This is a genomic window from Cupriavidus sp. R6-3 (assembly GCF_059772245.1).
Window position 1 is genome coordinate 1 of the sequence record NZ_JCBAJO010000018.1, and the last position, 45,280, is coordinate 45,280.

Here is a 45,280-nt window from a genome sequence, read left to right on the forward strand (position 1 = left end):
AGATGATCAGCAGGATCAGCACCGGGCCGAACACCAGCATGCGGTAGTCCTGCAGGAACTGCAGCGTCTGCGTGACCCAGGGCACCAGCAGCGCGCCCAGCAGCGGCCCGAGCAGGGTGCCGATGCCGCCGACCAGCATCGCCATCACCATGTCGAAGGTCAGGTCGGTTCGCGCGATGTCCGGACCGAGGAAGCGCACGTGGCCCGCATACAGCGCGCCGGCGAAGCCCGCATAGGCGACCGACAGCACGAAGGACAGCACCTTGGTGCGCATCAGGTCGATGCCCAGCGCCTCGGCCAGCGCGTCGCTGTTGCGCACCGCCATGAAGCTGCGGCCCAGCAGCGAGCTGACGATCCGGTGCATCAGGAAGGCGCCGATCACCAGGAAGAACAGCACCAGGTAGTACTGCGCCTGCACGCTGTCGAAGGTTACCGGGCCGATCGCGGCCGGTACCGGAATGCCGATCAGGCCGACCGTGCCGTGCGTCAGGCTTTCCCACTTCTCGATCAGCAGGTAGATGATGTAGCCGATGCACAGCGTGAAGATCGAGAAGTAATGGCCCTTGAGCCGCAGCGATACCACGCCGACCACATAGCCGACGATCATGCAGACCACGCCGGACAGCACGAAGGCGGCCCAGAACGGCATCTGGTGATCGACGGTCAGGATGCCCAGCGTATAGGCGCCGATGGCCATGAAGCCGCCGTGCGCGAGATTGAGCTGGCCGGTGTAGCCGGTGATCAGGTTCAGGCCCAGCGTCGCGATCGCGTAGATGAAGGCCAGCGTCATCACCGTCAGGTAATAGCTGTTGGTCGTCAGCAGCGGAAACGCGATGGCCAGCGCCAGCAGCAACGCCCAGCCGGTCTTGCCTTGCAATGCGTTCATGTCGAGAGTTCTCCTACCTTGTGCGCTTCGATGCGGCGGCCGTCACGCGGCCTTGCCGGCGAACAGGCCCTGCGGCCGGATCGACAGGATGATCACCAGCAGCACGAAGGCGATGATGTCCTTGTAGTCGGTCGACACGTAGAAGCCGCCGAAGCTCTCCGCCATGCCGATGATCAGGCCGCCCAGGATCGCGCCGGGGATGCTGCCCATGCCGCCGAGGATGATGATCACGAAGGCCTTGGTGATGACCAGGTGCCCCATCGCCGGATAGACCAGGTTGATCGGCGCATACAGCGTGGCGGCGATCGCGGCCAGCGCGCCGGAGATCGCGAACACCAGCAGCGTGACGCGCGTCGCGTCGATGCCGACCAGCGCCGCGCCTTCGCGGTTCTGCGCCATCGCGACGATGGTCGAGCCGGTCACGGTGCGGGTCAGGAACAGATGCAGCACCACCATCAGCGTGAAGGCGGCGGCGATGATCAGCAGCCGCTGCAGCGGCGCGGTCAGGCCGAACACCTCGACCAGCTGGCCGTAGGGCGTCGGCATGCGATGGAAGTCGGCGCCCCACAGCGCCTGTGCGCCCGCTTCCAGGAACAGCAGGATGCCGATCGCCGCGATCATGTCGTGCAGCTCGGGCGCGTTGCGCAGCGGATGGAAGACCAGCCGCTCGGCCAGCATCGAAAGCAGCGCCACGGCCAGCGCCGCGGCGACCATCGCCAGCCAGTAGTTCACGCCCAGCGACGTCATCATGTAATACGAGACGTAGGCGCCGGCCATGTAGAAGGCGCCGTGCGCGAAGTTGGGTACGTGCAGGATGCCGTAGACCAGCGTCAGGCCGAGCGCGACGAGGCTGTAGACCCCGCCGAGCGTCAGCCCGTTCAGAAACTGTTGGAAGAACATTGACACCGACTCACCTCATGCAGATCGAAATCGCAAACGGGGGCGCGCTTCGGCGAACCGATGCGCGTGGCAGGACAGCGCCGCGAAAAAAGACGCGGCCTGCCGGTCAACCAATGTGGGGGTCAACTGCGCGGCTTGGCGCGCATCGGAAAGGGTTGCATGGCGGTCTCCTGAAACGGTCGATCCGGGCCGCAAGATGCCCAGCTTTCATACCGGTTATTCGTGTCGTGACTGACCGCTGCGAGGTGTGTCGCAGCGTCTCCGCACGATCGTTCGTTTTCGTTGACTGTTGCATAGGGCTTGAGGCACAGTCAAGGAATACGGAATAGTCTTTCGCACAGCGAAATAGCGGTTTCCGGCCCGGCCGCGCAGGGGTTTTTCGCTGTCGCAGCGCGGTCAAATGCGCGCGGGTTTTCCCTGCTTTTCGGCCGCTGCCGCCGCTGTCGCGCCGGGCGTTCCGCTCGATTTCCGCCTCGATTCCGCCCCGATTTCCGCCTGGACCGCCGATCATGAAGCGCACCGCCACCGTGATTCCCGTTGTCGCCGAGCCGCCCTCGACGGTGCCGGCGAGCGCATTGCGCGATGCCGACGAGGCGGGTCCCGGAAATCCCGCGGAGGCCGAGGATCGCAGCTTCGTCACGGCGCTCGCGCGCGGTCTCGATCTGCTGCGCGCGTTCGGGCCGCAGGACGACTATCTCGGCAATGCGGAGCTGTCGCGCCGTACCGGCATTCCGCGGCCGACGGTGTCGCGGCTGACCTATACGCTGACGCGGCTCGGCTACCTGGTCTATGTCGAGTCGCTGGAGAAATACCGCCTGGGCCAGGGCGCGATGGTGCTGGGTCACCGGTATCTCGCGACCTCCGGCATTCGCGAGGTCGCGCAGCCGCTGATGCAGTCGCTGGCCTTCGCCACCGGCTGCACCGTTGCCCTTGCCACGCCCGACCGCCACGAGATGGTCTATCTCGAAGTCTGCCAACCGCGCGGCGCGCTGGTGATGCGGCTGACGCCGGGCTCGCGCCTGCCGATCGCGACCTCGGCGATCGGCCGCGCCTGGCTCGCGGGTTTGCCCGCGGCGCGGCGCGCCAGCGTGCTGGGCGATCTGGAGCGCCACTATCAGACGCGCTGGCCGACGATTCGGAGCAAGCTCGAACGGTCCTTGCGCGACTACGGGCGGCGCGGCTTCTGTGTCGCGCATGCCGAATGGGACCGCACCGTCAGCGGGGCCGCCGCGCCGGTGGTGCTCGAAGGCGGCACCGAAGTGCTGTCGATCAATATCGGCGGCGCGGCCTCGCGGCTGACGCCGGAAATCCTCGAGGCGAATCTCGGCCCGCGCGTGCGTCAGCTTGCCGAGGCGCTGCAGGGGAGGCTGTGGCGCGTCCACGGCTGAGCGGACCTGGCCATCGGGACCATCACCAATACCCACGACATCTCGACCACCACAATCATCAGCACAAGGAGACAGGCATGGAGATCAGCAACAAGACCGTCGTCGTCACGGGCGGCGCCACCGGCATCGGGCGGGCACTGGTACTGGCGTTCGCCAAGGCGGGCGCGCGTGGCATCGCGGTCGCCGATCTGGACGAGCGCGGCGCGCAGCAGGTCGCCGCGGAGGCGGCCGAGCTGGCGCCGTCGTGCCAGACCTTCGGCTGCCGCACCGATGTCGCCGATGCGGCCGCGGTGCAGGCGCTGGCCGACGAGGCCACGCGCCGCTTCGGCCAGGTCGACGTGTTCTGCTCGAACGCCGGCATCATCCTGCGCAAGGGCCTCGATGCCACCGCCGACGAATGGCAGCGCATCTGGGAAATCAACGTGATGGCCCACATCCACGCCGCCAATGCCGTGCTGCCGCAGATGCTCGAGCGCGGCGAGGGCTATTTCGTCAATACGGTGTCGGCGGCGGGCCTGCTGTCGCAGATCGGCTCGGCGCCGTATGCGGTGACCAAGCACGCGGCGATCGGCTTCGCCGAATGGCTGGAGATCACCTACGGCGATCGCGGCATCAAGGTCAGCTGCATCTGCCCGCAGGGCGTGCAGACGAAGATGCTGTTCGGCGAGAACGGCGAGCGCAAGGGTTTCCTGCAGGAGGGCTCGGTCACGGCCGAGCACGTGGCCGCGGTGACGCTGGAAGGCATCCGCGACGAACGCTTCCTGATCCTGCCGCATCCCGAGGTGCTCGAGTACTACCGCCGCAAGGGGCAGGACTACGACCGCTGGCTCAAGGGCATGCGGCGGCTGCAGGAGAAGGTGATGAGCGAGTTCGGCGGCATCGGCAAGCAATGACCGCCGGCACGCCGATGTTCGAGATGGATTGACCCATGGCGGCGACGGGCCGATTGAAACGATTGGCCCCGATTGGCCGCAATCGAGACGACAGAGACCGAACAAGCGTCCAACACAAAGGAGACAAAGATCATGCGGATTTCCCCATTCACCGGCGCGCTGTCCGCGCTTGCCACGGTGCTTGCCACCGCGTTCGCCGCGCCGGCGGTGCAGGCCGAAACCTATCCGGGCCGGCCGATTCGTATCGTGGTCGGCTTCCCGACCGGCGGCGCGCCGGACACGCTGGCGCGCATCGTGTCGGAGAAGATCTCGCCGTCGTGGGGCCAGCCCGTGGTGGTCGACAACAAGCCCGGCGCGGGCGGCAATATCGGCGCGGAAGCGGTGGCACGCGCGCCGGGCGACGGCTACACGCTGGCGCTTGGCACGGTCGGCACCCATTCGATCAATGGCGCGGTCTACAGCAAGCTGCCGTACGACATGGTCAAGGACTTCACGCCGGTGATCCTGCTGGCGACGACGCCCAATGTGCTGGTGGTCCATCCGGGCGTGCCGGCCAAGACCACCGCCGAGTTGATCGCGCTGGCCAAGTCCAAGCCCGGCGCGCTGACCTTCGGCACGCCCGGCATCGGCACCTCGCCCCACGTGGCCGGCGAGCTGTTCAATACGGTGGCCGGGGTCAAGATCACGCACGTGCCCTACAAGGGCCGCGCGATGGCGATCCCCGACCTGCTGGGCGGCCATATCACGATGATGTTCGACAACCTGCCGTCGGCGCTGCCGGTAATCAAGGAAGGCAAGCTGCGCGCGCTGGGCGTGACCAGTCTGAAGCGCTCGGCCTCCGCCCCGGATATTCCGACGCTGGCCGAGCAGGGGTTGAGCGGCTTCCAGGCCGACTCGTGGTTCGCGATCTTCGCGCCGGCGACCACGCCGAAGGACGTGGTGGCCAAGCTCAATACCGAGCTGAACCGGATCTTCACGCTGCCGGACGTGCAGGCCAAGCTGAAGACCCTCGGCCTCGATCCGGTGCTCGGCACGCCCGACGCGCTGGCCTCGTTCCAGAAGGCCGAGATCGCGAAGTGGGCGAAGGTGGTGAAGGACTCGGGGACGACGCCGCAGTAATCGGCGGTATCGGCAACACCGAGCGTTACGTCATGCGACGCGGTTCTCCCCTCTTCCGCTGGCGGGAGAGGGGTCGGGGGAGGGGGCAACAGCGCCCGCTATTGCCAATAGCGCCCGCAAAACCACCGCCTTTTCCTCTCCCGCGTGCGAGAGAGGGGAGCCCCGCCCCGGTTATTCCTCGAGCGCAGTAGTACCCCGTTCCGCCAGCCGGTCCGGCACGCCGCGCAAGCGCGCCAGGCTGACCGCCGCGCCAACCGCCGCCACGCAGGCCGCCACGCCCAGCGCGGTGCGCGAGGCCGACGTTCCCACCAGCGCAAACAGCAGGGCCACCACCGCGGTGCCCGTGGTCTGCCCCAGCAGCCGCGTGGTCGCCTGCGCGCCGCTGGCGCCGCCGCTGCGATGCGGCGGCGTCGCGCCGATCATCGCGCGGTTGTTCGGCGACTGGAACAGGCCGAAGCCGAGCCCGCACATCGCCATGCGCCACAGCACGTCGATGCTGCTGCTGCCGCGATCGAGCATCGCCAGCAGGACCAGCCCCGTGCACAACAGCGCGAGCCCTAGCCCGGCCAGCACGCTGGCGGGGAAACGATCCGAAAGCCGCCCTGACAGCGGCGCCATCACGGCCACCATCAGCGGCCACGGCGTGATCAACAGCCCGGTCTCCTGCAGCGATCGCCCGAGCTGGTATTCGAAATAGAAGGGCAGCGCGACGAAGGCCAGCATCTGCGTCATGAACGAGCAGAACGACGTGCCCACCGCCAGCGTGAACGCGCGGTTGGCGAACAGGTCCACCGGCACCAGCGGCGCCGCCTTGCCGCGTTCCATCCGTGCGAGCCACCAGCCGAGCAGCAGCGCCGCGATCAGTCCGCCGACTGCCGCCCGGCGCAGCCCGCCATGGCCCAGGCCATCGACGCCGAGCACGAACAGGCCGATCACCACCGCCGACAGCAGCGCGCTCGGGTAATCGAACGCGCGCGGCTGCGGCGGCGTGTCCGGCAGCGCCCAGCGGCTCAGGCTCAGCGCGATCACCGCCACCGGCACGTTGATGGCGAACAGCCATTGCCAGCTGGCGAACGACAGGATCAGCGCGCCGACCGACGGGCCGATGCCGGTCGTGATGCCGACCACCAGCGCGTTCAGGCCGATGCCGCGTCCGAGCTTGGTGGGCGGATAGATGTAGCGCACCAGCGCCGTGTTGACGCTCATGATGCCGGCGCCGCCGATCCCCTGCAGCACGCGCGCCGCCACCAGCATCGGCAGGTTGACCGACAGCGCGCACAGCAGCGAGCCGACCAGGAAGGTCGCCAGGCCGATCCGATAGACGCGCTTGTAGCCGAGGATGTCGCCGAGCGAGGACAGCGGCAGCAGGCAGACGGTGACCGTCAGCTGATAGGCGTTGACCACCCAGATCGTATGGCCGGGATCGGTGCCGAGCTGGCGGGAGATCGACGGCAGCGCGATATTGGCGATCGAGCCGTCGAGCACGGCCATGATCAGGCCGCAGAAGACGGTGAGGATCGCCCACTGGCGTTGCGGATGGGGAAGACCTTGATCTGAATGCATCGACGGTACGGCGGGGAAGGCGAGGATGGCGGCTGGCCGGCCCGGTGCGATCGCGCATCAAGTACGCCGCGGCGAGCGGACCGATGGCCCGGCCCGATGCTGGCCGGCGCCGGGCGGCGACATTATCGGCGCAGCGCCGCGCGCCCGCAAATCGCCGCGTTGTGGTATATCGCGCGCGCTGGAATCATGCGCACGTGCCGCGTTTTCGCACAGACATTGCAGACATGGCATCGCCGTGCGCGCCCGTAACCGGCGCCGTGCCGGTGTTCGCGATCAGCGCGCCAGCTGGCCGAGCACGCTCTCGAGCGACGACAGCCCGCTCTCGATCAGGTGCGACATGTAGACGTTCATCTGCGGCATCACCACCATCAGCAGCAGCATGCCGCCGGCCAGCGTGACCGGGAAGCCGACCGCGAAGATCGACAGCTGCGGCGAAGCGCGGTTCAGGATGCCCAGCAGCAGGTTCAGCGTCAGCAGCGCCGCCACCAGCGGCAGCGCCAGCAGCAGGCCCGACGAGAACACCGTGCCGCCCGCACGTGCGACGGCCGCCCAGCCATCGGCCGACAACGGCGTGCCGCCGATCGGCAGTGCCGAGAAGCTGTCGACCAGCGTGGCCAGCATCAGCAGGTGGCCGTCCAGCGCCAGGAACAGCAGCATCGCGACGATGCCGAGGAAGCGCCCCAGCACCATGGTCTGGCCGCCGGCGCTCGGATCGAAGAACGAGGCGAACGACAGGCCCATCTGCAGGCCGATGATTTCGCCGGCGTATTCGACCGCGGCGAACACCAGCCGCATCGTGAAGCCGAGCGCGATGCCGACGCCGATCTCGTTCAGGATCAGCAGGAAGCCGTCGAAGGAGTAGACCGGCACCACCGGCAGGTTCTCGATGGTCGGCGAGATCGCGATCGCGATCAGCGCGGCCAGGCCGATCTTGGCCTGCCGTGGTATGGTGCCCTCGCTGAACAGCGGCGCGGTGGCGATCAGCGCGAGCAGCCGGAACAGCGGCCACAGGAAGGCCGCAATCCATTCGTAGAGCTGGGCCGTGGTCACTGATACCATCGCGTCTCGCCTCTTGCCGTGGTTGTCGTTGTCTGCGCCGCTATCCGCGTCGCTAGCTGCGTCGTCATCCGTGCCGCACGTGGCCGACTCACGGCCGGCTCAGCGCACCAGCCCCGGAATGCCCTCGAACACCTCGCGCATGTAGTCGACGAAGGTGTTGATCATCCACGGCCCCACCAGCACCAGCGTGATGAACAGCGCCAGCAGCTTGGGGATGAACGAAAGTGTCATTTCGTTGATCTGCGTGGCGGCCTGGAACAGGCTGATCGCCAGGCCCGCGATCAGCGCGACCAGCAGCAGCGGGCCGGCCAGCAGCAGCGTCATCTTCATCGCCTGGGTGGCGATGGTCATTACGGTTTCCGGCGTCATTTGGCCTCCGGTGCGCTTGCGGCGTCGGCGTGGTACATCGAAGGTGGCACGTCAGGTCAGGAAGCTCTGCGCCAGCGAGCCCAGCAGCAGCTGCCAGCCATCGACCAGCACGAACAGCATCAGCTTGAACGGCAGCGAGATCGTCGCCGGCGGCACCATCATCATGCCCATCGCCATCAGCACGCTGGCAACCACCAGGTCGATGATCAGGAAGGGGATGAAGATCGTGAAGCCGATCTGGAACGCGGTCTTCAGTTCGCTGGTGACGAAGGCCGGCACCAGCACGCGCAGCGGCACGTCTTCGGGGCCCTGCATCTCCGGCGTTTTCGCCATCTGCGCGAACAGCGCGAGGTCCTTCTCGCGGGTCTGCTTCAGCATGAAGGCCTTCATCGGCGCGGCGGCGCGTTCGGCCGCCTGCTCCAGGCTGATGCGGTTCTCCGACAGCGGCTTGTAGGCCTCGGTGTAGACCCGGTCCAGCACCGGCGACATCACGAAGAAGGTCAGGAACAGCGACAGGCCGATCAGCACCTGGTTCGGCGGCGACGTGGCCGTGCCGAGCGCGGTGCGCAGCAGGCCGAGCACGATCACCACGCGGGTGAAGCCCGTCATCATCAGCAGGGCGGCCGGCAGGAAGGACAGCGAGGTCAGCAGGACCAGCGTCTGGACCGACAGCGACCAGGTCTGGCTGCCACCGGGGCCGGGGCGGCTGACGATGCCCGGCAGCGCCTGCGCGGCCGCGGGATCGGTGCCGAGCGCGAGAGCGGCGGCCAGCAGCAGGCCGAGCGTCAGCGTCAGCGGCGCTCCGGACCGACGCCGGCTGGCGGCGTACATGGTGTTCATGACTTCAGGGTCTGTTGCAGGTTCTGTTGCATCGAGCGCAGCAGCTTCTGCGCGAAGGTGGCCTTGTCGCCGAACGGGGCTTGCGGCGACATCGGCGTCGAACCCGTGCCGCGCATGCCGCCCGTGCCGGCCATCGGGGCGATCGCCTCGCCGGGCGATGCGGAGCCGGCCGGCAGCGTATGCAGGGTGCGGATTTCGCCGGCGCTGACACCGAGCACCAGCCAGGTATCGCCGACCTCGACCAGCAGCAGGCGCTGGCGTGCGCCCAGGCTGGTGCTGCCGACGACTTTCATCACGCCGCCCTGGACATGCCGCACCAGGCCGGCGCGGCGCGCCAGCCAGGCAAGGCCGAGGATCAGCGCGATGATCGCGAACAGGCCGAGACCGGCCTGCGCGAGCGCGCCGGCACCGGTCGCGCCGGTCACGGCATCGGCCGCGTGTGCGAGGACCGGCAGGCCGGTCGCCGCACCGCAGATCGAGCGGGCCGCGTACGAGCGCGTGCCAGGCGCGGGCCGCAATGCGCGGCCCCGAGCGGGTTTCATTTGTTCAGCTTCCGGATGCGTTCGGACGGCGTGATGATGTCGGTCAGGCGGATGCCGAACTTGTCGTTGACCACCACCACCTCGCCCTGCGCGATCAGATAGCCGTTGACCAGCACGTCCATCGGCTCGCCGGCCAGGCCGTCGAGCTCGACCACCGAACCTTGCGCCAGTTGCAGCAGGCTCTTGATCGGTACCTTGGTGCGGCCCAGTTCGACCGTCAGTTGCACCGGGATATCGAGGATCATCTCGATATCGTTGTGGAAGCCGCTCGACGCTTCGCGCTCCAGCGGCTGGAAGACCGTCGCGGCCGCGGGCGTGGCCGTCGCCACCGTGGCGGCGGGCTCAGGCGCAGCGGTCGCGCTGGTTTGCTCGGCCAGGGCGCTCGCCCAGTCGTCCATCGGATCGGCCGGCTTGTCCTCTTTGCCGTCAGTCATGGTCGGTTTCCTTGTTGGAATCGCTGTCTTGATGATTGAACATGCGCTGCACACGCAGCGCGTACTGGCCGTTCATCGTGCCGTAGCTGCACTGCATGACCGGCACGCCGTCGACCTTGCCGATCACGTTCTCGGGCAGCTCGATCGGCAGCACGTCGCCGGCGCGCAGCGCCAGCACTTCTGCCACGGTGCTGCGCAGATGCGCGAACTCGGCCACCAGTTCCACCTCGGCGGCGCGCAGCTGTTGCGACAGCTGCTGCAGCCAGCGCTTGTCGACCTCGACTTCATCCTGCAGCGGATTCATCAGCAGATCGCGCACCGGCTCGATCATCGAGTACGGGAAGCAGACGTGCATCTGCCCGCCGACCGCGCCCAGCTCGATATGGAATGCGGTGGTCACCACGACCTCGTTGGGGATCGCGATGTTGGCGAATTTGGTGTGCATCTCCGAGCGGACGTATTCGAACTCGATCGGATGGACCGCCTGCCAGGCGTGGCCATAGCTGGCCAGCGCCAGATCCAGCATGCGGCGGATGATGCGTTGCTCGGTCTGCGTGAAGTCGCGGCCCTCGACGCGCGTATGGAAGCGCCCGTCGCCGCCGAACAGGTTGTCGACGACCAGGAACACCAGGTTCGGGTCGAACACGAACAGCGCGGTGCCCCGCAGCGGCTTCATGTGGACCAGGTTCAGGTTGGTCGGCACCGGCAGGTTGCGCACGAACTCGCCGTATTTCTCGATCCTGATCGAACCGACCGAGATATCCGCGCCGCGGCGGATGAAGTTGAACAGCGCCGTGCGCAGCTGGCGCGCGAAACGCTCGTTGATGATTTCCAGCGTATGCAGCCGGCCGCGGACGATGCGCTCCTGGGTCGCCAGGTTGTAGGGCCGCACGCCGTCTTCGGAGACCGGCGCCACGGCCTCGGGCGTCTCGGCCTCGCCGGATACGCCCCTGAGCAGCTCGTCTACTTCATCCTGCGAGAGGAATTTGTCGTAAGCCATTTAATGTCCTGCCCCAATGAACGACTGGATTAAAGAAGCGCCGCGCGCACGCCGGCCTGGGCGCGCGCGAGGTGCGCATCGGCGGGCGAGAGTCGGGTGGTCGGCTTCATATCGGGTTGGCAAGCGGGGCAGGGCACGGGCTTACTGCACCACGAAGGAAGTGAACAGGACATCCACGATCTGTTGGCTCGGCAGCGCCGGTGCGAACGGCTTTGCCAGCGCCTGCTTGATTTCTTCGGCGAGCTTCTGCTTGCCCTCGACGGTCGACAGCTCCGGCGGCTGCTTGGCCGACAGCAACAACAGGATGCGGCTGCGCGCCTCCGGCAGATATTCGGCGATGCGCGCCTGCGTCTGCGTGTCGGCCACCTTGACCGACAGGCCGGTGTGCAGGAAGCGGTCGCCGTCCTCGCCCTTCAGGTTGACGGTGAAGGCGTCGAGCGCGACAAAGATCGGCGCCGGAACCACGGGGGCGGCCGGCGCGGCGGGTGCGCGGTTGTTCAGCAGGCTGCCGAGGAAGAAACTTCCCGCGCCCAGCACGGCCGCGACCGCGACACCGGCGAGAATCAGCACCCCGCGCTTGCTGGAGCTGGGTGCCTGGGGAGTCGTGAGCGTTTTCGCCATGAGATGCCTGTATCGGAATGCCACGCCATTCTCGGTGAATCGGTGGCGGGCAATGGGCCGAAAAAAAGGGGGAAACCCGCTCAGCTTGGCCGTTTGAGTCGAGCGGGAGCGACCGTCGGCGGCAGCGGACGGTCATCTCATGGGTTAACGTTGGTGGCCGGCGGAACTTGAGCGGGCTGTCATCGGCGGGTCATTGCCGGGCGCCAGACTCGCGGGATTTCCATCCACGAGAGCCTGCGCATGCGCCGTCCCGCCGTCCGTTCCGCCGCCTGTTCCGTCGTCCCTTCGGTCGATCCTTCGATCGAGGCCGTCGTTGCGTCCGCCGATGCGCCGGCCATTGCGCCGGCCATTGCGCCGGCCGGCGCGCCCGGCCGCCGTGCCGGGACCCGGGTAGTGGGCCTCGCCGCGCTGGTGATGTCGACCGCGCTGCTTGCCGCCTGCGGGGGCGATGACGACCAGGACGACGGCCCGCGGCGTTCGGTAGGCGCGGTCCGGCTGATCGGCGAGCAGACGCTGCCCAACGACCTGCAGGTCGGCGGCACCACGGTGGGCGGCCTGTCCGGCATCGACTACGATCCGGCGGCCAATCTCTGGTATCTGGTCTCGGACGACCGCTCGGACAAGCAGCCGGCGCGCTTCTATACGGCGCGGATCAGCTATGACTCGGCCCGCCTGCAGCCGGTGCAGATCGCCAGCGTCGTGACGCTGCGCCAAGCCGACGGCAGCGCTTACCCCAACCGCACGGCGGGCGGCGTCGTGCCCGATCCCGAGGCGATCCGCTTCGATCCGTCCACCGGGGGCCTGTGGTGGACCAGCGAGGGCGATCGCGCGCTTGGCCTCGATCCCTTCGTCGCGCGGGCCCGCACGGACGGCACGCTGAGCGGCACCTTGCCGCTGCCGGCGGCGTTCAGGATGACGCCCACGCACGAAACCGGCTCGCGCAACAACGCGACGTTCGAGGGACTGTCGCTGTCGGCCGACGGCAAGTCGCTGTGGGTCAGCATGGAAGGGCCGCTGTACCAGGACGGGCCGCTGCCGACGCCGTCGTCCGGCTCGGTTTCCCGGCTGCTGCGCTACGACCGCAACGGCAATGTGCTGGCGCAGTATGTCTATCCACTCGACGCAATCCCGGCCGCGCCAGCCCCGGGGCGCAGCGCCGACAACGGCGTGACCGAGATCCTGGAGATCGACGAAAACCGGCTGCTGACGCTGGAGCGCGCCGGCGTGCAGGGCGCCGATGGCAACTTCACTACCTATGTGCGGCTGTACCAGATCGATATCCGTGGCGCGACGGACGTGCGCAGCCTGGACCGGCTCGCCGGCGCCAGCTACGTGCCGGTGCGGAAACGGCTGGTGCAGAACCTGAACGCGCTGGGGCTGAAGACCGTCGACAACATCGAGGGCATGGCCTGGAGACCGAAGCTGCCCAACGGCCGCGACAGCCTGGTGCTGGTGTCGGACAACAACTTCAACGCGACGCAGATCACGCAGGTGCTGGCGTTCGAGGTGGTGCCGGAGTAGAAGAGGGGGCCGGCGCTGGCGGCGTTCCTCGGCTTCCGTCAGCCGCCGTCAGCCGCCGTCAGCCACCGTCAGCCACGTCAGCCGCCGTCAGCGCCCGTAGCCGTACCCGTCGTAGCCGCGGCCGTCGTATGGCTGGTCCGGATAGCCCTGCTGGTAGGCCGGCGGATAACCGCGGCGGTCCTCGCCGTATTGCCGCTGCCGCGCCGGCCCGTCGGCCCGGATGCGGGCGGCACCCTCGCCGTATTGCCGCTGCCGCGCCGGCCCGTCGGCCCGGATGCGGGCGGCACGGATCGGCCCGGCCGCTTCCAGCGGCCCGTTGACGATCAGGTCGCCCTGCACGCGCAGGGGGCCATGCACGGTCAGCGGGCCGTTGAAGGTGCGCTGCGGCGCCCCCCGCATCGACGGGCCGTCGTCCGTCTCGAACCATTGCCCGGTGACCGGCCCGCGTACCCGCACGCGGCCATCGACCTCGACCGGGCCCTGCACCGTCACCGGCCCGTTGACGACCAGCGTGCCGGCCACCGTCATCGGGCCCGATTCGACAGGCTGCGCCTGTGCCTGGCCTGCCAGCATCGTCACGCCGCACATGGCCATGGCGGCCAGCCCTCGGCGCAGGGCAAAAATTCCTGCATTCACACCGTTCTCCCCATGATTCGGCAGCCTCCGTTGTACCGCGTGGCGAGGCGCCCTGGGGCCGCCGTTTCCCTTTGTTGCCAACGACTTACGGCGGTTACACCCGGTAACGGCGGGGCAGTGTTGCGTGGCTGTTGCCAGGTCGTCAGTCCTAAGTCTTATATAAGATATAAGACGTTTGACCGAGGACCGGCGTTGAGCGTACAATCGCGATCACAACGGTGTTGTTTAACCCCTATTCCTCTATCACCCCGCAGGCTCCCATGCTCGAAAACTATCGCGCCCATGTCGCCGAACGCGCCGCGCTTGGCATTCCTCCGCTGCCGCTGTCCGCGCAGCAGACCGCCGAACTGATCGAACTGCTGAAGAATCCGCCCGCCGGCGAAGAGCAGACCCTGCTGGACCTGATCACTTACCGCGTGCCTGCCGGCGTCGATGACGCCGCCAAGGTCAAGGCCTCGTACCTGGCCGCCGTCGCCCTCGGCAAGGAAACCTGCGCGCTGATCAGCCGCGCCCGTGCCACCGAACTGCTCGGCACGATGCTCGGCGGCTATAACATCTCGCCGCTGATCGAGCTGCTGGACGACGCCGAAGTCGGCACCGTCGCCGCCGACGCGCTGAAGAAGACCCTGCTGATGTTCGACGCCTTCCACGACGTCAAGGAAAAGGCCGACAAGGGCAACGCCAACGCGCGCGCCGTGCTGCAAAGCTGGGCCGACGCCGAATGGTTCACCAGCCGTCCGGAAGTCCCGCAAAGCCTGACCGTGACCGTCTTCAAGGTCCCGGGCGAAACCAATACCGACGACCTGTCGCCGGCGCCGGACGCCACCACCCGCCCCGACATCCCGCTGCACGCGCTGGCGATGCTGAAGAACAAGCGCGAGGGCGCCGCGTTCCAGCCCGAGGAAGACGGCAAGCGCGGCCCGGTCAAGTTCATCGAAGCGCTGAAGGAAAAGGGCCACCTGGTCGCTTACGTGGGCGACGTGGTCGGTACCGGCTCGAGCCGCAAGTCCGCCACCAACTCGGTGCTGTGGTTCACCGGCGAAGACATCCCGTTCGTGCCGAACAAGCGCTTCGGCGGCGTGTGCCTGGGCGGCAAGATCGCCCCGATCTTCTACAACACGATGGAAGACGCCGGCGCGCTGCCGATCGAGCTCGACGTGTCGAAGATGGAAATGGGCGACGTGGTCGAGCTGCGTCCCTATGAAGGCAAGGCGCTGAAGAACGGCGAAGTCATCGCCGAATTCCAGGTCAAGTCCGACGTGCTGTTCGACGAAGTGCGCGCCGGCGGCCGCATTCCGCTGATCATCGGCCGCGGCCTGACCGCCAAGGCGCGCGAAGCGCTGGGCCTGGCGCCGTCGACGCTGTTCCGCCTGCCGCAGAACCCGGCCGACACCGGCAAGGGTTACACGCTGGCGCAGAAGATGGTCGGCCGCGCCTGCGGCCTGCCGGAAGGCAAGGGCATCCGCCCGGGCACCTACTGCGAACCGAAGATGACCTCGGTGGGCTCGCAGGACACCACCGGCCCGATGACCCGCGACGAACTGAAGGACCTGGCCTGCCTGGGCTTCTCGGCCGACCTGGTGATGCAGTCGTTCTGCCACACCGCCGCCTATCCGAAGCCGGTCGACGTCAAGACGCACCACACGCTGCCGCAATTCATCAGCACCCGCGGCGGCATCTCGCTGCGCCCGGGCGACGGCGTCATCCACTCGTGGCTGAACCGCATGCTGCTGCCCGACACCGTCGGCACCGGCGGCGACTCGCACACCCGCTTCCCGATCGGCATCAGCTTCCCGGCCGGCTCGGGCCTGGTGGCCTTTGCCGCCGCCACCGGCGTGATGCCGCTGGACATGCCGGAATCGGTGCTGGTCCGCTTCAAGGGCAAGATGCAGCCGGGCGTCACGCTGCGTGACCTGGTCAATGCGATCCCGCTGTATGCGATCAAGCAGGGTCTGCTGACCGTTGCCAAGCAGGGCAAGAAGAACATCTTCTCCGGCCGCATCCTGGAAATCGAAGGCCTGCCCGACCTGAAAGTCGAGCAAGCGTTCGAACTGTCCGACGCCTCGGCCGAGCGCTCGGCCGCCGGCTGCACGGTGCGCCTGAACAAGGAACCGATCATCGAATACATCAACAGCAACATCACGCTGCTGAAGTGGATGATCGCCGAGGGCTACCAGGACGCCCGCAGCCTGTCGCGCCGCATCAAGGCGATGGAAGCGTGGCTGGCCGATCCGAAGCTGCTCGAGCCGGACGCCGACGCCGAGTACGCCGCCGTGATCGAGATCGACCTGGCCGACGTGCACGAGCCGATCGTCGCCTGCCCGAACGACCCGGACGACGTGAAGACGCTGTCCGACGTCGCCGGCGCCAAGATCGACGAAGTGTTCATCGGCAGCTGCATGACCAACATCGGCCACTTCCGCGCCGCGTCGAAGCTGCTGGAAGGCAAGCGCGACATCCCGGTCAAGCTGTGGGTCGCGCCGCCGACCAAGATGGACCAGAAGCAGCTGACCGAGGAAGGCCACTACGGCGTGTTCGGCACCGCCGGCGCGCGGACCGAAATGCCGGGCTGCTCGCTGTGCATGGGCAACCAGGCACAGGTGCGCGAAGGCGCGACGGTGATGTCGACCTCGACCCGCAACTTCCCGAACCGCCTGGGCAAGAACACCAACGTGTATCTGGGCTCCGCGGAACTGGCCGCCATCTGCTCGCGCCTCGGCCGCATTCCGACCAAGGAAGAGTACATGGCCGACATGGGCGTGCTCAACGCCAATGGCGACAAGATCTACCGCTACATGAACTTCGATCAGATCGAGGACTTCAAGGGGGTGGCGGATACGGTGACGGTTTGATGGCAGGGATTTGATCTGGTCTTTGGGGTTTGGGTTGGCGATTGTCCCGAGCCCCAGGGACTGAGCTGAACTGCTTTTGGATTTGTTGCTGTTGGAAAGCCTCGGAGGCGAAAGTCTCCGGGGCTTTTTGTTTTGGCGCGGGAGGTTGGAGGGCGATTCTGGTCGAGGCGCCTCGCGACGGCATGCTTGTGTCAGCGGGGCAGCGGAGCCACGTACCCAACAATTGAGGGGTGCAGAAAAGAGGGTCTGTGGTCGATAACCGGGAGCGTTCCGATTGCGCGTGCGACGCCATGACATCGGTATCGGTCTGGGTTTCGCGATTCGCGAACGTATTTCGTACGCTTACTCCGGTCTCAGCCTTTTGCCATTTCCCCTTTTCGAAATCCTCAAATGAAGATCAATCACAGCATTATCACTATCCTTGCCGTCTCTACCCTGGCGTTGACCGGCTGTGCGTCCGTCGACATGGCGAGCAAGGAGCAGTCCGACCAGGCCAAGCAGTTCAGCGCCCCCAGCGCAGGCAACTCTGGACTCTATGTCTACCGCAATAGCTTCGTCGGCAAGTCGCTGAAGAAGGACATTTGGGTGGACGGCAAGTGCCTGGGCGAAAGCGCATCGGACGTGTTCTTCTACACGCAGGTCGAAGGCGGCAAGAAGCACAAGATCGAAACGGAATCGGAGTTTTCGCCGAACGCCCTGGAAGTGGCCATGGAAGCCGGCAAGAACTACTTTGTCCGCCAGTTCATCAAGCTTGGCGCTTTTGTTGGCGGGGCTGATCTGGAGCTGATTCCCGAAGAGCAAGGCAAGGCCGACGTGGCCAAGCTCGAATTGGCAAAGTCCGGCACCTGCAGCCAGTAAGACGTCTGATTTGGCGGTCGGTCACGCGCCGTGAGCGTATTGTCCGACCGCGCTTCCCCCGGCAATCCCCGGACGCCCCTCGTTACGCGACCTCTTCGCACTGTGCAACGAAGGCCGCACACCTACGGCGGTTGGGTGCAAATATTCCACGCCGAAAATACAATCCATACGCCTTCTCAAAAGGCGAACAAATACAAAACGAACAAAAGCAGACCTCGGGGGGTCATCCATGCGTGTTCTTGTTCCATTGCTGTTGGCCACGGCTTTGGGCTTTGCCGGTTGCGCGCAAACGCCTGAAGAACAGTTGGCACCGCGGTCGTCCACGGTGCGCCTGTGCGACGGGAATGCCTGCACCGAACAGGATCGACGCGTAGCCACAGCGCAACTCGCGTCGAACGAAGCCGATCCGCGTATGCAGGCATTGGCCAACGTGGCCGAGAAGAATCCGGACGCCGCCTACGACCTGGGCCTGCGCCTTCTGCGCGGCGACGGCGTGAAACGCGACAGCTATCAGGCGCTGGAATGGCTGCGCAAGGCCGGCGACAACGGTCATACGCAGGCGCAACTGGCGCTTGGCCGAATTTATCTGATGGGCTTTGAGGAAATGGGTTCGGACCCTGCCGAAGCCGAGGCTTGGCTGATGCGAGCCGCAGCCAAGGGCAGCAAGGAAGCCAAAGAGTTGATTCCGCAGGCTCAGGCTGCCAAGAAAGACGAACAAAGCGCGTACCGAGTCCGCGAGGCTTATCGCACCTCCTGGATTGCCTGGTACAGCAGCTATCCGTATTACTGGGTATGGGGCCCTTCCGGCTGGTATCACCGCTAAGCCTTCCCACCCGGATTTTTTCGTCAATTTCCTCGACAGGAACGCCCTATCATGCCCAAGAATATTTCCTTGCGCGCGGCCGCATTGGCCGCGTCTCTGGTTCTCGCTGGCTGCGCCACGGCCGGCGGCGGTCTGATCAGCACCGGCACCGCGCCCACCGCTGCCACCGGCGCCGCGGGTGGCGCCACCAGCGTGAATGCCAATGCTTCCCTGGAGCGTTGCGACGCGCCGCTGGGCACGCTGGCGGTGGACGACGGCCGGGGCAAGGAGTGGTACGCGAGCTTTGGCGCGGCCACCAAGGTCACCAGCATCGAGCCGCTGATCCGTCTGGCCGTGCAGCAGTCGAACTGCTTCGTGATCACGTCGATCGGCAACAATCGCACCGAAAGCAAGCTGTCGAACATCACCGACAAGCAGCGCAATTCCGGTGAATTCCGCGCAGGCTCGCGCCAGCAGAAGGGCCAGCGCGTAGCGGCCGACTACTACATGGAGCCGGCCATCATCATCGACAACGACTCCACCGGCCAGCTGGCTGCCGGTGTGGGCGGCCTGTTCGGCAGCGTCGGCGCGCTTGTGGGCGGTGCCATGCAAAGCAAGGCATCGGTCGTGACGCTGACCATGTTCGACATCCGTTCGGGCGTGCAGGTCTCCATCTCGGAAGGCAATTCGACGGCGACGAACTTTGGCGCCGCCCTGGGCGCGTTCGGCGGCAATACGGCCGGCGGCCTGGGCGGTTTCTCTCGCACGCCGGAAGGCAAGGCCACCGTCGCGGCATTCATGGACGCGTACAACAACATGGTGATCTCGCTGCGCAACTACAAGGCGCAGGAGGTCAAGGGTGGATTGGGACGAGGCGGGCGGCTGAAGGTCGGCTCGTAAATTCCTTCGACGATCGCCCGCGTTTGCCGTCATCTGCCGCTAGCCAGAAGCCGGTGGATGCATAGAGCGCGGGGGATCGGTTCTGCATTACCGCGTAGGGGACCTTTGTCCCGCGAGAGCCCGCAAGGCCTTACGCGACCGCGATACGACCCGGCCACCGGGAAGTATGCGAGGAAGGCGATCATCGCCGCGCCCCGGCAGGCCTAATGGCCTAGTCGGGGCGTTTTTCGTTTGGGCCAGGAAGCACGGCGGCCCCTGCTGATGGTTGAGGCAGAGGGCCCGGGCGTGATGCCGCCCGACAGCAAATAGCCAGCCCCGCCAGCCAGCCGGCGACCACCGGAACGGCGGCACCCTGAATTTTTGGGCCCTTGTCCGAGCCCTCGCCCCATCGCTCGCCGTCTTCTCGAGATTCCGCGGGTATCTCCACGCGCGCACAAAGGCGAGCCAAATATTGGCACCCGACGCGCTTCGCCATCGGGCGAGGGAATTGGCGCCGCGCGGACAACATGCTGTTTCTACACGCGCGCCTAGTGCCTACAAACAATGGTGGCTAGGATTCAACGCAACCCGTCAAGTACCAATACATCGATCCATTGCGATGGCGGTGGGTGCGATGCCCATCCGTTTTCCTGATTCACTCACTTCGCCAATCGTTCGTCCAGTGAAAGACGGGGGACCTTCGCTCGGAGCTTTATCCGTTCATTTTGTTCGCACGATCTGACAAGAGTCTTGATGCCATGAAACCTGCATCTACATCGCCGTCCGTCTCTGAGGGAATCACCCGCCGCCAACTGCTCTCGCTCGGAACGAGTGCCGCGGTAGCTGCGTCCTTGCCCTTCACGGCCACGGCTGCTTCGACGACGTCCACCGCGCAGAAGACCGCGGCAACCTCACAGGGGAATTTCGCCATGAGCTATGTCACTACCAAGGACGGTGTCCAGATCTTCTTCAAGGACTGGGGTCCTGCCGATGCGACGCCGATCGTCTTCTCTCATGGATGGCCGCTGAGCTCCGACGATTGGGACGCCCAGATGATGTTCTTCCTTGCCAAGGGCTATCGCGTCATTGCCCATGATCGGCGCGGCCATGGCCGCTCGTCGCAGGTTTGGCAAGGACACGATATGGACCACTACGCCGACGACCTGGCAGCGGTGGTAAGCCATCTTGATCTCAAGGGCGCCATCCACGTGGGTCACTCCACTGGCGGTGGCGAAGTCGTGCGCTACCTGGCGCGGCACGGCGAGAAGCGGGCCTCGAAGGCTTGCCTGATTGCCGCGGTTCCGCCGCTGATGGTCAAGACGTCATCCCATCCGGGCGGCCTGCCGAAGGAGGTGTTTGACGGCCTGCAATTGCAGACGGCCACCAATCGGGCACAGTTTTTCCGGGATCTTCCCGCGGGGCCGTTCTATGGTTTCAACCGGCCGGGCGCAAAGCCTCAGGAAGGCCTTATCCAGAACTGGTGGCGACAAGCCATGATGGGCAGCGCGAAGGCGCATTACGACGGCATCGTGGCGTTCTCGCAGACCGACTTTGCCGAGGATCTGAAGAAGATCAATTTACCCGTGCTGGTGATGCACGGCGATGACGATCAGATTGTGCCCTACTCGGAATCGGGCCCCTTGTCGGCCAAGCTCTTGAAGAAAGGCATCCTGAAGACGTACAAAGGCTTCCCGCACGGAATGCCGACGACGCAGGCGGAGGTCATCAACGCTGATCTCCTGGAGTTCCTCAAGGCCTGATCGGCGGAAGCCGCAGACAACTGCCGGGTCCGCTTCGAAGCGGACCGGCAGTCGTTGCCCCCTGGCCGATGCCGGAGCGCGATCGAGGGCATCGGTACATTGCCACCCCCATCAGCACTCGCATCGGCTCACGCTCGCATCGCGTGCGCGCCTTTGGTCTGGCCGGCAAGCTCCGCCGCGACAAAGTCCACCAGTACGCTTGCGCGCGCCGGCATCCGTCGACCGAATCCGTGCAGCACCTGCAGCGGTACCGCGCGTAGCGCCAACGCTGGCACTACACGCTGCAGCCGGCCGGCATCGAGGTCAGCCTGCACGGCGACGTGCAGCAGCTGCGCGATACCCAGGCCGCTGAGCGCTGCCGTGCGCATCGCAGCGCCATTGTCGGCATCGAAGGACCCCTTCGTCTGCAGCCGCGTGCCGTCGGCAAGCGTGACCGGCATGACTTGTCCTGCCAACCGATAACGCACATGGCGATGGTGCAGCAGGTCCGCCGCCGTGCGAGGCTCCCCGCAACGTTCCAGGTACGCAGGCGAGGCCACGAGCACCACAGGAAGGGTTGTCAGGTGCCGTGCATGCAGGCCGCTGTCAGGTGCGTGACCGGCGCGGAAGGCCAGGTCGAACCCCTCGCGGATCAGATCGGCGTGCTGGTCGCTGAAGCTGACGTCCAGGGACAGGCGCGGATGGCGCGGCATCAATTTCGACGCGATCGCGGCCAGCAATGTGGCGCCCAGATCGGCCGGCATGCTGATGCGAAGATGACCTGCCGCCGCCATCTCCGACGGCGCAATCAACCCCTCGCTTGCTTCCTCGAGTCCTCGCACCAGCGGCGCGACGCGTCGGTAGAAGACGGTCCCTTCGTCGGTCAGTGCGAAGGCGCGGGTAGATCGGTGAAAGAGCTTCACGCCCAATCGGGCTTCAAGTCGCGACACGCTCTTCGAAATGGCCGAGGGCGTAGTGCCGAGGAGCCTGGCGGCCCTGGTGAACGAACCCGTTTCTACCGCACGGACAAAGGCTGAAAGGCCATGGAGGCGTTCTATCGACATGGAAGACAATTTGGCACAAGTCATGCGCCCAATGCAGGGCTGCTCGCCTTGCGACGGATCCTCTAGATTTTCAATCTCATCAAACAGGAATGTCGAGGTACACGATGGGCAAGCTTGAAGGAAAGGTCGCGGTGATTACGGGCGGCAACAGCGGTATCGGATTGGCGATGGCAAGGCGGTTCGTCGACGAGGGGGCCCAGGTGCTCATCGTCGGCCGGCGCGCGGACGCCGTTGATGCGACGGTAGCCGAACTGGGGCCGCGCGCGAGTGGCCTGACAGGCGATATCGCCGATCTGTCCACGCATGATCGCGTGTCGGCAGAGGTCGTCAAGCGGTTTGGCGGGGCCGACATCTACGTGGCCAACGCGGGCATGAACCAGATCAGGCCGTCCGCCCAGGTTGACATCGACGAATACGACGCCCAGTTCGCCACCAACACGCGAGCTGTGTTCTTCGGCGTGCAGAAGATCGTGCCGGTGTTGCGCGACGGTGGCTCCGTTCTCCTTGTCAGTTCGATTGCCAGTGCCAAGGTGCTCGATGGACACGCCGTCTATGCAGGTTCCAAGGCGGCAATTGAGGCGTTTGCGCAGGGCTGGGCGCTCGAGTTCAAGGCGCGCGGCATTCGGGTGAACGTCATCAGCCCAGGTCCCGTCGATACGCCGATTCTGTCCAAGCTGGGCGTTGCCGACGGTGACCGGCCAGCTTTCGAGGCAGCCGTGGCAGGTGCCATTCCGCTTGGTCGCCTTGGGCGTGCCGAGGAGATTGCATCGGCGGCACTGATGCTGACCAGTGAGGAAGGCAGCTTCATCACCGGCGTGAACCTGCGCGTCGATGGTGGGATCGCGCTGATCTGATATTGCTGACGGCAAACCGCCTCGCTGTTGGGGCCGGCTGGCAGCGCTGCCGTGATTGGAAAGAAAGGCGCCGCGGGTCTTTTGAACCCTCGGCGCTTTTCTCGCGATCATCGTCGCAATCGACTCGATGGCGGTTTGTCGTCGAGTATCGATCAGTAATCCCACTGCACCGGAACGAAGCGGAAATTCCCGCCGTTCTTTGCCACATGACCGATGGACGGGAAGGCGACATGCGCCGCGGCCAGTAGAGCGCCAGTCTCGGCGGCTTCGTTAAGCAGCGCGATACGCACGTCCACAGCGACTTCCGGTTCGTGCTCGAAGCCATTCTGCCAAGCGGGATTGTCGAAGCCGACTTCGAAGATGGCATCGCCCACGAAGGTCAGCTTCTCGCCCTTCGATGCAACATCCACGACGCAGTGCCCCGGGGTGTGTCCACCCGTTACACGCGCCGACACGCCCGCTGCGACTTCGACGGTCTGATCGAACAGCACGAGGTTCTTGCTGTAGAGCTCGACGAACTTGGCGGCCGCCTTGCGCAAGGCGGGAGGAACCGTTTCCGGCATGACCGTCTGGCTGAAGTCCGGATTCTTCCAGAATTCGACTTCCGCGGCCGCTACGTGAATGCGTACGTCCGGCCGCAGGCGGGCCTTGACGCCATCCACGTTCAGGCCACCGACATGATCCATGTGCATATGGGTGATGACGATATCGGTGATGGCAGCCAGATCAATACCGGCCGATTCCAGCCGCATCACCGACCGACCGGCGCGCGAGAAGTATTCGAATCCGTCACCGAGGCCCGAATCGATCAGGATCAGGCGTTCGCCGCTACGCACGAGCGCGATATTCAGCGCCCAGTCGAACATGTCACGTTGCAGGAAGCGGCTATCGAACCATTCGTTGCGGTCCGATTGGCTCACGTTGGTCGACATGGTACTGGTCGGAAGCGGCAGAATGCCATCGCTGATCAGCACGACGTCGACGTCACCGATGCGCACGGTGTAGCGGGAGGGAACGAGTTCGCCGGAACCTGCGTTGCCAAGGTTGACGGTCACCGGCTGCACATTGCGGATTGTTTCGCTCATTTTCTGGAGTCCTGTCAATTGAGTGGGTAAGCCGCACGATGCGGCAGGCGAGGTCCGTTTCGCTGCGCGGACATCTTCCTCGACCGTCGCACGGGTTGTGCAACGATCGTTGCCACCGAGTGTAGGCAGGAGGGGCGATTGGCAGTAGAGTCGCGGCGGCCTTCAGTATGTTGACCGAACGGCAACAATCTCCGACGGGCGACAACACGCGCGATCCGTCTTCTTGCTGGAGGATAGGGACGAAAAATCGAAGCGCTTGGTGGGGCTGTCGCTCAGACCAGGCGCACGGCGCATGGCGTGCGATGTTATGATCGAAGCTGGATTCGACGACGGCTTGAACAGGAAATAAAACTGCAGAAGCAGCGTTCCGGGGCCGTGCTTCTCACAATCAATAGCGTCAGGCCATGGCCTGGAAGTACTCAAATGATGGATTGGTTCCCTATCGTCTTTATCGCGTTCAAGGTCCTCGTGTTGGGCACGGGCATGTTCTTCGCCATCAAGTGGCATTACGATAAAGGCAGGAAGAAATGATCAAACCAGCGGACGCTCGCTGCTGATGGGCCGATTTGCGGGAAGTGCCCGGCTGAATTGAGAGTCGGCGAGATGCGAGCGAGAACGTGGCCCTACGCATCGCCCTCGGCCACCAGTCTTTCGATGTATTCCTCCAGCCCCGTCCCACCCCTCATCGGTTCCTCGGACAAATCGAACCGACTGTCCACACTGACGGCGGTCATCCGCGCATAGGAATCGGCAGCGGCATCCGAGAACCCCAGCCCCACAAACGTCTCCTTCCACTTCTCCCGCGGCACGACTTCGACCTGAACGGGCCGCCGAAGTGCCTGCGAGAAGGCCATCGCAACCTCTTCGGATGAATACCGCCGTGGCCCTTCCACATGGCGGACGCCAACATCGTCGAGCGGGGACATCAGCCTGGCTGCTGCCGCTTCCCCCAAATCGCGTGGCGCCACCATGGGGATTGGTAGATCGGCAGGAAACATCGTCGGCAGCTTGCCCGTGCTGCGTACCGTATCGAGCAGCCAATCCCAATTGCTCATGTAGTAAGCGGCGCGATTGATCGCCGCAGGAATCGGTTGGCGGCGCAGTCCTTCTTCGAGCTCCCACAGGACGCTCAAATCGCCGATGCGCTCGCCGGGCTGGGCGCCGCCTGTGGATTCGGCGACGACCTTCTCCAGGCCCGAGCCCTGAAGCGCGGCAAGGATGTTGGCCACCGTGTGCCGCTCGATCGCATCGGTGTCCTTGCTGGTATCGGCGGGCGGATTGAGCAGGAACGCTCGGCGTCCCCGCTGAAACGCGGCCCGCAGTGACGCCACGTCTTCCACGTCCGCCTCGACGACCGCGGCGCCCTTGTCGCGCCATTTCGCGGCGCGGGCGGCCGAACGGGTCACGATGGTGACCGCCTGGCCGCGGGCGAGCAGCGCATCCGCTGTCGCCGATCCAACATGTCCGGTACCGCCCATGATGACGTACATGTGCTTGCCTCCCGCGTCCCCTGAGCCGTTGTCGGGAATGGACGCATAAGTCATTGCTCATGTCGAAACCATATCAAAGACCGAAGCGGCGTTGGCAATTCCCCCTTGAAATGGCCGAACTGGCGACGATTACTGCCCCGCATCCCTCGGCACCGCTGTCCACATGACGATCCCGGCCGCCACCAGCAATCCCGCCAACAGATACAGCGCGTTATCCATGCTGCCGGTCTGAACCTTGACCTGCCCGATCACCCACGGGCTGACGATCCCGCTGGTAATGCCGACACTGCTGATGAACGCGAGTCCGGTTGCAGCGGTATGCCCGGGCAAATAGCTGCGTGGCAGCGACCAGAAGATCGGCAGCGCCGCAAAGATCAGCACCGCCGCCACAGACAGGATCGCCAGCATCGCGCCGAAATGCGGCAGTCGCAGGGTCAGCAGTGCGAGCGCCAGGGCACCGCCGCAGCAGCACAGCAGGAAATGCTTGTGCCGCTCGCCGGTGCGGTCCGAATGCCGCGCGATCAGGATAAGACCGACGGCGCCCACGGCATTCGGAATGACGCTATACAAGCTGATCGACACGACATCGGTAATGCCGAAATCGCGAATCATCAGCGGCATCCAGAAATTCAGCGTCAGCGAGCCGCAGGTCAGCGCGAAATAGATAAACGCGAACACATACAGCCTGGGGTTGCGCAGCGCCTCGCGCAGGGCGCCGAGCGTATGGGCCGCGTGGCTGCCTTGCTCGCCTTCCAGTTGCCGTGCCAGCAGCGCCTTCTCGCGAGCGGTCAGCCATTTGGCGTCGGCGGGGCTGTCAACCAGATACCAGGCGGCGATCAAGCCGAGCAGCACGGCGGGCGCGCCTTCGATGGCGAACATCCATTGCCAGCCGAACAGCCCCATCACGCCGGCCATATCGCGCATGATCCAGCCGGAGACCAAGCCGCCCAATACGCCGGCAATCGCGACACCCGCGAAGAAGATGGCCATCACGGCCGCGCGCCGATGCGCGGGGAACCAGTAGGTCATGTACAGCACGATGCCGGGGAAAAAGCCGGCCTCGAATACGCCGAGCAGGAAACGCAGCGTGTAGAACTGCGCCGGCGTGGAGACGAAGGCCATTCCCACCGAGACGGCGCCCCACAGCAGCATGATCCGCGTGAAAGTCCGCCGAGCGCCGAAGCGGGCGAGCAGCATATTGCTTGGCACTTCGCACAGTACATAGCCGACATAGAACACCGCGGCGCCGAGTCCGTACATTGCATCGCTGAAGCCGAGGTCCTGCTTCATCTGCAATTGCGCGAAGCCGATATTGATGCGGTCAAGGAAGGAAATGACGTAGCAGACGAACAGGAAGGGGACGATGCGCAGCCAGATCTTCTGGTGCAGGGCGTCTTCTTCGTGTGCGAGGGCGAGCGGGGGCGTCGCGGTGCCCGCGTGGAGTTGGGACATGCTTTGTCTCCGTAAAGCAGGAAGGAGGAAAAAGAGGGGCGGATCGCGCCGCCCTTAACGGGCCGGTGTCTTGCGCACCGTGGGCCCGGAGTGGATTCCGTCGTGTATCAACCGTTGGCGCGAGCGCGCCCTGTCGTTCGTCGAATATGTTGTCGCGTATCTCGTCGCGTATCTCGTCGAATCAGGCCGCGGCCGTTTCGGCCTCGCGCGCCAGTTGCAGCGCCGACAGCAGCGTCTCGTGGTCGCCGATATGGTTGGCCAGCAGCAGGATCAGGCGGGCGTTGGCCGCCTGGCTTTGCGCATCGTCCAGATCGCGGTGCATGTCGATCAAGGCTTCGTAGAAGTCGTCGGGACGGGCGAGGTTGGCGGCGGTGATAAGGGGCATGGTGTCTCCGAGGGATGTCGTTGCCGCTTGCTGGGGATCATGCCGCGAGCGCTTCGGCGCAGGCCCGTGTTCCTCGCGCCGCCGGCGCAGTTTCCGCCAGACGCTTGCCTTGAGCGCGAGCCATTGCCTCCATCACCCGTTCCGCATCCACCGCACGCCAGCGTGCGCAGACATGCTGGTCCGGACGTATCAGATACGCGGTACCCGGCACCGCGTCGTAGCGTTGCGCCACGATGCCGTCGCGATCCCTGACCACAGCAATGTCCGATGTCCGGGCAGCGCGATGACCGTCCGGCGCGACGAACAGCATCCGTGGTGCACCGGCTTGACGGCGGAGCGCGGCGATCTGCCTGGCGGCCTCCGCATCGAGATCGTCGGGATGGCCGTAGACCAGCAAGCTGAATCCGCCATGCAGCTGCGACAGCAGCCAATCCTCGGCGCCATCGGCCTCGACCGGAGCATCGGCACACGGCGCCCCAGGAATCATGGCGCCAGCGAAGGCATCGGTGTCGACCGTATTCAACGGGGACGAGGCCAGCACGCTCGGCACCGACAGGCGCCCGCTATTGACCAGCGTCCGCGCAAACGGATGCTTCGCCGCCAGCGTCAGCACCGCATCGCGAAACACACGGCTTACCTGGCTCTTCGGCGTGATGAAGTCCGTGGAGCGAGTCGAATTGCGGATGTTCTCGTCCGCCGCGTATTCGCGCTCGCTGGCATAGGTGTCGAGCAGCGCGTCCGGTGCCTCGCCGCGCAGCACGTGGGCCAGTTTCCAGGCCAGATTGTCCGCATCCTGTACGCCGCTATTGGCGCCGCGCGCGCCGAAGGGCGACACGCCATGCGCCGAGTCGCCGGCGAACAGCACGTTGCCATGCCGGAAGCTGTCCATGCGCAGGCACGAGAACGTGTACACGCTGACCCATTCGAGCTCGAATTTCGCATCCGGGCCGAGCAGGGCCTGCACGCGAGGAATGACGCGATCCGGCGATTTCTCCAGCACCGGGTCCGCGTCCCAGCCCAGCTGGAAATCGATACGCCAGACGTTGTCGGGCTGCCGATGCAGCAGCACCGATTGATTCGGATGGAAGGGCGGATCGAACCAGAACCAGCGCTCGCTTGGAAAGCCGGCTTCCATCCGGATATCCGCGATCAGGAAGCGGTCCTTGAAGGTGCGGCCCTTGCTGTCCAGGCCCAGCAGATTGCGCATCGGGCTGCGCGAGCCGTCGGCGGCAACGACATAACGAGCCCGCACCGGATATGTGCCATCGGGCGTTTCCACGGTCAGCGTGACGGTGGCATCCGCGCCGCCCTCATCGCGGCGCTCGATGCCGACCACCTTGTTCTTCCAGCGGATCTGCAGATTCGGCAGTTCGAGCGCGCGCTCGAGCAGGAAGCCTTCGACGTAATACTGCTGCAGGTTGATGAAGGCCGGCCGGCGATGTCCGCTTTCGGGAAGAAGATCGAACGCATAGACCATCTGGTCGCGCAGGAACACCTTGCCGAGATTCCAGCGCACGCCCTTGTCCACCATGCGATCGCCGCAGCCAAGTCGATCGAAGATCTCCAGCGTGCGCTTGGCAAAGCAGATCGCGCGCGAGCCGGTCGACAGTGTGCAATCGTCGTCCAGCAGTACGACCTCGATGCCTTGCTGGGCCAGGTCGATCGCGGTGGCCAGGCCTACCGGGCCGGCACCGACGACCACGACCGGATGCATCGCGTTGGTAGCCGATTGCTCCGCGCACGGCCGGTATTCAAAGGTCAATCGTTGATAGTCGACCGCCATCTTGTTGTCTCCTTCCACCATCCTGGATGCCGATACCGATACCGATACCGATACCGATACCGATACCGATACCGATACCGATACCGATACCGATACCGATACCGATACCGATACCGATACCGATGCCGATACCGCCGCGTCAGTCCTGCAGCGCGGCCCACATTTCCTTGTCGCGCTCGGCGGTCCAGATGCGCGGATGCGTGATGCCGGACGCCTCGTCATAGGCGCGCGTCACGTCGAAGGGCAGGCAGTGCTCGTAGATGAAGACGTGGCCAAACTTCGGGTCCATGCTCTTGCGGGTATGCGCCATCGCGGCCTTCAGATCCATCTTCCGAGCGACCGCTTCCTGGCCGGCGCGGTACAGCGTGCTGACGAAGTCCTTGGTGTAGGCGATGCCCTCGCGGACCTGCTGCGGCGTGGTCAAGGCCGGACCGCGCCCCGGGACGAGCTTCTCGGCGCCCAGCGCCTGCAGCGCGTCCAGCGTCGCCGGCCATTGGGCCAGCTGCGCGTCGCCGCAATAGCAAGCTGCCTCGTACTCGACCAGATCGCCGGAGAACAGCACCTTCTGCGACGGCAGCCAGACCACGGTGTCTCCCTTGGTGTGGCCCGAGCCGAGATGCGCGATGCGGACTTCCAGCTTGCCGAGGAACAGCGTGATTTCCTTGTCGAACACCAGCGTCGGCCAGGTCAGGCCCGGCACGGTCTCGACGCCGGCGAACAGGCGCGGGAACCGCTCGATCTCCGACTTCATGTCGGCCTCGCCACGCTCGACGATCATTTCGTAGGTGCCGCGGCTGGCGATGATCTGCTGCGCGCCCTCGGCGAAATACGCCGAGGCGCCCAGTACGCGGACCGCGTGGTAGTGCGACAGCACGACGTACTTGATCGGCTTGTCGGTGACCGTGCGGATCCTGGCGATCAGGTCCTGCGCCATCGCCGGCGTCGCGGTGGTGTCCACGATCAGCACGCCGTCGTCGCCGATGATCACGCCCGAGTTCGGGTCGCCTTCGGCCGTGTAGGCGTAGGCGTTCTCGGACAGCTGGGTGAAGGTGACCTTTTTGGCTTCCAGGTCGGCTTGCGATGCGAATGCTTTGGCCATGCTTGCCTCGTCGTGGGTGACGGGGCGCGGCAGCGGGCGGCATTGCGCAGCGGCAATGCACAGGTACTGTCTCGCCCCTTCGTTATTGGATTGGCCGCGCGCGAGAGGGCATGCGGCGTTGTCGGGGTAGACGGATGGTAGGAGGTCTCCGTGCGTTAGTCAATGGATAAGTTATTGGCTAAAACATAAAGAACGAACAACAGACCGGCGGGTGGCAAGCGCGGCGCCCATGCGGCGTTGGATTAATATCCAGCCTTTCGGAGGGCAACCATGAGCGAGGCAGGGCAGGCGGGACAGGAGAAGACGCAGCGCGGCGTGCAGAGCGTCGACGTGGCGGGCCGCTTCCTGCAGGCGCTGGCAGAGGCGGGCGCACCGCTATCTGCGGTCGAACTCGCCACGGGCGTGGGCATCGCCCCGGCTCAGGCCCATCCCTACCTCGTATCGCTGACGCGGCAGGGCTGGATCAAGCGCGACCATCTCGATGATCGCTTCGAACCCGGGCCGCTGGCGCTGCAACTGGCGCGGATGTGGCTGGAGCTGGATCCCGGCCTGCACGCCGCGGTGCCGCTGGTTGCCGCGCTGACCGCGCAAACGGGCTGCAGCGTGGCGGTCAGCGTGCCGGGCCCGCAGGGTCCTACCATCGTGCGCTACGAGCGCGGCAACGCGCCGCTGCACGTCAACCTGCATGTCGGCACCGTGATGTCGCTGGCCACTACTGCTACCGGCCGCATGTATTGCGCCTGCATGCCCGAGGCGCAATGGGTGCCGCTGTTCGACGCCCTGCCGGCGCGTCCCAAAAGCGCGGCGTTCCTTGCCGAACTGGACGAGGTGCGCAGCCGCGGCATCGCCCGCAGCATCGATATCCCGAGTCCCGGCGTCAGCAGCCTGTGCGTGCCGGTACGCGACGCCGCCGGCGCCCTCCGGCTGCTTCTTACCGCAATCGGCCCGACCGCAACCATCGACACGACCTGGCGAGGCGATCTTGCGCGCGCCCTGCAGGCAACCGCAGGGCAGATCGCCGATTCACTGCGCGTAGAGGGCTGAGCCATGACGAATGCCACTGGAACGACCGACGAGGCCACGGGCAAGCCGCAACGCGGCATTCAGGCGCTCGACGCCAGCGCGCAGCTGATCGGTGCGCTGCTGCGCGCTGGCGGTCCGCTCGCGCTGAGCGAACTGGCGCGCGGCGCGGGCATGGTGCCCGCCAAGGCCTTTCCGCACCTGGTCAGCCTGTTGCGAGCCGGCGTGCTCGAGCGCGATGCCGATGGCCGCTTTCTGCCGGGACCGCTGGCCCTGCAATTGGGACTGATCGCGTTGCAGCGCCTGTCGCCGGTGCGCGAGGCCGAGCCGGAAGTGCGCGGCCTTGCCGTGGATACCGGCCTCAGTGTCGCAATGGCCGTGCTCGGGCCGCTCGGACCGACGGTCGTGCGGCTCGAGGAATCGACGCGGCCGCAGCACGTCAGCCTGCGCGTCGGCACGGTGCTGTCGCTGGTGAATACCGCAATCGGCCGCGTGTTTGCCGCGCATCTGCCGGAAGACGTGCTCGGCGGAATGCTCCACCAGGAAGCGGTGCGGATGGCGGGCGCGTCGACGAAGGACAACGGGACCGGCAAGACCTCTTATGCCGCGAGGCTGGCCCGCATTCGCGCGCAAGGCGTCGACGATGCGCTGGACAAACCGGTGCCCGGCATCCATACGTTGGCGGTGCCGGTGTTCGACCACACCGGTACCGTGGTGCTGGTGCTCGCGGCGATGGGGACGGCGGGGAGTTTCGATAGCGGGCACGACGGCAACGTCGCGCGCCAATTGGCCGGCGCAGCGCAACGCTTGTCGTGGCGATTTGGGCGGACGCAATCCGACGCACGGGGGTGAGATGACTGCCCAGCCTTGATTTCCATTGTTCGAACATGGTGTCAGGCCAACACTAGACTGTCAGGACAACAATCTTCAAGGAGACGACTCCATGTCACGCCCCATCCTGAACATCGCCGACGCCCAATACCTCGACTTCGCCGACTTGTCGCGCCAATACGGCTCCGAACTCCCCGCCGACCGCTACGGCGGCCGCATGGCGCCGATCGGGCGCATGCTCGGCGCGCAAAAGCTCGGCTACAACCTGACGGTGATCGAGCCCGGCAAGCGCGTGTTTCCTTTCCACAGCCACCGCGCCAACGAGGAGATGTTCTTTATCGTCGAAGGCAGCGGCGAAGTGCGCATCGGCGAGTCGCGCCATCCCGTTCGCGCCGGCGACGTGATCGCCTGTCCGGCGGGCGGTCCGGAAACCGCGCATCAGATCATCAATACCGGTACGCAGGAACTGAAAGTGCTGGCCGTCAGCACGATGACCGCGCCGGAGCTTTGCCACTATCCCGACTCGGGCAAGTTCGGCGTGCTCGATCACGGCAATGGGTTTGCCTATATCGGCCGCGCGGAGGGGAGCCTGGACTATTGGGAAGGCGAGTGAAGCACGGTTCGCCAGCTGCGACGCTGGCGAACCGCAGGGGCAGGAAGCGGTAGGCGGTGCGCTTATCCCGCCAGCTTGATCAGCGCCGGCACCGTCAGCACCGCCGTGTAATACCCCATGAACTGCACGCCGGTGTTGAAGCCCAGCACGCGCGACAGCAGGCCGCCGATCGAGCCGAGCGTGACGATCACCAGCAGGCCCAGCAGCTGACCTTCCCACACGCTGATCACCAGGATCAGCCCGACAAAGGTGGCGACGATGGCCTCGTGCGAAATGCGGCGCGATACGAACAGCGCGGCGCGGCGCGCGTAATTCATCGCAAACGGATACGACACGATCGCCGCCAGCAGCACCGCCAGCAGGCCGTAGCCGAGGAATTCCCAGTGGCTCAGCAGGTTGTGCAGGTTGTGGGTCTGGCCGTTGCCGGCATCGACGGTGAAGACCGGCGGGGCATTGAACAGCGGCGCGGCCGGACCGGCGGCCACCGGGCTCAGCGGCAGGCCGAAGGCGATCAGCGGAATCAGCGCCTCGGCGATATAGGTCGCCTCGGTGACACCGTTGCGGGCGCTGAGCACCGTGGTCAGCCGGTGATAGGCGTGCTTGATGCGCGAGCCGACGAGTTCGCCCAGCACCACGGTCATCGCGACCGGGCTGAACACGAAGGTTGCGCTCGAGATCGCCGCGGTCGCCACGGTCCAGCGGGTCTGCGTGCCGTCCATTACCTTCAACGGATTGGGGAAATAGCCGCTCCATCCCTTCACGTCAGGTGCCAGCGTAAACGTGCGGGCTTCCTTGCGCTGCATGCGCGGACGGTCGACCGGCGACAGCGTCGAAAACAGGTCCGCGATCAGCGGGCCGATCGCGATGCCGAGGAAATAGCTGATGCTCATCTTGACGCCGAATTTCGCGGTCAGGGTCTGCAGCGCGACGATCACCACCACGAAGGGCACCAGCGTCGCCACCGAGGCCCAGCGGCCCGGCGACGCGTAGGCGATCACCAGCGCGGCGGCCACGAAGATCCACGGGGCCGCCTTGGTGATCGTGGCGCCGAACGGGGCCAGCAGCACGGCGAACAGCACGGCCAGCGGCACCGCGCAGAACGCGGCGACGATGGCGCCGGAAATCATCTTGCGCAGCGCGATATGCGGCACGCCGAGATTGCGCAGATGATTGGCGTCCTGCATCAGCGGCGTGGCCATGGTATCGCCGGGAATGCCGAGCAACGCGGTCGGCACCGCGTGCGTCATGTGCTTGGCGACCGCGCCGGCCAGGAAGAAGGTGAACACGCCGGCGGGCGGCACGCCGAGCAGCACGACCAGCAACGTCAGCGGCGCGAGCGTGGTGGTCTCGTCGGTGCCCGACACCAGGCCGATCGCCGCGAAGACGATGGCGCCGGCCAGGCCCATGCCCAGCGCGACAAGGATCTGCGTCAGCAGAGGGGCGGATTCGATCATGATGCGCTCCAGGCGGTGGCGGGTCAGGCGGCGTTGGGGCGAGCAGGAGCGGCGGCCGCGTCCGCATCCGGTATCGCGACGTCGGCGTGGCCGGCGGCCATCGCACCGCGTTCGCGCGCGGCAAACAGCTCGTAGAGCTGGAGTTCGCGCAGTTCCTGCACCGTGGCGGCGGGGAGGTCGGCCATGGTTCCGAGTCCACCGGATTCCTCGGCAAGACGGTCGAGCGCCTGCTCGCGTGCGGCGGCCGCGGTTGCGCTGCTCGCATCGGTTCCGCTGTCCTCGGTGACCACGCGCTTGGGTTTGAAGAGGCAGGCGCAGATGAAGCCGGCCAGCACGCAGCCGGCCAGCCCGGCGAGCATCGCATAGGCGCGCGCGAGCTCCGGTGTGCGGACCAGTTCGGTCAGGATGCGGCTGGCGATCGCAAAGGCCGCGAGGCTCAGCGCGCCGCCGATGACGATGGCGCAGGCGAGATGGCGCGGATTGGCGGTATCGCCCCAGACTTCGACCAGCGGGCTGCCGGCGGCCTTGGGTTGTGGTTGCATGGTTGTCTCCTGTGTGGCGCCTCGCTTGTCGGCGGGCGCTTTTTCTTGGTGTGGCGAGCGGGGGGCGGGCAGTCCTCCCCCGGCGGGTAATTGCCGCTATCCCTGCCGCAGCTGCGCCAGCAGTTCGATTGCACGGTCGGTGCGCACGTCCTTTTCCTCGGCCATCCGGCGCGCCACCTGTTCGACCTCCTGGCCGACGGCGCCGGCGACCAGCGCGATATTGCGGGCGTGCAGCGCCATATGGCCGCGCTGGATGCCTTCGGTGGCGAGCGCGCGCAGGGCGCCGAGATTCTGCGCCAGTCCGACTGCGGCGGCGATTTCGCCGAGTTCCTGCGCGCTTTGCACGCCCAGGATCTTCAGCGCGAGCCGCGCCAGCGGATGGGTCTTGGTGGCGCCGCCCACCAGCCCCACCGGCATCGGCAATTCGATGGTGCCGACCAGCGCGCCGGTGGCGTCCTTCTCCCAATGCGTCAGCGACGTGTAGCGGCCCGCGCGGCAGGCATAGGCATGCGCGCCGGCCTCGACCGCGCGCCAGTCGTTGCCGGTCGCGACGATGACCGGATCGATGCCGTTCATGATGCCCTTGTTGTGTGTCGCCGCGCGGTACGGGTCGATTGCCGCGAAGGTGTAGGCGTCGAGCACGCCTTCGATGATGGCCTCGCCGCTGCGCTCGCCGGTGGCCAGCGCTTCGGGCGTCAGCCGCACGCGTGCGCGCGCAAGGCGCAGGTCGGCGAGGTTCGACAGGATGCGCAGCCGGACCGGCGCGCCGGTGATGCGCTCGACCACCGGCGATACCGCCTCGGCCATCGTATTGACGGTATTGGCGCCCATCGCGTCGCGCACGTCGACGATCAGGTGCATCACCACCATGGCGCCGCGCGGCGTGTCGGGAAACACATGGACCTCGATGTCGCGGCAGCCGCCACCGAGTCCGATCAGCACCTTGTCCCGCGCGTTCGCAACGGCGAGGATCTCGTCGCGATGGCGCAGCAGCGCCTGCCGCGCGCCATAGGGATCGGCGACGCCAACCACCTGCACCTGCGCCCGCATCAGCGGGCCGGAGCTCGAGGTCTCGAAGCCGCCGCAGCCGCGCGCGAGCTTGGCCATGTAGGAGGCCGCGGCAACGACGGACGGTTCCTCGACCGCCATCGGCACCAGCACGTCCTTGCCATTGATCTGGAAGTAGCCGGCCACGCCGAAGGGCAGTTCGAAGGTGCCGATCACGTTTTCGATCATGCCGTCGGCACGTGCCGCGCCCAGCGCGCCGGGCTCGGCCAGCAGTGCGTGCTCGTCGTCGTCCAGGCCGACCGCGTCCGCGATGGCGGCCAGGCGCTGGGCCGGCGTCATCTCGCGAAAGCGCGGCAGGCGGGAATCGACGGGTTTGCGTCGGGAGTCGGCCGCGGCGGTGGCATCGGAGGCAGCGGCGGCATCGGACGAGGGGAGGGAGGCAAGCATCGAGGTCTCCGTTCTATGGTTCTCTGGTATGGAATGGAGACAGTCTAGGGTGACTGTACCAGTCAATAGGGGTACAGTTTGCGGGGACAGTGACCAGCCGCCCGGTATTTGCGCCCTATCGATGACCTCCACCGCTCCCGGCACCGCCCGCAAATCCCCATCGCTCGCCACCACGCTGGCCGACTCGATCGCCCGCCAGATCGCCGAAGGCGCCTATCGCACCGGCGATCGCCTGCCCTCGTTGCGCGAACTGGCGCAACTGCATGGCTACAGCAAGAACACGATCGTGGCCGCCTTCGAACTGCTGGTCGCGCGCGGGCTGGTCGAGCCGCGGCGTGGCTCGGGCTTCTTCGTTCGGGAGGTGGCGGTCCGGCCCGCGCCCGAGGAGGATGCCGGCACACTGGGCCGCGCGATGGACATCGTCTGGCTGATGCGCGAGCAATTGAAGAGCCGGCCCGACGTGCTGGCGGTCGGGGACGGCTTCCCGCCGGTGTCATGGCTGGCGGAGGCGCGGCTGGACCGCTATCACCACAAGGTCGTGCGCACCGGCCTGGGCGCGCTGTTCCGCTACGGCAACCGTTTCGGCTTCGGCCCGCTGCGCGACCATCTGGTCCGCAAGCTCGGCGATGTCGGCATCGGCGCGCAGGCCAGGCAGATCGTGCTGACGCACGGCGCCAACGAGGCGCTGGACCTGGTGATCCGCTACTTCGTGCCGGCCGGCGGCACGGTGCTGGTCGACGATCCCGGCTATTACCCGCTGTTCGGCAAGCTAAAGCTTGCCGGCGCCCGCATCGTCGGCGTGCCGCGGCTCGCGGATGGCCCGGACATCGACGCGCTGGAGCAGATCCTGACCCGCGAGCGGCCGCGGCTGTTCTTCACCCAATCGGTCGGCCACAACCCCACCGGCTCGGATCTTTCCGCGGCCAGGGCCTATCGCGTACTGCAACTGGCCGAGCGCTTCAATTTGCTGGTGGTCGAGAACGATGCGCTGGCGGACTTCAAGCCGACCACGCTGCCGCGGCTGTCCGCATTGGACCAGTTGCAGCGCACGATCTATATCGGCAGCTTTTCCAAGTCCTTCTCGGCGGCGCTGCGGGTCGGCTATATCGCGTGCAACGACGCGCTGGCCAGCGATCTGGCCGACCTGAAGGCGCTGATCCATGTCAGCAGCTCGGAGTACTGCGAGCGCACGGTCGACGTGATCCTCAGCGAAGGCCATTACCAGCGCTATCTCGCCAAACTGCGGGCGCGGCTGGCCGCCGCCACCGAGCAGGCATTGGCGCTGTTCGATCGGCTGGACGCGGACGTATGGGTGCGTCCGCCGCAGAGCCTGTACTTGTGGGCCGCGTTTCCGGACGCGCCGGACTCGCTGGCGCTGGCCGAGGCCTTGCTCGCGCAGAAGGTGATGATCGCGCCCGGCCGCGTGTTCCGTGTCGATCCGGAGGCCCGGTCGCCTTGGGCGCGGTTCAATGTGGGCGCGGTGCTGGATCCGCGCTTCGAGGCGGCCGTCAGGCGGGTGTTGGGGCGGCGCGGGCGGGGTTAGCCCGTCGGTCACATCGCGAGCGCCAATGCTGCGGCCGGGCCAATGCGGACTTGCGGCGGCGTGGCGCCATGACGTCATGCGGCCGGCGTGATGGCGCCCGATACGGAACGGCCAAGGAAACGACTGAGTGGAAAACCGGGATGCAGAACGCGATCGCGGTGGGCAAGGTCGTCGCCGGCACCGGATGGCGATGCCTCCGGTGCCGTCGTCGATTTGCGTTGGTAGGCTCGATTGGACTCGAACCAACGACCCCCACCATGTCAAGGTGGTGCTCTAACCAGCTGAGCTACGAGCCTGTGGAAGGCGCGGATTATAGAGAAGCTTTTGCGTGCGCACAAGCCTGCCGCGAAAAAAATGCGGCACGGATTTGCGGGCTGTGGGACACCGCCCGATTGCCGGGCCCGCGTGGCTCTCCTAAAAAGGGAACAACGGCAAGCCAACAAGCCTGTCCAGCCATCCGCGCATCCGCCCATCCGCCCATTCACACGTGCCATGCTGAAGATCGCCACCTTCAATATCAACGGCATCCGCGCCCGCCTGCCCGCATTGCTGGAATGGCTGGAGCGCGAGGCGCCCGACGTCGTCTGCCTGCAGGAATTGAAGACCGTCGATTCCGGCTTTCCGATCGATGCGATTCGTGCCGCCGGCTATGGCGCGATCTGGCATGGCGAGAAGTCGTGGAATGGCGTGGCGATCCTGTCGCGCGGAACCGAGCCGATCGAAAGCCGGCGTGGATTGCCCGGGGACGATGGCGACAAGCAGAGCCGCTACATCGAGGCGGCGGTGCATGGCGTGCTGGTGGGCTGCCTGTATCTGCCGAACGGCAATCCGCAGCCGGGCCCGAAGTTCGACTACAAGCTGGCCTGGTTCGAGCGCCTGCTGAAGTATGCGGCCACGCTCTACGACAGCGGCCATCCGGTCGTGCTGGCTGGCGACTACAACGTGGTGCCGACCGACGAGGACATCTACAACCCGCGTTCCTGGCTCAAGGACGCCTTGCTGCAGCCCGAAAGCCGCGCCTGCTATCGACGCCTGCTGGAGCAGGGATGGGTCGATGCCTTGCGCGAAAAATATCCCGACGAGCGGATCTATACCTTCTGGGATTATTTCCGCCAGCACTGGCAGACCAATTCGGGGCTGCGCATCGACCATCTGCTGCTGAACGCGACGCTGGCCCCGGCGTTGCGCGAGGCCGGCGTCGATCGCTGGGTCCGCGGCGCCCCGCAGGCGAGCGACCATGCGCCGGCGTGGATCACGCTGGAGTTCGGTGGTGGCGCGGGAAGGCGCAGGGCGTCGTCGAAGACGGCGGCGAAGGCGCCGGCGAAGAAGGCCGCCACGAGCGGGGCCGCGGCTGCGAAGGCGGTTATCGCGAAGGCGCCTGCGGCCGCCAAGCGGGGCGCCGCTGCGGAGAAGGCCACGGCTGCCAAGAAGGCCACCGGTACAAAGGACGCTACCGCCGCAAAGAAGGTCACTGCGGCCAGGAAATCCACCGATACAAAGAACGCTACCGCTGCAAAGAAGGTCACTACGGCCAGGAAAGCCACCCCGGCAAAGAAAGCCACCCCAGCAAAGAAAGCCACCGCCAAGAAGGCCACCGCCGCCAGGTGAAGCGCGACTGAGCGACAATGACGCCCGTCGCGGCCACAGGCGCCGCGCCAATGCCGTTTGTCGATTGAACTCCCCCTCGCTTCCCCATGCTCCTGAAAGTCGGCGCGCTCGCCAGGCAGACGGGCCTGACGGTCCGCGCCCTGCATCACTACGACCGCATCGGCCTGCTCAAGCCTTCCGGGCGTTCGGCCGCGGGCTATCGCCTCTACAACCGCGACGACGTGGCGCGGCTGCATGCGATCCAGGTCTTGCGCCAGTCCGGCCTGTCGCTGGCCGCGATCGGCGCGCTACTGGCGGGCGAGGGGCCGCCGCGGCATCGCATCGTCACGCAGCAGATCGAGGCGCTCGATCGCGAGATTGCCCGGGCGACCGAACTGCGTGGCCGTCTGGTGCTGCTGCAGACGGTGCTGGCCGCGGGCGGCGAGCCCGAGATCGAGCACTGGCTCGCGGCCCTGCGCCAGATGCGGGCGTATCGCGAGTACTTCAGCGAGGCGGAGCTCGAAACGATCTTCCGCGAGTGGATCGCCACCGAGGCGGAATGGCAGCCACTGCTGGACGAGATCCGCGAGGCGATGGCCGGGCAATGGCCCGCGGATGCGATCGGCACGCAGGCGCTGGCGGCTCGCTGGATGCATCTGGCCATGCGCTGGATGCAGGGCGACATGGCACGGGCCATCCGTTGGGGCGAAATGATCAAGCAGGCCGCGCAACAGGGCTTTGGCGGCATCGACGCGACGATGATCCGCTATATGGAGGCGGCCGTCGAACTGCGCATGGCGGCGTGGCGGCGGCACCTGTCGCCGGACGAACTGGCGCGGCTCGACAAACGGCTCGAACCCGAATGGCGGGCGCTGGCGCAGCGCGCCCGTGCGCTGATCGCGGCTGGCACCGATCCTTCCGCGGCGGCGAGCCGCACGCTGGTGCGCGATTGGGATGCCTTGGTCGACCGTATGGTGGGCCACGATGCAGGGCTGCGCGACAAGCTGCTGAAGGCCTATCGCGACGAGCCGCTGCTGCAGGTCGGGCACATGGTCGATCCCGGCGTGCGCGAGTTTGTCGAGGCGGTGCGCACGCACGCCGGTAAGGCGCCGTCGCGGCGGCGCTGACGATCGGGTCACGCCGTGACATGATGGGAACCGGCACGCGCGGGGGGTTGACCCTGACGTCCACGTCAGGGTCTATTCTGCCCCGCTTTCGCAGCAGGAGACCGCCATGTCCCACACCGACACCACCGCGCTGGCCCAGGGCCGGCCCAGCACGACAGCGCTGATGATGGCCATTGCGCGCGCCGTTCACCAGTTGCTCGACGATCCGCTCGTGCTGCCCGATCCCATTGCCTTGCCGATTCTTGGCCCCGAACTCGAACGCGCCGTGCGGGACGATCCCTATCGCCATAACGACCCGATGGCGCGCCCGATGCGCGCCGCGGTGGTGGCGCGCGCGATGGTGGCCGATGCCGAGCTGGCCGAGGCCGTTCGCGCCGGTGTGCGCCAATGCGTGGTGCTCGGCGCGGGCCTCGATACGCTGGCGTGGCGCGTGCCCGCGGCGGACGACGGCATGCGCGTATTCGAGGTCGACCATCCCGCCACGCAGGCGTGGAAGCGGGACCTGATGCGGCAGGCCGGGCTGAGCATGCCCGACGGTGTGACCGCCGTGCCGGCCGACCTTCAGCATGCATCGCTGCAGGGCGTGCTGGAGCGAGCGGGCTTTCGCCGCGACCGGCCCGCCTGCTTCGTATGGCTTGGCGTGACGCCGTATCTGACGGACTCCGCGATCGAAAGCACGTTGCGCCATGTCGCCAGCCTGCCGGCGGGCACGCGCATCGTGTTCGACTACCGCGTCGATGCCGGCGTGCTGCCGCCATTCGAGCGCGTGATGGCGGCGCATATGGCCGAGCAGGTGGCCGCGCTGGGCGAGCCCTGGCTGTCGGAGTTTGTGCCGGAACAACTGGTGCAACGGCTGACCGCCATGGGCTTTACCGAGGTGATGGATCTCGACGCGCCGGCGCTGAACGCGCGCTATTTCCCTCGCCGCAAGGACGGCCTGCAGACCGCCGGCGGGGGCCTGCGGGTGCTGTGCGCCAGCGTGGGGGAAGCGCGATAGCCTGGCGTCGTGGAGGCGCCAGGCGCGAGACGGCAGACGCCTGACGCCTGACTGACGGCTGACGCCTGACGCAGGACGCCCGACGCCGGACGCCGGACGCCGGACGCCGGATGCCAGACGCCAGACGCCAGACGCCAGACGCCACCACTCAGCCGCGTGCCGCCGCCAGCGTCCGGCGGGCGTAGTACTCGAACGTCAGCTGCGAGCGGCGCGGCGTCAGGATCCAGTCGTGCGCCTCCGTGGCCAGCGCCTCGGGCAGCGGCTTGATGGTGCCGGCCGCCATCGCGGCCAGTTGCATGCGGGCCGCGCGCTCGAACAGCAGCGCCATCACGCAGGCCTCCTCGACCGAGGTCGCCGCGATCAGCAGGCCGTGGTGGGCCAGCAGGATCGCGCGCTTGTCGCCCAGCGCCGCCGAAATGATTTCGCCTTCCTCGTTGCCGACCGGCACGCCCGGCCATTTCTCCAGGAACGCGCAATCGCCATACAGCACGCACGTATCCATATGCGACACCGTCAACGGGACTTCCAGCATCGACAGCGTGGCCGCGTGGAACGGATGCGTGTGGATGATGCAGTTGACGTCCGGCCGCGCGCGATAGATCCACGAGTGAAAGCGGTTGGCGGGATTGGCCATGCCGCCGCCCTCGAGCACACGCAGGTCTTCGTCGACCAGCAGCAGGTTTTCCGCGGTGATCTCGTCGAAGCCGAGTCCCAGCTGCTGCGTGTAGTAGCGGCCGGGTGCGTCCGCCCGAGCCGTGATCTGGCCGGCAAGGCCGGAATCGTGGCCGCCGTCGAACAGGATGCGGCAGGTCAGCGCCACCTTTTCGCGCAGCGATCGTTCCGGCACGGTCAGCCGGGTTTGCATCTCGCCCTGTGCGCGGGCGATCAGCTCGTCTTTCTTCAGGTCGAAGGTATCAGCCATGTTGGATGCTCCGTTGGGATGTCGAGGGGCCGGTTGCGGTCGTCCGGTTGCGGTCGCCCGGGGGGGCGTCCGATTGGGGTCGCCCTTACTCGGCCTTGATCTTTGCCGCTTCGACCACCGCCGCCCACTTCTTCTTTTCGGCGGCCATCGTCGCGGCGTATTCCTGTTGGGTGCCGGCCAGCGCCTCGCTGCCTTGCGCCGCGAGCCGGCTGCGCAAGCCCGGGCGCGCCAGCGTGGTCCGCAGCGTCGTGGCCAGTCTGTCGACGACTGCCGGCGGCGTGCCGGCCGGGACGTACAGCGCATTCCATGAACTGGTCTCGAACGATGGCAAGCCGGCTTCCTGGCTCGTGGGCACCGTGGGAGCGGCGCTGGAGCGCGTGCCGTTGGCGATCGCCAGCGCGCGCAGCTTGCCGGCCTTGACCTGCGGCATCACCACCGGCACGGCGTCGATCACCGCGGCGACATGGCCGCCGATGGCGGCATTGACGGCTTCCGCGCCGCTCTTGTACGGCACGTGATTGATCTTTGTCCCGCTCAGCAGCTTGAACAGTTCCATGCTCATGTGCGGCGCGCTGGCGCTGCCCGCCGATCCGTAGTCGAGCCGGTCCGGATGGCTGCGCGCATAGGCGAGGAATTCGTTGAGGTCGCGCGCGGGCACGCTGGCGGCCACCGCCAGCATGAAGGGCGACTTCGACACCATGCCCAGCGGCGTGAACTGGCTGTCCGGCGAGTAGGGCAGCTTGCCGGCTGGGTAGATCAGCGGATTGACGATCTGCGTGCCCACCGTGCCCATGAACACCGTATAGCCGTCGGGCGCCGCCTTGGCGGCCGCCTGCGCGGCGATCAGGCCGCCGGCCCCAGGCCGGTTCTCGATCAGCACGGTCTGGCCCAGCGCGCCGGACCATTCCTGCCCGACCAGGCGGGCGATGTTGTCGGTGATGCCGCCGGCGCCAAAGGGCACCACCAGCCGGATCGGCTTGGCGGGGAACGGCTCTGCGGATAAGGCATTGGCGGTCAGCAGGCAACAGCCGGCCACCGCCATCATCCATCGGGGCGCTTTCATCTGGAACTCTCCGTTGTGTGTCGTGTGATTGCCGGCATGACACAATGTGTCCTACGGAATGTGTTGTGTCAAGTAGGACATGTTGTACCCGGAGCGTCGATATAATGCCGCGGTCGCTTTCGCTACCGCCTCGTCATGGTCAATCTGGCGCATCGCCTCCGCACCCTCCGCCGCCAACGCGGCTTTTCGCTGGAAACGCTGGCCGAGCAGACCGGCTTGACGCGCAGCTATCTATCCAAGCTCGAGCGGGGGCTCAGTTCGCCATCGATCGCCACGATCCTGAAGATCGCCGATGCCTACGGCATGGGAACGGGGCAACTGCTGGGCGATGCCCGCGACAGCGCGCACGAAGTCGTGTGCATCTCGCGCGCCGGCGAGCGCGAGCCGCTGTCACCCTCGGAACGCGAGGGGACCTATCGTTACGAGGCGATTGCCGCGCAGCGCAAGGTCAAGGCGATGGAGCCCTTCATCATGTATCCGCCGCGGGAGTTTCCCGACGAAGCGCGCTCCGCGCACAGCGGCGAGGAGTTCCTGTTCGTGCTGAAGGGCCAGGTCGAGGTGATGCTCGGAGAGGAAACGATCGCGTTGTCGATCGGCGATTCGCTGTACTTCGATGCCGATCTGCCGCACCGCATTCGCACGGCAGGGCGGGCGCAGGCCGAGGTGCTGGTTACCACGGCGAAGTAACAGCCGGAGCAAGAACCGGAGCAAGAACCGCAGCCGCAATGGAAAAGCCGCCGGGGCGCATCGCCGCCGGCGGCTTTGGCACGGTGGGGTGGGAGCCGGCACGCCGCCAGCTCCCTCCGTCGAATCGGCTTCAGGCCGTCTTGGCCTCCTGATAGGCCCTGTACAGGCGCTGGAACACTGGTCCCGGCACGCCCTTGCCGATCGTTTGGCCGTCGATCGTCACCACCGGAAGGATCTCCTTGCTGGCCGACGACAGCAGGACTTCGTCGGCGGCGAACACCTCGTCGCGGGTGATCGGGCGGGAGACCAGCGGAATCTCGAAGCGGGCGCACAGCTCTTCGATCAGGCCATAGCGGATCCCTTCGAGGATCAGATTGTCCTTGGGCGGCGCCGCGACGACGCCATTCTTGACGACCCAGACGTTGGACGCCGAGGCCTCGGTCAGCATGCCGTCGCGGAACTGGATGGCCTCGGTCACGCCATGCTCGGCCGCATTCTGCGCGGCCAGCACATTGCCCAGCAGCGAGGTCGACTTGATCTGGCAGTGCAGCCAGCGCTTGTCCTCCATCGTGACGCAGGCCACCCCGCGCTCGGTCGCGGCGGCCGGCGGCAGCGACATCGGATTGGTCATGATGAAGACGGTCGGCGTGACTTCCTTCGGGAAGGCGTGCATGCGCTTGGCGACGCCGCGCGTGACCTGGATATAGATCATCTGGTCCGGCATCGGATTGGCCTGCATCACGCGCGCGATCAGCGCCGTCCATTGGCCCTCGTCATGCGGATTCGGAATACCGATCGCATCGAGGCTGCGCGCGAGCCGGGCCAGATGCTGTGCCGCGCGGAACGGCTTGCCGGCATAGACCGGGATCACCTCGTAGACGCCGTCGCCAAAAATAAAGCCGCGGTCGAGCACGGGGATGCGCGCCTCGGACAGCGGCGTCAATTCGCCGTTCAGATAAACGATGGCGTCGGAGCTGGAAGTCATGGTGTTGGATGCGTGGAGAACAGGATGAAGCATTGTTCCACAGCGGCTTGCGCGGGGTCATGCCGAATGCGCATAACGTTGCGCCGGGGGGCCTTCCGGACGAAAGCCGACGAACGCCGGACGAAAGCAAGCCCGGCCTTGCTTGTAGGACGAATCCTTGCCGTAATCAGCGGCCCGCCGACGCCGCTGACCGGTGTCCTGCGGAATACTCCGGGGAAAACGACTGACAGCGTGGCGCCGTGCTCACCTTCGTGTTGCTGACCCTCGCCGCGATCGGGCTGATCGCGATCGTGATCTACCTGTCGAAATGAGCGGCAGGCGGCTGGCCCATGCCGTGCGAC

42 protein-coding genes, 1 tRNA gene and 1 pseudogene are annotated in these 45,280 nt (G+C 66.3%); 18 read left to right on the plus strand and 26 right to left on the minus strand.

Annotation, left to right across the window (positions count from 1 at the left end; all coding sequences use genetic code 11):
• Window positions 1-886, minus strand: an 886-nt coding sequence (locus AC6EI8_RS05650) for a branched-chain amino acid ABC transporter permease (RefSeq protein WP_498381473.1), incomplete at its 3' end; no start/stop codon positions are given.
• A gap of 42 nt (window positions 887-928) precedes the next feature.
• Complete coding sequence (locus AC6EI8_RS05655) at window positions 929-1,792, minus strand: branched-chain amino acid ABC transporter permease (RefSeq protein WP_149316432.1); 864 nt, start codon at window positions 1,790-1,792, stop codon at window positions 929-931.
• Between the two features lie 503 nt (window positions 1,793-2,295).
• Between AC6EI8_RS05655 and AC6EI8_RS05660 the strand changes: the two genes are divergently transcribed.
• From AC6EI8_RS05660 to AC6EI8_RS05670, 3 genes are all read left to right on the plus strand, one after another.
• Complete coding sequence (locus AC6EI8_RS05660; RefSeq protein WP_149316431.1) at window positions 2,296-3,174, plus strand: IclR family transcriptional regulator; 879 nt, start codon at window positions 2,296-2,298, stop codon at window positions 3,172-3,174.
• 77 nt (window positions 3,175-3,251) lie between these two features.
• Window positions 3,252-4,067 (plus strand): SDR family oxidoreductase, encoded by an 816-nt coding sequence (locus tag AC6EI8_RS05665; protein WP_149316430.1) that lies wholly within the window; start codon window positions 3,252-3,254, stop codon window positions 4,065-4,067.
• A 132-nt stretch (window positions 4,068-4,199) separates the two neighbouring features.
• Window positions 4,200-5,186: a Bug family tripartite tricarboxylate transporter substrate binding protein gene (locus AC6EI8_RS05670; RefSeq protein ID WP_149316429.1), complete on the plus strand. Its 987-nt coding sequence runs from the start codon at window positions 4,200-4,202 to the stop codon at window positions 5,184-5,186.
• Between the two features lie 171 nt (window positions 5,187-5,357).
• On the opposite strand, the gene AC6EI8_RS05675 is transcribed toward AC6EI8_RS05670, so the two are convergent.
• The 8 genes from AC6EI8_RS05675 to fliL all read right to left on the minus strand — a co-directional run bounded on the left by AC6EI8_RS05675 (window position 5,358) and on the right by fliL (window position 11,614).
• On the minus strand, window positions 5,358-6,749 hold the full coding sequence (locus AC6EI8_RS05675) for an MFS transporter (protein ID WP_265633563.1): 1,392 nt from the start codon (window positions 6,747-6,749) through the stop codon (window positions 5,358-5,360).
• Window positions 6,750-7,022: 273 nt separating this feature from the next.
• Complete coding sequence (gene fliR, locus AC6EI8_RS05680; protein ID WP_498381474.1) at window positions 7,023-7,808, minus strand: flagellar biosynthetic protein FliR; 786 nt, start codon at window positions 7,806-7,808, stop codon at window positions 7,023-7,025.
• Window positions 7,809-7,907: 99 nt separating this feature from the next.
• Entirely contained in the window at window positions 7,908-8,177 is a 270-nt protein-coding gene (fliQ, locus tag AC6EI8_RS05685; protein ID WP_149316426.1) for a flagellar biosynthesis protein FliQ, read from the minus strand.
• A gap of 51 nt (window positions 8,178-8,228) precedes the next feature.
• On the minus strand, window positions 8,229-9,017 hold the full coding sequence (fliP, locus tag AC6EI8_RS05690) for a flagellar type III secretion system pore protein FliP (protein WP_150082895.1): 789 nt from the start codon (window positions 9,015-9,017) through the stop codon (window positions 8,229-8,231).
• Window positions 9,014-9,559, minus strand: a complete 546-nt coding sequence (fliO, locus tag AC6EI8_RS05695) for a flagellar biosynthetic protein FliO (RefSeq protein WP_265633566.1) — start codon at window positions 9,557-9,559, stop codon at window positions 9,014-9,016. The genes fliP and fliO overlap by 4 nt, the downstream gene beginning before the upstream one ends.
• On the minus strand, window positions 9,556-9,993 hold the full coding sequence (gene fliN / locus AC6EI8_RS05700; protein WP_006576009.1) for a flagellar motor switch protein FliN: 438 nt from the start codon (window positions 9,991-9,993) through the stop codon (window positions 9,556-9,558). Before fliN ends, fliO begins: the two co-directional genes overlap by 4 nt.
• Window positions 9,986-10,993 (minus strand): flagellar motor switch protein FliM, encoded by a 1,008-nt coding sequence (gene fliM / locus AC6EI8_RS05705; protein WP_265633567.1) that lies wholly within the window; start codon window positions 10,991-10,993, stop codon window positions 9,986-9,988. The genes fliN and fliM overlap by 8 nt, the downstream gene beginning before the upstream one ends.
• Window positions 10,994-11,134: 141 nt before the next feature.
• A complete protein-coding gene (fliL, locus tag AC6EI8_RS05710; RefSeq protein WP_023265181.1) occupies window positions 11,135-11,614 on the minus strand; it encodes a flagellar basal body-associated protein FliL in 480 nt (159 codons plus the stop codon).
• Between the two features lie 240 nt (window positions 11,615-11,854).
• Here fliL and AC6EI8_RS05715 point away from each other — a divergent pair, with 240 nt between their 5' ends.
• The gene (locus AC6EI8_RS05715; RefSeq protein ID WP_498381475.1) at window positions 11,855-13,135 is read left to right on the plus strand and encodes an esterase-like activity of phytase family protein; all 1,281 of its coding nucleotides are present in this window, start codon (window positions 11,855-11,857) and stop codon (window positions 13,133-13,135) included.
• An 87-nt stretch (window positions 13,136-13,222) separates the two neighbouring features.
• On the opposite strand, the gene AC6EI8_RS05720 is transcribed toward AC6EI8_RS05715, so the two are convergent.
• Window positions 13,223-13,771, minus strand: a complete 549-nt coding sequence (locus AC6EI8_RS05720; RefSeq protein ID WP_498381476.1) for a hypothetical protein — start codon at window positions 13,769-13,771, stop codon at window positions 13,223-13,225.
• Between the two features lie 260 nt (window positions 13,772-14,031).
• Here AC6EI8_RS05720 and acnB point away from each other — a divergent pair, with 260 nt between their 5' ends.
• The 5 genes from acnB (at window position 14,032) to AC6EI8_RS05745 (ending at window position 20,922) form a co-directional block, all read left to right on the plus strand.
• The gene (gene acnB, locus AC6EI8_RS05725; RefSeq protein WP_149316420.1) at window positions 14,032-16,623 is read left to right on the plus strand and encodes a bifunctional aconitate hydratase 2/2-methylisocitrate dehydratase; all 2,592 of its coding nucleotides are present in this window, start codon (window positions 14,032-14,034) and stop codon (window positions 16,621-16,623) included.
• A gap of 390 nt (window positions 16,624-17,013) precedes the next feature.
• The gene (locus AC6EI8_RS05730; RefSeq protein WP_149316417.1) at window positions 17,014-17,481 is read left to right on the plus strand and encodes a DUF2846 domain-containing protein; all 468 of its coding nucleotides are present in this window, start codon (window positions 17,014-17,016) and stop codon (window positions 17,479-17,481) included.
• A gap of 229 nt (window positions 17,482-17,710) precedes the next feature.
• On the plus strand, window positions 17,711-18,304 hold the full coding sequence (locus AC6EI8_RS05735) for a tetratricopeptide repeat protein (RefSeq protein ID WP_149316416.1): 594 nt from the start codon (window positions 17,711-17,713) through the stop codon (window positions 18,302-18,304).
• Window positions 18,305-18,355: 51 nt separating this feature from the next.
• Window positions 18,356-19,183, plus strand: coding sequence for a penicillin-binding protein activator LpoB (locus tag AC6EI8_RS05740; protein ID WP_226106727.1), 828 nt, complete (start codon window positions 18,356-18,358; stop codon window positions 19,181-19,183).
• A gap of 908 nt (window positions 19,184-20,091) precedes the next feature.
• Window positions 20,092-20,922: an alpha/beta fold hydrolase gene (locus tag AC6EI8_RS05745; RefSeq protein WP_498381477.1), complete on the plus strand. Its 831-nt coding sequence runs from the start codon at window positions 20,092-20,094 to the stop codon at window positions 20,920-20,922.
• 128 nt (window positions 20,923-21,050) lie between these two features.
• Here AC6EI8_RS05745 and AC6EI8_RS05750 read toward each other — a convergent pair whose 3' ends face one another.
• Window positions 21,051-21,989 carry a LysR family transcriptional regulator gene (locus tag AC6EI8_RS05750; protein WP_498381478.1) on the minus strand — a complete coding sequence of 313 codons (939 nt, stop codon included), beginning with the start codon at window positions 21,987-21,989 and terminating at the stop codon, window positions 21,051-21,053.
• A gap of 80 nt (window positions 21,990-22,069) precedes the next feature.
• Here AC6EI8_RS05750 and AC6EI8_RS05755 point away from each other — a divergent pair, with 80 nt between their 5' ends.
• Window positions 22,070-22,819 (plus strand): SDR family NAD(P)-dependent oxidoreductase, encoded by a 750-nt coding sequence (locus AC6EI8_RS05755; protein WP_498381479.1) that lies wholly within the window; start codon window positions 22,070-22,072, stop codon window positions 22,817-22,819.
• 152 nt (window positions 22,820-22,971) lie between these two features.
• On the opposite strand, the gene AC6EI8_RS05760 is transcribed toward AC6EI8_RS05755, so the two are convergent.
• The 6 genes from AC6EI8_RS05760 to AC6EI8_RS05785 all read right to left on the minus strand — a co-directional run bounded on the left by AC6EI8_RS05760 (window position 22,972) and on the right by AC6EI8_RS05785 (window position 30,113).
• The gene (locus tag AC6EI8_RS05760) at window positions 22,972-23,904 is read right to left on the minus strand and encodes an MBL fold metallo-hydrolase (RefSeq protein ID WP_498381480.1); all 933 of its coding nucleotides are present in this window, start codon (window positions 23,902-23,904) and stop codon (window positions 22,972-22,974) included.
• Between the two features lie 623 nt (window positions 23,905-24,527).
• Window positions 24,528-25,394 (minus strand): NmrA family NAD(P)-binding protein, encoded by an 867-nt coding sequence (locus AC6EI8_RS05765; RefSeq protein WP_226106719.1) that lies wholly within the window; start codon window positions 25,392-25,394, stop codon window positions 24,528-24,530.
• A gap of 129 nt (window positions 25,395-25,523) precedes the next feature.
• Window positions 25,524-26,846 (minus strand): MFS transporter, encoded by a 1,323-nt coding sequence (locus AC6EI8_RS05770; protein ID WP_498381481.1) that lies wholly within the window; start codon window positions 26,844-26,846, stop codon window positions 25,524-25,526.
• Between the two features lie 181 nt (window positions 26,847-27,027).
• Entirely contained in the window at window positions 27,028-27,231 is a 204-nt protein-coding gene (locus AC6EI8_RS05775) for a DUF2783 domain-containing protein (RefSeq protein WP_498381482.1), read from the minus strand.
• Between the two features lie 37 nt (window positions 27,232-27,268).
• On the minus strand, window positions 27,269-29,014 hold the full coding sequence (locus AC6EI8_RS05780) for an FAD-dependent oxidoreductase (protein WP_498381483.1): 1,746 nt from the start codon (window positions 29,012-29,014) through the stop codon (window positions 27,269-27,271).
• A gap of 139 nt (window positions 29,015-29,153) precedes the next feature.
• Window positions 29,154-30,113 (minus strand): MBL fold metallo-hydrolase, encoded by a 960-nt coding sequence (locus AC6EI8_RS05785; RefSeq protein WP_149316407.1) that lies wholly within the window; start codon window positions 30,111-30,113, stop codon window positions 29,154-29,156.
• 270 nt (window positions 30,114-30,383) lie between these two features.
• On the opposite strand from AC6EI8_RS05785, the gene AC6EI8_RS05790 reads away from it, so the two are divergent.
• The 3 genes from AC6EI8_RS05790 (at window position 30,384) to AC6EI8_RS05800 (ending at window position 32,577) form a co-directional block, all read left to right on the plus strand.
• The gene (locus AC6EI8_RS05790) at window positions 30,384-31,157 is read left to right on the plus strand and encodes an IclR family transcriptional regulator (RefSeq protein ID WP_498381484.1); all 774 of its coding nucleotides are present in this window, start codon (window positions 30,384-30,386) and stop codon (window positions 31,155-31,157) included.
• A gap of 3 nt (window positions 31,158-31,160) precedes the next feature.
• Window positions 31,161-31,985, plus strand: a complete 825-nt coding sequence (locus tag AC6EI8_RS05795) for an IclR family transcriptional regulator (RefSeq protein ID WP_498381485.1) — start codon at window positions 31,161-31,163, stop codon at window positions 31,983-31,985.
• Between the two features lie 91 nt (window positions 31,986-32,076).
• Entirely contained in the window at window positions 32,077-32,577 is a 501-nt protein-coding gene (locus AC6EI8_RS05800) for a cupin domain-containing protein (protein ID WP_149316404.1), read from the plus strand.
• A 62-nt stretch (window positions 32,578-32,639) separates the two neighbouring features.
• Here the strand turns inward: AC6EI8_RS05800 and AC6EI8_RS05805 are convergent, their stop codons facing one another.
• The 3 genes from AC6EI8_RS05805 to AC6EI8_RS05815 all read right to left on the minus strand — a co-directional run bounded on the left by AC6EI8_RS05805 (window position 32,640) and on the right by AC6EI8_RS05815 (window position 36,028).
• Entirely contained in the window at window positions 32,640-34,031 is a 1,392-nt protein-coding gene (locus tag AC6EI8_RS05805) for a tripartite tricarboxylate transporter permease (protein WP_498381486.1), read from the minus strand.
• A 23-nt stretch (window positions 34,032-34,054) separates the two neighbouring features.
• Entirely contained in the window at window positions 34,055-34,573 is a 519-nt protein-coding gene (locus AC6EI8_RS05810) for a hypothetical protein (RefSeq protein WP_150082877.1), read from the minus strand.
• Window positions 34,574-34,669: 96 nt separating this feature from the next.
• Complete coding sequence (locus tag AC6EI8_RS05815) at window positions 34,670-36,028, minus strand: hydroxymethylglutaryl-CoA reductase, degradative (protein ID WP_498381487.1); 1,359 nt, start codon at window positions 36,026-36,028, stop codon at window positions 34,670-34,672.
• Window positions 36,029-36,149: 121 nt separating this feature from the next.
• On the opposite strand from AC6EI8_RS05815, the gene AC6EI8_RS05820 reads away from it, so the two are divergent.
• A complete protein-coding gene (locus AC6EI8_RS05820) occupies window positions 36,150-37,571 on the plus strand; it encodes an aminotransferase-like domain-containing protein (protein WP_498381488.1) in 1,422 nt (473 codons plus the stop codon).
• A gap of 219 nt (window positions 37,572-37,790) precedes the next feature.
• Here the strand turns inward: AC6EI8_RS05820 and AC6EI8_RS05825 are convergent.
• A tRNA-Val gene (locus AC6EI8_RS05825) sits at window positions 37,791-37,867 on the minus strand.
• A 196-nt stretch (window positions 37,868-38,063) separates the two neighbouring features.
• Between AC6EI8_RS05825 and xth the strand changes: the two are divergent.
• From xth to AC6EI8_RS05840, 3 genes and pseudogenes are all read left to right on the plus strand, one after another.
• A pseudogene (gene xth / locus AC6EI8_RS05830) lies at window positions 38,064-38,867 on the plus strand (exodeoxyribonuclease III); the annotation flags it as partial.
• A gap of 398 nt (window positions 38,868-39,265) precedes the next feature.
• A complete protein-coding gene (locus AC6EI8_RS05835; protein WP_498381489.1) occupies window positions 39,266-40,285 on the plus strand; it encodes a MerR family transcriptional regulator in 1,020 nt (339 codons plus the stop codon).
• A gap of 106 nt (window positions 40,286-40,391) precedes the next feature.
• Window positions 40,392-41,282, plus strand: a complete 891-nt coding sequence (locus AC6EI8_RS05840) for a class I SAM-dependent methyltransferase (protein ID WP_498381490.1) — start codon at window positions 40,392-40,394, stop codon at window positions 41,280-41,282.
• A 148-nt stretch (window positions 41,283-41,430) separates the two neighbouring features.
• Here AC6EI8_RS05840 and AC6EI8_RS05845 read toward each other — a convergent pair whose 3' ends face one another.
• Window positions 41,431-42,204, minus strand: coding sequence for an aldolase (locus AC6EI8_RS05845; protein ID WP_149316396.1), 774 nt, complete (start codon window positions 42,202-42,204; stop codon window positions 41,431-41,433).
• Between the two features lie 85 nt (window positions 42,205-42,289).
• The gene (locus AC6EI8_RS05850; protein WP_223819548.1) at window positions 42,290-43,267 is read right to left on the minus strand and encodes a Bug family tripartite tricarboxylate transporter substrate binding protein; all 978 of its coding nucleotides are present in this window, start codon (window positions 43,265-43,267) and stop codon (window positions 42,290-42,292) included.
• Between the two features lie 135 nt (window positions 43,268-43,402).
• Here AC6EI8_RS05850 and AC6EI8_RS05855 point away from each other — a divergent pair, with 135 nt between their 5' ends.
• Window positions 43,403-43,954 (plus strand): helix-turn-helix domain-containing protein, encoded by a 552-nt coding sequence (locus AC6EI8_RS05855; RefSeq protein WP_149316544.1) that lies wholly within the window; start codon window positions 43,403-43,405, stop codon window positions 43,952-43,954.
• A gap of 130 nt (window positions 43,955-44,084) precedes the next feature.
• On the opposite strand, the gene AC6EI8_RS05860 is transcribed toward AC6EI8_RS05855, so the two are convergent.
• Together AC6EI8_RS05860 and AC6EI8_RS05865 are read right to left on the minus strand one after the other, a co-directional pair.
• Complete coding sequence (locus tag AC6EI8_RS05860; RefSeq protein WP_498381491.1) at window positions 44,085-44,939, minus strand: D-amino acid aminotransferase; 855 nt, start codon at window positions 44,937-44,939, stop codon at window positions 44,085-44,087.
• The coding region (locus tag AC6EI8_RS05865) for a hypothetical protein (RefSeq protein WP_498381492.1) at window positions 44,936-45,280 on the minus strand (345 nt) is incomplete at its 5' end. The genes AC6EI8_RS05865 and AC6EI8_RS05860, both read right to left, overlap by 4 nt.

What these genes read in the sequence shown, in the direction of transcription:
- AC6EI8_RS05660 (WP_149316431.1), top strand. Translation starts at nt 2,296, where the DNA reads ATGAAGCGCACCGCCACCGTGATTCCCGTTGTCGCCGAGCCGCCCTCG.
- AC6EI8_RS05665 (WP_149316430.1), top strand. Translation starts at nt 3,252, where the DNA reads ATGGAGATCAGCAACAAGACCGTCGTCGTCACGGGCGGCGCCACCGGC.
- AC6EI8_RS05670 (WP_149316429.1), top strand. Translation starts at nt 4,200, where the DNA reads ATGCGGATTTCCCCATTCACCGGCGCGCTGTCCGCGCTTGCCACGGTG.
- AC6EI8_RS05675 (WP_265633563.1), bottom strand. Translation starts at nt 6,749, where the DNA reads ATGCATTCAGATCAAGGTCTTCCCCATCCGCAACGCCAGTGGGCGATC.
- fliR (WP_498381474.1), bottom strand. Translation starts at nt 7,808, where the DNA reads ATGGTATCAGTGACCACGGCCCAGCTCTACGAATGGATTGCGGCCTTC.
- fliQ (WP_149316426.1), bottom strand. Translation starts at nt 8,177, where the DNA reads ATGACGCCGGAAACCGTAATGACCATCGCCACCCAGGCGATGAAGATG.
- fliP (WP_150082895.1), bottom strand. Translation starts at nt 9,017, where the DNA reads ATGAACACCATGTACGCCGCCAGCCGGCGTCGGTCCGGAGCGCCGCTG.
- fliO (WP_265633566.1), bottom strand. Translation starts at nt 9,559, where the DNA reads ATGAAACCCGCTCGGGGCCGCGCATTGCGGCCCGCGCCTGGCACGCGC.
- fliN (WP_006576009.1), bottom strand. Translation starts at nt 9,993, where the DNA reads ATGACTGACGGCAAAGAGGACAAGCCGGCCGATCCGATGGACGACTGG.
- fliM (WP_265633567.1), bottom strand. Translation starts at nt 10,993, where the DNA reads ATGGCTTACGACAAATTCCTCTCGCAGGATGAAGTAGACGAGCTGCTC.
- fliL (WP_023265181.1), bottom strand. Translation starts at nt 11,614, where the DNA reads ATGGCGAAAACGCTCACGACTCCCCAGGCACCCAGCTCCAGCAAGCGC.
- AC6EI8_RS05715 (WP_498381475.1), top strand. Translation starts at nt 11,855, where the DNA reads ATGCGCCGTCCCGCCGTCCGTTCCGCCGCCTGTTCCGTCGTCCCTTCG.
- acnB (WP_149316420.1), top strand. Translation starts at nt 14,032, where the DNA reads ATGCTCGAAAACTATCGCGCCCATGTCGCCGAACGCGCCGCGCTTGGC.
- AC6EI8_RS05730 (WP_149316417.1), top strand. Translation starts at nt 17,014, where the DNA reads ATGAAGATCAATCACAGCATTATCACTATCCTTGCCGTCTCTACCCTG.
- AC6EI8_RS05735 (WP_149316416.1), top strand. Translation starts at nt 17,711, where the DNA reads ATGCGTGTTCTTGTTCCATTGCTGTTGGCCACGGCTTTGGGCTTTGCC.
- AC6EI8_RS05740 (WP_226106727.1), top strand. Translation starts at nt 18,356, where the DNA reads ATGCCCAAGAATATTTCCTTGCGCGCGGCCGCATTGGCCGCGTCTCTG.
- AC6EI8_RS05745 (WP_498381477.1), top strand. Translation starts at nt 20,092, where the DNA reads ATGAGCTATGTCACTACCAAGGACGGTGTCCAGATCTTCTTCAAGGAC.
- AC6EI8_RS05750 (WP_498381478.1), bottom strand. Translation starts at nt 21,989, where the DNA reads ATGACTTGTGCCAAATTGTCTTCCATGTCGATAGAACGCCTCCATGGC.
- AC6EI8_RS05755 (WP_498381479.1), top strand. Translation starts at nt 22,070, where the DNA reads ATGGGCAAGCTTGAAGGAAAGGTCGCGGTGATTACGGGCGGCAACAGC.
- AC6EI8_RS05760 (WP_498381480.1), bottom strand. Translation starts at nt 23,904, where the DNA reads ATGAGCGAAACAATCCGCAATGTGCAGCCGGTGACCGTCAACCTTGGC.
- AC6EI8_RS05765 (WP_226106719.1), bottom strand. Translation starts at nt 25,394, where the DNA reads ATGTACGTCATCATGGGCGGTACCGGACATGTTGGATCGGCGACAGCG.
- AC6EI8_RS05770 (WP_498381481.1), bottom strand. Translation starts at nt 26,846, where the DNA reads ATGTCCCAACTCCACGCGGGCACCGCGACGCCCCCGCTCGCCCTCGCA.
- AC6EI8_RS05775 (WP_498381482.1), bottom strand. Translation starts at nt 27,231, where the DNA reads ATGCCCCTTATCACCGCCGCCAACCTCGCCCGTCCCGACGACTTCTAC.
- AC6EI8_RS05780 (WP_498381483.1), bottom strand. Translation starts at nt 29,014, where the DNA reads ATGGCGGTCGACTATCAACGATTGACCTTTGAATACCGGCCGTGCGCG.
- AC6EI8_RS05785 (WP_149316407.1), bottom strand. Translation starts at nt 30,113, where the DNA reads ATGGCCAAAGCATTCGCATCGCAAGCCGACCTGGAAGCCAAAAAGGTC.
- AC6EI8_RS05790 (WP_498381484.1), top strand. Translation starts at nt 30,384, where the DNA reads ATGAGCGAGGCAGGGCAGGCGGGACAGGAGAAGACGCAGCGCGGCGTG.
- AC6EI8_RS05795 (WP_498381485.1), top strand. Translation starts at nt 31,161, where the DNA reads ATGACGAATGCCACTGGAACGACCGACGAGGCCACGGGCAAGCCGCAA.
- AC6EI8_RS05800 (WP_149316404.1), top strand. Translation starts at nt 32,077, where the DNA reads ATGTCACGCCCCATCCTGAACATCGCCGACGCCCAATACCTCGACTTC.
- AC6EI8_RS05805 (WP_498381486.1), bottom strand. Translation starts at nt 34,031, where the DNA reads ATGATCGAATCCGCCCCTCTGCTGACGCAGATCCTTGTCGCGCTGGGC.
- AC6EI8_RS05810 (WP_150082877.1), bottom strand. Translation starts at nt 34,573, where the DNA reads ATGCAACCACAACCCAAGGCCGCCGGCAGCCCGCTGGTCGAAGTCTGG.
- AC6EI8_RS05815 (WP_498381487.1), bottom strand. Translation starts at nt 36,028, where the DNA reads ATGCTTGCCTCCCTCCCCTCGTCCGATGCCGCCGCTGCCTCCGATGCC.
- AC6EI8_RS05820 (WP_498381488.1), top strand. Translation starts at nt 36,150, where the DNA reads ATGACCTCCACCGCTCCCGGCACCGCCCGCAAATCCCCATCGCTCGCC.
- AC6EI8_RS05835 (WP_498381489.1), top strand. Translation starts at nt 39,266, where the DNA reads ATGCTCCTGAAAGTCGGCGCGCTCGCCAGGCAGACGGGCCTGACGGTC.
- AC6EI8_RS05840 (WP_498381490.1), top strand. Translation starts at nt 40,392, where the DNA reads ATGTCCCACACCGACACCACCGCGCTGGCCCAGGGCCGGCCCAGCACG.
- AC6EI8_RS05845 (WP_149316396.1), bottom strand. Translation starts at nt 42,204, where the DNA reads ATGGCTGATACCTTCGACCTGAAGAAAGACGAGCTGATCGCCCGCGCA.
- AC6EI8_RS05850 (WP_223819548.1), bottom strand. Translation starts at nt 43,267, where the DNA reads ATGAAAGCGCCCCGATGGATGATGGCGGTGGCCGGCTGTTGCCTGCTG.
- AC6EI8_RS05855 (WP_149316544.1), top strand. Translation starts at nt 43,403, where the DNA reads ATGGTCAATCTGGCGCATCGCCTCCGCACCCTCCGCCGCCAACGCGGC.
- AC6EI8_RS05860 (WP_498381491.1), bottom strand. Translation starts at nt 44,939, where the DNA reads ATGACTTCCAGCTCCGACGCCATCGTTTATCTGAACGGCGAATTGACG.